Consider the following 57,012-nt stretch of genomic DNA (forward strand, 5'->3'; position numbering starts at 1 on the left):
AAAGACACCTCCGTCCAGGCGCTGGAGGTTGCAGTTGATCACGAAGTTCAGGTTGTCCAGGTTCTCGTTCGCGGCGAGCTGGAGCAGGCCGCGGGACTCGGGCTCGTCCATTTCGCCGTCGCCGAGGAACGCCCAGACCTGCTGGTCGGAGGTGTCTTTCAGGCCGCGGTTGTGCAGGTACCGGTTGGACTGGGCCTGGTAGATCGCGTTCATCGGCCCGATGCCCATGGACACGGTGGGGAATTCCCAGAACTGGGGCATCAGGCGCGGGTGCGGGTAGGAGGACAGGGCGTGGCCCTGCTTGGACTTTTCCTGCCGGAACCCGTCCAGGTCCTCCTCGGAAAGCCGGCCTTCCATAAACGCCCTGGCGTACATGCCGGGGGAGGCGTGGCCCTGGAAGAAGACCTGGTCCCCGCCGCCGGGGTGGTCCTTGCCGCGGAAGAAGTGGTTGAACCCGACCTCGTACAGGGTCGCAGCCCCGGCGTAGGTGGAGATGTGCCCGCCCACCGCGATCTCAGCGCGCTGGGCCCGGTGGACCAGCACCGCGGCGTTCCACCGCATGTAGGCACGGTAGCGGCGCTCGTACTCCTCGTTGCCCGGGAACTGTGCTTCCTGGTCCACCGGGATCGTGTTCACGTAATCGGTAGTGGTCACCATCGGCACCCCGACGCTCTGCGCGCCCGCACGCTGCAGCAGGCTCCGCATGATGAATCGGGCACGCTCAGTGCCCTGTTCCCTGATCAACGAATCCAGGGACTCAACCCACTCGACAGTCTCTTCCGGATCACGATCAGGCAGCTGGTTAGTCAACCCGCTGAGGATATGGGAGGTATCTTCTCCTGCAGCCACGGCAGCCTCTTTTCGTCTTTGAATGCTCGGCTCATGTTTTCGCATAACGAGAAAACATTCTTGCCAGACGAGATTAGCCAGCTCTGGCAAGCGGGTCAACCACAAGACCCGCTGACGCCAGTATCGGGATCGTGTAGGGCCTGCCGACCGTTTGTGACTGCTTCAGCCCGCGATGCTCCTTGACCACGGGTGATCCAGGTCATACTCTTATTCCACTATTCAGTAACTACTTTTCGCAATGTGGAATTGCATGTGGCCCAATAAGGCCCGGAATCCACCACCGAAATATTCATCCAGAAACCGGAGATCCCTATGCAGACCCCTCCACCGGTCGGCGTCGAAAAGGCTCCTGACCTGACAGCGCCGTCAGACCCTTCAGCCCACTCCGCCACAAGCGTCGAAGCTCTTTGTGAATCAGCCAGCGCAGCATCAGGCCAAGCCATCAGTCCCACCCTTTACAACATGGACCTTGCCCCTACCAAGCGTGCCGGACGCAAGTGGTCCGGCTACAGTATCTTCACCCTCTGGGCCAACGACGTGCACAGCCTCGGCAACTATGCGTTCGCTATCGGACTGTTCGCCCTGGGACTCGGCGGCTGGCAGATCCTGCTGGCCCTGGGCATCGGAGCAGCGCTGCTCTTTGGGCTCCTGAACCTGTCCGGATTCATGGGCGTCAAGACCGGCGTTCCCTTCCCCGTCATGAGCCGGATCAGCTTCGGCATCCGTGGCGCCCAGATCGCCAGCCTGCTCCGTGGCGCCGTCGCCGTCGCCTGGTTCGGCATCCAGACCTACCTCGCCTCCGTGGTCTTCCGCGTGATGCTTGTGGCAATGTTCCCAACCCTTGCGGAGCTGGACAAGGACTCCCTTCTCGGGCTGTCCACGCTCGGCTGGATCGCCTTCGTCATCCTGTGGATCGTGCAGCTGGTCATCGTGAGCTTCGGCATGGAGATGATCCGCAAGTACGAGGCCTTCGCAGGCCCGATCATCCTCGTCACCATGGCTGCCATTGCTGTCTGGATCTTCATCGAGGCCGGCGGCGCCATCGCCTGGTCCTCGGACAATGCCCTCGAGGGGCCGCAGATGTGGCTCACCATCTTCGCCGGCGGCTCACTGTGGGTCTCCATCTATGGCACCTTCGTCCTGAACTTCTGCGACTTCACCCGTTCCGCCGTCTCAAAGAAGGCCGTGGTACGCGGAAACTTCTGGGGCATCCCCATCAACATGCTCGTCTTCGGAGCCATCGTCGTCGTCATGGCAGGCGGGCAGTTCAAGATCAACGGCACCATCATCGAAAGCCCCTCAGACATCGTCCAGACCATCCCCAACACCCTGTTCCTGGTGCTGGCCTGCCTTGCCCTGCTGATCCTGACCATCGCGGTGAACCTGATGGCCAACTTCGTAGCACCGGTCTACGCCTTGACCAACCTGTTTCCCAAGCACCTGAACTTCCGCAAGGCAGCCATCGTCAGTGCCGTCATCGGCCTGGTCATCCTGCCCTGGAACCTCTACAACAACCCCTTGGTGATCGTGTACTTCCTGGGTGGCCTCGGTGCCCTGCTCGGCCCGCTGTTCGGTGTGGTGATGGCTGACTACTGGCTGATCCGGCGCGGCAGGGTCAACGTCCCTGAGTTGTATACCGCATCCCTTGCCGGAACCTATTACTACAAGAACGGCGTCAACCCCAGGGCCATCATCGCCATGGTGCCGGCCGCCGTATTGGCGCTCCTTATCGCCTTCGTCCCGGCACTGGCCGCAGCGGCACCGTTCGCCTGGTTCTTCGCCGCCGGCATCGCAGCCGTGGTGTATTTCTTCATCGCAGACCGCCACCAGCGGCTCGAAGACCGTGACGGCGAGACCATTGCCGTCGCCAGCACCCACTAAGGAGCCCCTGATGCGCATTCTCGTAGCCAATGTGAACACCACCCGGTCCATGACGGACTCCATCGCTGCTTCGGCACGCAGCATCGCGGCCCCCGGGACGGAGATCGTCGGAATAACGCCCCGGTTCGGCGCTGATTCCTGTGAAGGGAACTTCGAAAGCTACCTGGCGGCAATCGCCGTGATGGACGCCGTCACGTCCTACCCGGAGCCGTTCGACGCCGTCGTGCAGGCAGGGTACGGCGAGCATGGACGTGAAGGCCTGCAGGAGCTCCTGGACGTTCCGGTGGTGGACATCACCGAGGCCGCCGCCAGCACCGCCATGTTCCTGGGCCACAAGTACTCCGTGGTCACCACTTTGGACCGGACCGTGCCGCTGATCGAGGACCGGCTCAAGCTCGCCGGCCTAGATGCCCGGTGCGCCTCCGTCCGGGCCAGCGGCATGGCTGTCCTGGAACTTGAGGAGGAACCGGAGCGCGCGGTGGAAGCCATCATCAATCAGGCAATGCTGGCGGTCACGCAGGACAAGGCCGAGGTCATCGTCCTCGGCTGTGGCGGCATGGCGGGCCTCGACGAGCAGATCCGCCAGCGTGCGGGCGTGCCCGTAGTGGACGGTGTCGCCTCCGCCGTGGCCATTGCCGAATCCCTGGTGCGCATGCGCCTGTCCACTTCCAAGGTACGCACCTACGCTGCGCCGCGGCCCAAGACCGTCATAGGCTGGCCGCTGAACAGTACCGGTGTCCCGGCACCGCTTTAGCCCCCCACCTCCCCAGGAGAACAGCGTGAACAACCCCTCTTCCGCCCCGCGCGTCGCCGTCGTAACCGGAGCAGGTTCCGGCATCGGGCGGGAGGTGACCCGGCAGATGCTTGCCGAGGGCTACCGCGTCGTGCTGGCGGGCCGAAGGGAAGTGCAGCTGAAGGAGACGGGGGACAACCACCCCGAAGCGCTGGTGGTGACGTGCGATGTCACCCGGCCCGACGACGTCGAACGCCTTTTCGAGGCCGCACGGCAGCGCTGGGGCCGGGTGGATGTCCTGTTCAACAACGCCGGGGTGTTCGGTCCGGCTGCCGGCGTGGACGAAATCTCCCTGGCGGACTGGGACGCCACCATTGCGGTAAACCTGACAGGTTCCATGCTGTGCGCCGCGGCCGCTGTCCGTGCCATGAAGGCGCAGGAACCGCAGGGCGGGCGGATCATTAACAACGGCTCAATCTCCGCCCACTCGCCCCGGCCCCGGACGGTGGCTTATACGGTCACCAAGCATGCGATGACCGGCCTGACGAAAAGCATTGAGCTGGACGGGCGGGCCTTCGGAATCACCTGCGGGCAGATCGACATCGGCAACACGGCCACAGACATCATGGACACCATCGGCGTTGGCGAGGGCGCCCTCCAGGCTGACGGCAGCCGACGCGTGGAACCAACTTTTCCTGTGGAGGATGCCGCCCGCGCCGTCCTGATGATGGCCACCATGCCGCCGACGGCCAGTGTCGGCTCGGTGGTCATTACCGCGGCGGGCATGCCCTTCATCGGCCGCGGCTGACCCCGCCGGGCGTTTTTGCCAGGCTTAAAGCGGGAGCAGGGCCGAGAGGTCCGCCCGGAGGCCGGACGCTGCAACGCGGTGGGCGGCAACAGCCTCTGCCCAGCTCAGCTCTCCGGTCACCATCGCAAGCCAGGTGGCGGCGTCGCACTCAATGACGTTGGGCGGCGTCCCGCGTGTATGCCGGGGACCTTCCACGCACTGCGTCACGCCGAACGGCGGCACCCGCACCTCCACCGAATTCCCCGGTGCCCGCGCCGTTACTTCCTCGAGAGAGTAACGAACGGCAGTGGCCAGAATTGGCCGGGGAACAGGATCGGCCGACGGCGGCCCGGCAGCTTTCCGCCAGGCTTCCACCGCTGCGGCGCCTTCCTGCGGGTCGATGCGGCGACGGGCTACAGCCATGGTCCGGGCCTCTTTCGTAGGGATGCAGCGGCAAAGGCCATCAGAGTACCGCGGACATTGGCCGGGAAGGAATCGGGCACGGGAGTACTATCGGTAGCACCCCGCCCACACCAAGGGAGCTACCGTGCAACTCGGCGCTTTTTCTGTCAGCCTCAACGTCAAGGACATTGCGGTATCTGCGGCTTTTTATGAAAAGCTCGGGTTCACGCGTTTCGCCGGTGACATCGCGCAGAACTGGCTGATCCTGAAAAACGGCGGGGCTGTGGTGGGGCTCTTCCAGGGAATGCTTGAGCGGAACGCCCTGACATTCAATCCCGGCTGGGACCAGAGCGCCCAGCCGCTGCAGTCCTTCACGGATGTCCGTGGCATCCAGCAGGAACTCAAGAGCCAGGGCGTCCCCTTCCTCGCCGAAGCGGAGGAAGGAAGCACGGGCCCGGCCAGCTTCATTGTTGTTGACCCCGACGGCAACCCGATCATCGTCGACCAGCACGTCTGAGCCAACCGCTCCGCAGGACTAGTCCAAAAGCGCCGAGACCGCAGGACCGAGCCGGATCTGTCCCACGGGGCGTCCGCCGCCGAGCACAGGGTCAACCACCCGCTCCAAAACGCTGGCAACCCCGGGGATGTCCACCGCACCGGCTGCTGCCAGGAGGGTCAAGGCCACCAGGGAGGTGGCACGTACGTTCCCGTCCAGGATCTTCACGGCCACGGAGACACCCTGGGCGGTGGCCATGGCCAGCACGCCTTCCGCCCCGATCTTGGCGATAATCTCCAGCTCATCCATGACCAGGGTGTTGGCCTCGCCGATGCCCTGGACAGCCCAAGGGTAGTCCAGCATGGAAGTGGCGATGGTGGCGGCACGCGCGCTGAAGCTCTGGTCGCCCGGTGCCTTGGCAAGGTGTGAATACCCCCGGGCAAGTCCCTTGAGGGACACCGCGGCTACGGGCGCACCGCATCCATCAATCCCAAGATGGGCAATCTTCTCGCCCGTGTATTCCTCGATGACCGTACGCACGCGCTGCTGGAGCGGGTGGTTGGGTTCAAGGTAGCTGTGGGTGTCCCAGCCGTTCTCCGTGCAGGCCCAGAGGAAGGCTGCATGCTTGCCCGAGCAATTGAACGCCAGCCTGGACTTCCCCCGTTCCGAACGGACCAGCCAGTTGCGGGCGGTCTCGTCCTGGGGCCAGGCCTCCGGACACTGGAGCTGGTCTTCACGGACTCCCGCAGCCTTGAGCATCCCGGCCACCACATCCATGTGGTCCAGGGAACCGGTGTGGCTTCCGCAGGCAATGGCCACTTGGGCTCCCCGGAGCGGGACGCCGGACTGCATGGACGCCAGGGCCTGGAACGGCTTCAGGGCCGACCTGGCGAGGACGGGGGTGTTGATGTCGCCCAGCTCGGTAACCACCGACCCGTCCGCTGCCAGGAGGACGGCCGACCCGATGTGCCTGGATTCAACAAAACCACTGCGTTCAACAACGGCCAGTTCCACGGCGGAGTCCACGGTAAAGGTGGCATGGGGGTTGTGGGGCATGCTGCCAGTCTAGGCGCCGCCCCTCCTAAAGCCGTGTTATTCCACGGTGACCATCACGGACTGCCATCCGGATGCGCCGTCAGGAACGGGATCCGCGCGCTGGTCCGTTTGCACCTCTCCCGAGCCGTCTGTGGCCCGGACCTTGATGTAGTGCGGACCGGGAGCAGCGTCCCACTGGTAGGACCACTGCCGCCAGGTGACCAGTGACGCCTCGGTGGAAAGTTCAGCCTCAACCCAGTCCTCGTTGTCCACCTGGATCTCCACTTTCGTGATGCCGCGCGTCTGGGCCCAGGCGGTCCCGCCCACGGCAACCTTCCCTGCGGGAACCTTCGCGAAGGACTTGGGAACGTCCACGCGGGCCATCGTCTTGATGGGCCCGCGCTCGGACCAGCCTCGGTCAGTCCAGTACGCCGTGCTGTCAGCGAACCGGGTCACCTCAAGATCCACCACCCACTTGGTGGCGGAGACGAATCCGTACAGGCCCGGAACCACCATCCGCACCGGGTAGCCGTGCTCCAGGGGGAGCGGCTCGTCATTCATGCCGATCGCCAGCATTGCATCCCGGTCATCCTGCAGCACTTCAAGGGGTGTTGAGGCGCTGAAGCCGTCAACGGAGGTGGACAGCACCATGTCTGCGCCGTCCTTTGGCTTTGCCCGCTTCAGCACCTCGCGCAGGGGCAGGCCCAGCCACTTGGCATTGCCGGCAAGGTTTCCGCCCACGGGGTTGGACACACAGGTGAGCGTCACGTGGGACTCGATCAGGTCGGCGTCGAGCAGGTCCTGGAAGGTGAGCCGGACTTCCTCCTCAACCATTCCGTGGACGCGGAGCTCCCAGTCCGCAACATCGATCTCCGGCACGCTGAGGGCGGTGTCGATGCGGTAAAAATCGTCGTTGGGTGTCACCCACGGCGCCACTCCCGGCACCGGAGACTGGACACCGGCGGGAACAGCGGGCGCAGCCTTGGCCGGGGATGGCAGTTGGAGGGCATCCCGGGCCTGGAGGATATTGCTGCGGGCGGCGCCCAGCAGGCGGCCACCGGTTGCGGCCAAGCCGGCGGCGGCAGCGGTGATTCCGGCTGCGGCGAAAAAGCGGCGGCGGCTGGTGGCGGGGCGGGCCGGGTCACCGGCCGGTGCTTCCGGCCACGCCTTAAGGCCCTGCAACCTGTTGATCAGGAACCGCAGGGCCAGCAGGCCTGCGAAGGTCCCCACCACGGAAGGGACGGCATCGATGGCGCCGACGCCGGCGCGGGTCACCACGCTGGCCACGATCACGGCGCCCATGAACAGGACGCCCAGGACACCCAGTGCCCATTTGCGGTAGGCCACGACGCCCATGACGCACGCCAGCACGGCAATGGTCACGCCCATGCCTACGAAGAGCGCCACCTTGTCATTAGTGCCGAACGTGGCGATGGCGAAGTCCTTCAGCCACGACGGCGTGAAGTCGATGAAGGTCGATCCCAGCGCAATCAACGGTGTGGCGCGGGCGGTGAAGAAGGCCCCGAGCAGTTCGGCCACGGCAAGGACGACGGCGGCCGCTACTACGCCTGCCAGCGCCGCCATTGCAGTAGGTCCCTGGATCAAGTTCCTCAGCTTCTTCATGATGGGGATTCGGAGCGGGCGCAGTCCCGGATTGTTGCAGGACGCCGGCACGTCCCGCCTCCGACACAGCTTAGGAGCGGGCAGGGTGCACAAAGTACCCTTGGAGACTGTGAAGGTACTCGTCATCGGCCCCGGAGGCCGCGAACACGCCATTGTCCGCTCCCTGCTCGCCGACCCCAACGTGTCCGAGGTCCACGCAGCTCCCGGCAACGCCGGCATCAGCAAACTGGTCCCCACCCACAAGATCAATGCCAACGATCCCGACGCAGTCGCCGCCCTGGCCGCCAAGCTCACCGTTGACCTGGTGGTGGTTGGCCCCGAGGCGCCGCTGGCAGCAGGCGTGGCCGACGCCGTCCGCGAAGCCGGCATCCCCGTCTTTGGCCCCGGCAAAGCCGCCGCCCAGCTTGAGGCTTCCAAGGCATTTGCCAAGGAAATCATGGCGGAGGCCGGGGTCCCTACGGCCATGGCCATGGTGGCTGCCAGCACTGAGGAAGCCGAGTCAGCCCTGGATACCTTCGGCGCACCCTACGTGGTCAAGGATGACGGCCTCGCGGCCGGCAAGGGCGTGGTGGTCACCAAGGACCGCGCGGAAGCCCTGGCCCACGCCCGGTCCTGTTTCGATGCGGGCGGCTCCGTGGTGATCGAGGAGTTCCTGGACGGTCCGGAGGTTTCACTCTTTGTCCTCTGCGACGGCCGCAACACCGTAGCGCTTTCACCGGCCCAGGACTTCAAACGCATTTATGACAATGATGAAGGTCCCAACACCGGCGGCATGGGTGCTTACACGCCGCTGGAATGGGCACCGCCAGGCCTCGTCCAGGAAGTCATTGAACGCGTCGCCCAACCCACCGTCAACGAGATGGCCAGGCGAGGCACGCCGTTTGTGGGCGTACTGTTCGTGGGGCTGGCCCTCACGTCACGCGGCACCCGCGTCATCGAATTCAATGTCCGCTTCGGCGATCCCGAAACCCAGGCCGTGCTGGCACGGCTCAAGACCCCGCTCGGTGCCCTCCTGCTGGCAGCGGCCAAGGGCGAACTGGACAAGGCGGAAGAGTTGCGGTGGGCGAAGGAAACTGCCGTCGCCGTCGTCGTCGCATCCGAAAACTACCCTGACGCTCCCCGGACCGGGGACCGCATCCGCGGGCTCAAGAAGGTGGAGGAACTCGAGGGCGTCCACGTCATCCACGCCGGCACCGCCTTCGACGAGGAAGGCAAAGTGGTTTCTGCCGGCGGGCGCGTGCTCGCCGTCGTCGCGCTCGGCACCGACCTGGTGGACGCGCGGGAAAAAGCGTACGACGGCGTGGAGCTGGTCCAGCTCGAAGGCTCCCAGTTCCGCACCGACATTGGCGGCAAAGCCGCCCGCGGGGAAATCAAGGTCCCCTCCACTGCCAGCGCATCCCTCCACGGGACCAAGACGAAGGCCTAGCATGAGCAACGTTCCCGCATCCCGCGGCTTCAGCACCAAGACCCTGGACCTGCCCGGCTGGACGCACGTCTACTCCGGCAAAGTAAGGGACCTCTACGAGCCGGCTGACGAGGCCATCCTGCAGCGAGTGGGCCAGGACTGCGTGCTGGTGGTGGCCAGTGACCGGATCAGTGCCTTTGACCATGTCCTGTCCAGCGAGATCCCGGACAAGGGCCGGATCCTGACCCAGCTGAGCCTGTGGTGGTTCGACCAGCTGGAGGTGGAACACCATGTCCTGGGCTCCACGGTGGAAGACGGCGTCCCCGCAGAGGTGGAAGGCCGGGCCATGATCTGCAAGAAGCTGGACATGTTCCCGGTGGAGTGCATTGCCCGCGGCTACCTCACGGGTTCCGGCCTGCAAGAATACCGGGCCTCGGGAACAGTGTGCAGCATCCCGCTGCCGGAGGGACTGGTGGACGGATCGCGGCTGGACCACGCCATCTTCACGCCGTCGGCCAAGGCTGAGGTGGGCGAGCATGACGAGAACATCACCTACGACGCCGTGGTGGCGATGGTTGGTGACGACATTGCCGCACGACTGAGCGACCTCACGCTGAGGATCTACGCCACTGCCGAAGGAATTGCCCGCGAACGGGGCATTATCCTGGCCGACACCAAGGTCGAATTTGGCTACGACCCCGTTGCGGGTGCAATCACCCTGGGGGATGAGGTGCTGACGCCGGATTCCTCGCGCTTCTGGGATGCCGCCACGTACCAGCCGGGCCGTGCGCAGCCGTCCTACGACAAACAGTATGTTCGGGACTGGCTGACGTCTGCTGAATCAGGCTGGGACAGAACCTCGGATACGCCGCCACCGGCGCTGCCCAACGAGGTTGTGGACCGTACCCGCAGCCGCTACGTCGAGGCCTACGAGAAAATTACGGGGAAATCCTTCGCCTGACGGAGCCCCAGCGCTCCCGGCGGATGGTGTACTGCTCTAGCTGGCTTTTGAAGCGGCCGCGGCGCGCTTTTGGGCCAGCTTTATTTCCAGGACGGCGTCCATTGCCTGCTGGACGCGGTCAGCTGCTCCTGCTGCGCTGAAGGCCTTTTGGGCTTCCTCGAGGTGCACCAGGGCTTCCTCGGATTCACCTGCAGCCTTGAGCGACTTGCCCAGCAGCAGCGATACTTCACCGGCGGTGTGCTTCGCCAGGCTGGTGCGCTCCGCATGAATTTCACGGAGCTTTTCGACGGCGGCAACAATGTCACCGGTCAGGTACAGCCACCGGGCACGGATGAAGGCGACTTCGAGCTCATCACTCTTGGTTCCGCCGACGATGGAGAATGCCAGCTCCGCCCGCTCGATCGACGACAGTGTTTCCGGCTCAACAATTCCTGACGAAAGTCGAACGGCCGCCGAGGCTTTGTTAAACCGGGCCCACAGCTCGATGTCATTGGCGGGGGAGAGCAACCGGGCTGCACGTTCATGGTGCTTGACCCCCTCTGTGTAGTCGTGACGCATAAAGGCAACATTTCCGACTACCCAGGCCACTTCCCCGGCAAGCTGGGACATTGACAGCTCGTCAACATGGTCAACCATGGCCTGGCAGTACTTCCAGGCTTCGTCCAGTCTGCCGCTTTCGGCCAACGCCCCGATCAGGGCCCGGTGGGCGCCAATGATGATCGTGGAGTTCTTGGGCAGCTGTGCAGAAAGCCGTACAGCTTCCATCGCGTGTTCCACCGCAACGCTTAGCTGGCCCTGTCCGTGGCACACAGCCGCAAGCATTTGGCGGGCCCTGACCCCGAGGCCGACAGACTCCGTCGCCATGGGATGTTCCAGCAGGTGCTGGATGATGCGCTGGCACTCCTTCAGGTTGCCCTGCTTCATCAGGCACTCGGCCTGCATATAGGTCATGTTCCACCAGGCACTCGTGTTCTTGCCGTCCAAGGCAATCTGAGCGGCTGTTGCAGCATGGCTGGCGGCCAGTTGGTAGTCCCTTAGGTCCCACGCCTGGCGGGCGTAGAGTCCGGCAAGGACGTATTCGGCGTCGCTGACTGTAATGGGCTGGCTCCAGGCCTCGAGTGCCTTCGGTGCCAGTTCCAGCCTGCGCGCCAGTTCCTCGATGACCTCCGCAGTGGGTTCCCTGCGGCCGGTCTCAAGTAGCGAAATATAGCTGGGGGAATACAGGTCTTTTCCCAGTTCTGCCTGTGTCAGCCCCCGTTCGAGACGCTCCGCACGGAGCTTCTCCCCGAATCCGTTGCCCACGGGTTTTCCTCCTTTTCCGGACGGTCTTCGTACAAAATGCTTGACAGTCCCTGTGGAAAACATTTTACAATGTATGTCAACAAGGACAGTGCTGGCTTTGTAACGAATCCGACTCGTATTGAGGAACCTATATATGTTGAAGAAGATCGCAACCGCGGCCGCACTGGCAGGCGCACTTGCCTTTTCTGCTGCGGCTCCAGCTGTCCTGTCTGCCGGTTCCCTCGCGGAATCCACCGGTACTTCGGTAGCCATAGGTAACTGGCCCGACCCCATGTCCAAGAAGACCAAGGACAAGGGTGCGGACACCACGTACACCACCTACATTGGCAACTGGCCTGACCCGATGTAAACAGCTTCCTCAGCATTTGGAGGCGAGGAGTGACCCCGGAGCGCAACCTCCGGGGTCATTCCTTTTAAACTGCGCACTGTGGCGTATAACGATTTGGCATCTGCGGGGCTGCGCCAACCTGCTGCGGGAAACACAAAAGAGGGCCTCCGCGTGGAGACCCTCTTTTCGTTATGGTCGGGATGACAGGATTTGAACCTGCGACCTCTTCGTCCCGAACGAAGCGCGCTACCAAGCTGCGCTACATCCCGATCCGCTGCAAAAGCAACTTTACAAGGATAGCCGATGCCGGGGCCTGATGCGAAATCCCCGCCCGGACCTGCGGGCTAAACCAGTGAGTCCTTCCAGGCTCCATGCAGGTCCGCGAAGCGCCCGCCGCCGCCGATGAGGTCTGCGGGGCTGCCGTCCTCCACGATCCTGCCGTCGTGCACCACCAGCACCCTGTCAGCGGTCTCCACGGTGGACAGGCGGTGGGCGATGATCAGGGCGGTCCTGCGGGCGGCCTCCGTGCCTGCCAGGAGCCGGGCCAGGCCCTGCTGCACCAGCCGTTCGGAGGGGATGTCCAGGGAGGAGGTGGCCTCGTCCAGGATCAGCACGGCCGGCCGCGCCAGGAAGGCCCGGGCGAAGCTGATGAGCTGCCGCTGCCCGGACGAGACACGTCCGCCACGCTTGTTGACATCGGTGTCGTACCCTTCCGGAAGTTCCATGATGAACTCGTGGGCGCCGACCGCTTTGCCCGCTTCCTCGATTTCCGGGCGGGACGCTTCCGGACGGCCCAGGGCGATGTTGTCCGCCACCGAGCCGCTGAACAGGAATGCCTCCTGGGTGACCATGACGATGTTCCGGCGCAGGTCCGTGGTGCTCAGGTTGCGGAGATCGACGCCGTCCAGCGTGAGGGAACCGGAGGAGACGTCGTAGAAACGGGCGATCAGCTTGGCCAGCGTGGACTTCCCGGCCCCGGTCTGCCCCACCAGTGCAACAGTTTGGCCCGCGGGAATGTGCAGGTTCAGGGTGGGGACGATGACCGGACCGTCACCGTAGCGGAACTCCACGTCATTGAAGTCGACCGTGCCCTTGGCGCTCTTCAGCGCGACGGGGTTCCTGGGCGGCCGGACGGTGGGTACCTCCTCCAGGAGTCCGGACACCTTCTCGAGGGCCGCCTGGGCACTCTGGAAGGAGTTGTAGAACATGGCCATCTGGTCCACGGGCTGGAAGAACCTCTTGGTGGAGAGGATGAGCGCCAGCAGCACGCCCACTTCCAGGTCGCCGCCGAGGACCCGGAACCCGCCGAAGAGGAGGACCACGGCCACGCAGACGTTGCCGATCAGGACCAGGCCCGGCTGGAAGACGCCGTTGAGGTTGATGGAGCGGACCGTGACCCGCCGGTAGTCTTCCGCGAGCTCTCCGTAACGGTCCGCGTTTTCGCGCTCCTTGCGGAAGGCCTTCACGGCGCGGATGCCGGTCATGGTTTCCACAAAGTGGACAATCAGCCGGGCGGAGACAACACGGGACTCGCGGAAAGCGATCTGCGAGTGCTTCTGGTACCAGCGGGCCAGGAAGTACATGGGCACGCCGGCTGCCAGCACCAGCAGTCCGCTCCGCCAGTCCAGGGCAAACACTGTGATGCCGGTGAAAATCATGAACAGCATGCCCGATGCCAGGGAGCTCACGCCGGAGTCCAGGAGCTCGCGGAGGGCCTCAAGGTCCGAGGTCTGGCGGGCAATGATGCGGCCCGAGGTGTACTTTTCGTGGAACTCCAGGCTCAGCCGTTGGGTGTGGCGGAAGACCCGGAGCCGCAAATCCAGCAGCATTGCCTGGCTCAGCCTTGCGGTGGAGGTGACGTACAAAGCCGTGAGCCCCGCCGTCGCGATGGCCGCCAGCAGGTAGGCAACCCCGGTGAACACCAAGGGCCCGTTATCTCCCGCCTGAAGGGCAGGCAGCGCGCGGTCGATGCCGAAGGCAATCAGCACAGGGCCGGCCACGCGTGCCGCCTGCGAGAGGACCACCATGGCGATGGTCAGCCAGAACCGGAGCCGCACCGGCCGGATCAGCGACCGCAGCAGTGCCAGCGACCGCCGTCGTACCGCCCTGCTGTCACTCTTGCTGAGGTGGGCGTTGTCCTCATTGGCGGTGCCGAAGGATGCGGTGCTCATCGCGTGACCTCCGCTTTCTGGATGTCGGCTTCTACCTTGAGATCCGACAGCTCTGAGTCCAGGTCCCGGGGTTCCTGGTCCAGGCTGGCGATGACGTACCGGTAGTGGTCGTTGCCGGCCAGCAGCTCGGTGTGAGTTCCCACCGCCGCGATCCTGCCTTCCTCAAGCAGCGCCACCCGGTCCGCGAGGGCCACGGTGGAGGGCCTGTGGGCCACGATCAGGGTTGTGGTGTCCTTCAGGACGGCCCGGAGCCGCGTCTCCACGAGTTCCTCGGTGTGGACATCCAGTGCGGACAGGGGGTCATCCAGCACCAGCACCCGGGGGCGGGCAGCAATTGCGCGTGCCAGCGCGATCCGCTGGCGTTGCCCGCCGGACAGGCTAAGGCCTTCCTCCCCGATCAGGGTATCCAGGCCCTCGGGCAGGGAGTACGCGAAGTGCGCCTGGGCCACGTCCAGGGCTTCCTCCAGGACGGCCTCGTTGCGGACCGGGGCGCCGAGCAGGACGTTGTCGCGGACGGAGTTGGAGAACAGGGTGGTGTCCTCGAAGGCCACGGCCACGATGCGTCGGAGCTCTTCCACGTCGAAGTCCCGCAGGTCCACCCCGTCAATACTGATGGCACCGTCGGTGACGTCGTACAGCCGGGGCACCAGCTGGATCAATGCGCTCTTGCCGCTGCCGGTGATCCCCACCAGAGCCATGGTTTCACCGGGCCGGACGTCCAGGTTGATGTCCTTCAGGATCGGCTTGTCCGGAGCGTCCTCAAAGGCGAAGGTGGCGTTGTCGAAGCGGAGGGCTCCCGCCAGCTGGTGGGGCCGGCGCGGTTCCGGGGGACTGGTGATGGTGTTGGCGGAATCCATCACTTCGTAGTGGCGGTCGACGGCGGTCTTGGCAGTAAGTGCCATGGCCAGCAGCATTCCGGAGAATTCGACAGGCGACGCAATAACGGCTGCGGTGGCAAAAAACGCCACCAGCGCGCCGATGCTCAGTTGGCCGCTGGCGCACAGCATGATGCCGGCCACCAGGCCCGCGCCGAGGGCGAGTTCCGGCAGCAGCGTGACCACCATGGTGAACATGGCCTGGTGGCGCGCCTTGTCAATCTCCGTTTGGCGCAGCTCTTCGGCTTGCTCTTCGAAATTCTCCAGCGCTTCACGGCTGCGGCCGAAGGCCTTGAGGACACGGATTCCGTGCACCGATTCCTCTACCGTGGTGGCCAGGTCGCCCGCCTGGTCCTGGCTGCGGCGGGCCACCTTGCTGAAGCGGGTGCGGAACCGGAAGCTGTAGGCCATGATGGGCACGGCTGCGGCCAGGAATATCAGGGCAAGCTGCCAGCTCATCGCGAACATCACGGCAATGCCGATGATCACGGTGAGGGTGGTGACCACCAGCATGATGGCCCCGAACGCCATCCAGCGGCGCAGGAAGTTCAGGTCCGTCATGGCCCGGGACAGGAGTTGGCCGGAGCCCCAGCGGTCATGGAAGGAAACCGTCAGGTCCTGCAGGTGGCCGTAGAGGGAAACGCGCATCCGGGTTTCCACTGTGGTGGCAGGGTTGATGACGAACTGCCGGCGGAGTGCTACCAGCCCGGCCTCGGCAATGCCCAGGACCAGGATGACCCCTGCCGACATCCAGATGGCTTCCGTAGCGCCGCCGGGTTTAAGGGACTCATTGATCAGTACCCGCAGGACCTGGGGGATGGCCAAGGCAACAACGCTGGCCAGCAGCGCGCACAGCAGTCCCAGCAGGAGCCGTGGAATGATGGGCCGGACATGAGGATAGAGACGACTGATCGATCGAAAAAATGAAGTTTGCTTGGCCATGCCCGCTTCTCAAGCTCTAAAACGAATGTAGTTTCCCGTAGCAACTACCCTATGCCATGGCGTGATCCGATTCACAGGGATTCAGGCGCGGGAGAGAGCTTGCCCAGTTATTGCGATCTGCAATGAACCGCGGGGCTGCAGTCAGTTTGGCGACGTCAGGGTGAGCAGCACGGCCTCGGGCTTGCAGGCAATCCTCACCGGGGCGAAACGCGAGGTGCCGATGCCGCCCGAAACGTTGACCGGCGTCGTCCGTCCGTCGCTCGTCCAGTCGTTAAGGCCCTTGGCGCGCCAGGTGGGAAGGTCGCAGTTGGCCACCAGTGCGCCGTACCCCGGAATGCAGAGCTGCCCGCCGTGTGTGTGGCCTGCAAGCAGCAGGTCCGCCCCGTCCTCTGTGAAATGGTCGAGCACCCGCTGGTAGGGCGCATGGATAACAGCCACCTTGAGGTGGTCTGCAGCGTCCTGGTTCACGGTGCCGCGGGGCCAGCCGGCATACCTTTCACGTTTCAAGTGGGGATCGTCCACACCCGAGAAGTCAAAGCGGATGCCCTTCAGGACCAGGGACTGGTGGCGGTTGGTCAGGTCCACCCAGCCACCCATCCCGAAACCGGACCGCAGCCGCGGCCAGTCAAGCAACTTGGGCTTGGGCTTCACCTTGGACGGCCCGAGCAGGTACAACGCGGGATTCTTCAGGCTCGGCGCGAAGTAGTCGTTGGATCCCGGGACAAAGACCCCGGGGAACTCCATCAGCGGGCGCAGGGCGGCCAGGAGGGGGTCCACCGCTTTGGCCTGGCTGAGGTTGTCGCCTGTGTTGACCACCAGGTCGGGGCTGAGATCAGCCAGCGACTGCAGCCAGGCCGCCTTCTTCTTCTGGCTGGAAACAAAGTGGATATCGCTCAGGTGAAGGATGCGGAACGGGTCATGTCCCGGAGGCAGGATAGCCAGGGATTCCTCGCGGAGGACAAACTGGTCCTTTTCCCACAGGCCATATCCGAAGGCAGCCATTCCGGCGGCGGTTCCGGCTCCGGCGGTGACGGCAAAGCCGCGTCCGATGGTTCGGGCGCGGCTGGCCAACGTGCTGGTGGATGTCATCAGGCTAGCCGTTCCCGTTGCCGTTGCTGTTGCCGTTCCCATTGCCGTTGCTGCTCGGTTCCGGGGCCGGCTGAGGGGCGGCCGGAGCGGCCGGGGCCGACGGGGCAGGCGCCTGCGGGGCTTGCGGTGCCTGGGGTGCGCGCGGGGCCGTCGTTGCAGGGGTGCGGGTGTTGCCGCCGCCGCCGTTCAGCATGCTGCTGGGCGGGGCAGGGAACGGCTCGGTGCCGTAGGCGGGTGCGATCTGCGACATGAAGTTCGAGAACATCGGACCGGCGATCATGTAACCGTCAATTCCCTTGTAGAACTTCCCGTTGACGGTGATGTTCTGGCCGGGACGGTCCTGGGCACCCAAGGGGTCACCGAACCAGGCGGCGGTGGCCAGGCCGGTGGTGTGGCCAACAACCCAGGTGGACTCGTTGTTGTTGGACGTACCGGTCTTCGCACCGATGGGGAAGTCGGTCCGGGTGGAAATCCGGGGCTGGATCAGTGCACCGGAGCCGCGGTTCAGGACTTCCTGGAGGGCGTAGTTCACGCCGCGGGCAACCTCGGGCTTGATGGCGTCGCGGCAATTGCTGGACTGTGCCGGCAGGGTGGCACCGGTCTGGTCAGTCACCGCTGTGATGGCGATGGCCTCGCAGTACTTGCCGTCATTGGCGAACGTCGCGAAGGCGCTGGCCATGGTCAGTGGCGACGTCTGGGTGGAACCCAGCAGGTTGCTGAGAGTGGACATGTCGATCTTCGGGTTGGGCTCGCTGCCGTCCAGGGAGGGCAGGCCGCTGTGGAGGCCGACGGCGTCAACTATTTTCTGAATGCCGCAGAAGTCCACCTGCGCGGCAGAAGCGAAGGTGACGGTGTTGATGGAGTTGTAGAGGCCTTCAAGAACTGACAAGGGCCGGTACCACTGGGGCTCAGCATTCTGCAGGTCATCAGCTGTGCCCAGGCCCTGGTTCTTTTGCGCCGTGCTGTAGCCGCCGGTCACCTTCCCGCACGTGTGGCGCCACGGAAAGCTCAGGGGATAGATGCGCTGGGCAGAATTCACCACAGTGTTCATGGCCTTGCCCTCGTTAAGCCACTGGGCGAACGTAAACGGCTTCATGGTGGAGCCGGGCTGCGCGCCGCCCAGGCCGTTGAGGTCGTTGCCGTCCTTGTCCAGCTTGTCCACATTGAAGTTCACCTGGGAGTCGAAGGCGCCTTCAGCGGGGAGGAATAAGGTGTTCTGGGCCATCGAGATGATTTTGCCGGAGTTGGGCTGCACGGAAACCATGGCGGCGCCCCATTTGTCCGGGTTGGCCCCGGCGGAGGCGTTGACCTGCTCCTGGGCGGCGACCTGGGCAGCCGGGTCAAGGGTGGTGGTGATGGTCAGGCCGCCGCCGTAGATGAGGCGCTTGCGCTCATCAAGGTCCGCACCGTATGCAGGATTGTTCTCCAGCAGGTGCAGCACGTAGTCACAGAAGTACGGAGCGGTGGATGCGTAGGCGCAACCCTGGCGCGCCGGGGTGACCTTGGTCTCCACGGGGGTGGCGACGGCAGCTTCGTAATCAACCTGAGTGATTTTGCCCTGGTCCCGCATCAGGGTCAGCACCAGGTCCCGGCGCTGCTTGGAGCTCTCCGGGTTGCTGATGGGATCGAACGCAGAGGGGCTGTTGACCAATCCCGCCAGCAGTGCGGCCTGCGGAAGCGTGAGATCCTTGGCGGAGGTGCTGAAGAAGAACCTGGAGGCAGCCTCGACGCCATACGCGTCACGGTTGAAGAACACGATGTTCAGGTAACCCTCAAGGATCTGCTCCTTGCTGAATTCCTTCTCCAGGGCAATGGCGAGCTTCATCTCCCGGAGCTTGTCACCCACGCCCTTGTTGACGCCATTCAATTTGATGTCTTCGTCCCGGCCCTCGGCGGCGAGGTTGGAGTTCAGGACGTTGTTCACATACTGCTGGGTAACGGTGGAAGCGCCCTGCCTGTTGCCGCGTGCGGTGCTCACCAGGGCACGGAGGATGCCCGTGGTGTCCACACCGCCGTGCTCATAGAAGCGGCTGTCCTCGACCGCGATGACGGCTTCCTTCATGAAGGGCGAAATCTGGTCCAGGGCAACCTTGGTCCGGTTCTCCGTGTAGACGCTGGCGATCTCGCTGCCGTCCGCAGCCAGGATCCTGGTGGTCTGGTTGGGCGGGTCTACCTTGAGCTCGGCAGGGAGGGTGTCAAAGAACTCGATCGAACCGCTGGCTGCGCTGCCTGAGACGGCTGCCGCGGGGACCAGCAGCCCTGCTACCAGGACACCGCAAATTGCACTCACGCCAAGGAAGACTAGGATCTTTCCGAGGGTGGTGGCAGTGTCGAATAATGGGTTCGTACGAGTCGCCATGTTTTCCACTTTACCGGCAAGGACTAGTCTTTCTCTCATGACCAAATGGGAGTACGCGACGATTCCGCTCATTATTCACGCCACAAAGCAGATTCTCGACCAGTGGGGAGACGACGGCTGGGAGCTGGTTCAGGTGGTGCCCGGGCCGGACGGAAACGGCCTGGTTGCCTACCTCAAGAGGGAGAAGCAGTAGCATGAGCATGTCCGCAGAGGCCCAGTCCGGCGCGGCCGCGGCCCCCGTTTCCGCTGTGGAGCAACGCCTTGCAGATCTCGGGCTCACCCTTCCGGAAGTGGCCGCGCCGGTGGCCGCATACGTACCTGCCGTGATCTCCGGCAGCCACGTGTACACGTCCGGTCAGCTGCCCTTCATTAACGGCAAACTCCCGGCGACAGGGAAGGTGTCCGCGGGGACCGAAGGCTTCGCCGATGAGCCAACCGTCTCGCCGGAAGACGCCCAGCGCTACGCGGCCGTTTGTGCCGTCAACGCCCTTGCAGCCGTCAAAAGCGTCATCGGCGACCTTGACCGCATCACCCGCATTGTCAAAGTTGTGGGATTTGTCTCATCCGACCCCTCCTTCACCGGGCAGCCCGGTGTCATCAACGGTGCGTCCGAACTGCTGGGACGTGTCCTCGGCGACGCCGGCCAGCACGCACGCTCCGCCGTCGGCGTCTCCGTGCTGCCCCTCGACTCTCCGGTCGAGGTCGAACTGATAGCGGAATTCAGCTAGGACCGGTCGGTTTCCCTTGCCACAACTCGCCCGACGGCTCTTCGCACTTCCCCAGGACCTTGAAGGGGCGGCCCAGAGCTGGCTCGAACACGGCGAAAGAACCCCGCGGGCAGCGCGCCTTGCATCCTCGGTGGTGCTGCTGCGGGATTCCCCAACCGGCCTCGAAACCTGGCTTGCCTACCGGCCGGGATCCTCGCCGCTTGGCGTCCTGGCCTTTCCCGGCGGCTCGCTGGACACGGCCGACGACGATCCCGTCGGCTGGCTGGGCCCCTCACCGCAGCATTGGGCTGAGCAGATGGGAACGTCCGACGTCGGGCTGGCGCGGCGCCACGTGCTGGGCGCCATCCGTGAGCTCTTCGAGGAAACCGGCCTGCTGCTCGCCGGTCCTGATATGGCCGGCACCGTCGAAGGAACCTCAACCCCGGAGTGGATGCGCGCCCGCGTTGCCGTCGCCGAGCAGGAAAGGACCTTCCCGGAGATCCTCGCCAAGCGGGGACTGTCCGTCCGGACTGACCTGCTCAAGTCCCTGGTCAACTGGAGGAGCCCAGACTTTGCGCACCGCCGGTTCGACACCCGCTATTTTGCCGCCACTGTTCCTCTGAACCAGCATCCCACCCTGCTGGAGGAGAAGGGTGTGTGGGGCCGCTGGGTCAATGCTGCCGACGTCATCGCCGGGCGGCACACCACCGCACTGGGTGACGAAGTGGGCCAGGAGAACACGGTGGGCCGCACCCTGGGGGAGCTCCTGGTCCCCGGCTCCGAGATCATGCTGGAAAAGATGGCCGCCGCCAACGGCTGCATCGCGTACCTCAGCTATAAGCGCAAGGCCCACGTGTACCAGCCGGTCCTGGTTGAAGAAGACGGCAAGCTCATGCTCGAGGTGGAGGCCGCGAAGACTACGGCCGACGACCCGCAGCGCGAACGCTAGATCCTGCGGAGCGTGGCGTAAGGGCGGCTCGGAAGGGTGCCTGCGGTCCACGGCTGCACCGGGGGCTCCGGCGGTATCTCGCCACGGCCGTCACGGAGTACCAGGACCACTGTCCCGGTTATGGCAGCCAAGGCCGCCAGGCCCAGCAGGATCAACAGGACAACCATCGCCACTGACATCGCCATGCACCTCGTATGCCAATTTTACCGCTGTTCGCCTGCTAAAAGCTGTGGTTGACCCGCTCTACCGTGCCCGCCCAGCCGACGCTCCATCACTTTCCGGCGGGTTCTAAACGGACGCTCCATCACTTTCCGTTCCTCCGTCTGACAGAGGGTTCTGTGGAAGGCTCACAGGATGTGATGGGGCGTTTCCGGGTTAAAGGCAAAAGGCCGCCCCGGGGGGCGGCCTTTGTCTTGTGCGTTTAGCGGGAGCGCTGGCGGAGGCGCTGCATGTCCAGGATGACGACGGCGCGGGCTTCGAGACGCAGCCAGCCGCGCTGGACGAATTCGGCGAGGGCTTTGTTGACGGTTTCGCGGGAAGCGCCAACCAGCTGCGCGAGCTCTTCCTGGGTGAGTTCATGCGCTACCAGGACACCGTCCGTTGCGGGGCGGCCGAAGCGGTCGGCGAGGTCGAGGAGGGCCTTGGCCACCCGGCCGGGAACGTCGGAGAAGACAAGGTCGGAGAGTGAATCGTTGGTGCGGCGGAGCCGGCGTGCCAGTGCCTGCAGGAGTTGCGCAGAGACCTCGGGACGCGTGCGGAGCAGGGTGTTCAGGCTCTCGTTCTTGAGGCCGGCCAGCCGGGTCTCCGATACCGCGGTTGCGGTTGCGGTGCGCGGGCTGGGATCGAAGAGGGCCATCTCACCGAACAGCTCGCCGGGGCCCAGGATGGCCAGCAGGGATTCGCGGCCGTCAGGAGAGGTGCGGCCCAGCTTCACCTTGCCGGAGACGATGAAGTACAGCTGGTCTCCCTGGTCGCCCTCACGGAACACCGAAGCGCCGCGGGACAGGTCCACCTCGGTCAGCTCGTCCGTCAGCAGACGGAATGCGTCGTCGTCGAGCGTGGCGAAAAGGGGTGCTCGGCGCAGTACCTCGATGTCCATGAAATCTCCTGAATAAAAGTGTCGGCTGTGGCGCTTGTGCCATTGTTTCAGAATTTTCAAGGTTCTGTGACGAACTTGGCAGGCGAAACGCCCTGATGGAGGGCCGCAAGGGCGCCACGGGACGCGTTACGGGACGCCGAAAAGCCGGTTCGGCAGGCTGCGGTGGGAAGCCCGTCAGCCCTCGGGAGCCGTCCAGAATATTGCCAGTATGCACCACTAGAATGAAAGTTCAACTGTTTATAAGGAGCCTTTGTGGTCGGCTTGACTGTCCTGGACCTGATCCTGATCCTGGCGCTGCTGTCCTATCTGGTGTACGGCCTGCGCAACGGTTTCCTGGTGACAGTGGGCGGCATTGCAGGGTTTGCTGCCGGCGCGGTGGCAGCCTTTTTCGCGGTTCCCCTGGTGAGCGGCTATGTGGAGGACACCGGCTGGAGGCTGACCGCTATTGTCGCGGCCGCCGTCGTGCTGGTGGTCCTGGGGCACGGCCTGGGGACGATGGTGGGACGGCACATCCGCGGCGCCGTCCGGATCCGGCCCCTGCGCGCGGTGGACCGCCTTGTTGGCGGCGCTGTGAACGTGGTGGTCTCCGCACTGGTGATGTCCATGCTGGCCTTCAGCGTCAGCTCACTCGGTGTGCCGTTCGTGTCCCAGAGGCTGGCCGAGTCCAAAGTCATCCGCTTCATTGACGGGCTGACACCGGACCCCGTCAAGGCAACCATGGCGCAGCTGCGCTCCACGGTGATCGGCAACGGCATACCCACGCTGTTGGAGGGGCTGGAAGCCGGCCCCACTGTGCCGGCACCCAACGCCAGCACGAACACCCCTGCCTTGAACCGGGCCGCCGAGTCAGTGCTCAGGATTGCCGGGACTGCCTATCAATGCGGCCAAAACCAGACGGGCACAGGGTTTGTGGTGTCCCGGGAACGGGTGGTCACCAACGCGCATGTGGTGGCGGGCGTGTCGCAGCCGGTGGTGGAGATGCCGGATGGGGGAGCGATGCCGGGACAGGTGGTGTATTTCGACACAAAACATGACCTGGCGGTACTGGCCGTGGAGGACCTTTCCGCCGCCCCGCTGGCGTTGAGCCAGGACCTTCCGGGTGGCAGCCCTGCCGCTTTCGCGGGCTACCCCCATGGCGGGCCCTTCCAGTCGAAGCCCGCTACGGTGCAGGACATCACCACTGTGCTGGTGCCGGATATCTACGGCAACAACGCATCGCCGGAGGAGATCTACCGGCTGGCCGGGGATGTGCAGCCGGGAAACTCGGGCGGCCCGCTTTTGACCATGGAGGGGCAGGTGGCAGGAGTGATTTTCGCCAAGGCGACGGCGGATACCGCAATGGGTTTCGCCATCACCATGGATGACCTGACGCCCGTGGCAGCGCAGGCATCAGCCCTGTCTGCCCCCGTGTCCTCCGGGCAGTGCATCCAGAAGTAGGCAGGACTGCTAGAGGACTTCGGCGAGGTAATCGATGGCCAGCCGGTACCCGAAAACACCTGCGCCCACAATAACCGCAGAGCATACCGGCGAGAGGTAGGAGTGGTGCCGGAACTCCTCCCGCTGGTGCACATTGGTGATGTGGACCTCGACGGCGGCAACCTGGACGGCAGCGAGGGCATCGCGCAGCGCAACGGAAGTGTGCGTGAACGCGCCTGCATTGATGACGATGCCCTTGGCGTTGCTCCGGGCCGCGTGGATCGTGTCCAGCAGGACGCCCTCGTGGTTTGACTGGACACACTCGGCCACGAAGCCGTGGGCTTCTGCGGTCCGGGCGGCAAGTTCCTCGACGTCAGCCAGGGTGGACGTGCCGTACTTTTCCGGTTCCCGGGTGCCCAGCAGGTTCAGGTTGGGCCCGTTGATTACCAGGATGATGCCGCGGCTGGCGGATGAAGAGGGTTCGGTCATGCGAGTAAATCTATCGCCTGGGACGGACTGCCGCGCATTCTTACAGCGAAGAGCGCGCGGCAGCCAAAGGCCGGCAGTGCGGGCAAACTGCTAGAGGGCCGTGAACTTCAGCAGCAGTGCGTGCTCGGGGTTGAGGATGGGCATGGGCACGCCCACTTCGGCAAGGAAGCGGCCGCTCGCCACTGCCCCGCCGTCCAGCCAGGCCGGGGGCTGGGCCTGGCTGAAGGTATGGGCGTAGCCCGGGTCACCGGTGGCCGGCGCAATCGCTTCCATCCGGTAGGTCCTGTCCGCTTCAAGGCCGGGGATGGCGAGCCTGCCGGGCTGCTCAGCGTAGCCGGTGCGCAGGCTCACCACGGCAAACAGCGCCGCCGTCGTTCCTGCCTCGGGTGGCACTGCGGCTACCGTGCCGTGCAGCATCAGCGACTCGTCCGGAACATCGGCACGGACCATCCGGCCGCCGTGCAGAAGGTCCCGGTGTTCCTTGAACAGGGCGATGAACCGTTTGAGCTCCTCCCGCCCGGCACCGGTGACCTTCCGGACGTCCCACTCCATGCCGAAGTGCCCGAAGAGGGCCGTGATGGCCCGGAAGGACAGGTCATGGGTGCGTGCAGTGGTGTGCGAGGTGGTGGGGCCGATGTGGCTGCCCATCAGCTCCGGCGGAACCACCAGTCCGGTCCAGCGCTGGATGGTCTGCCGCTCCAGGGCGTCGTTGCAGTCGGAGGCCCAGATCCGGTCTGTCCGCTCCAGGATTCCCAGGTCCACGCGGGCGCCTCCGGAGGAGCAGCTTTCAATTTCGACGCCGGGATGGGCCTTGCGGAGCTCGTCGAACAGGCGATAGGCGGCGAGGGTCTGCTGGTGGACCGAGGAACTGCCGGCGTGCCCGTGTTCCAGGAGGTCCCGGTTCTGGTCCCATTTGAGGTAGCTGATGTTGTTCCCCCCGAGGAGGGCATCAATGCGGTCGTAGATATATTTCCACGCCTCAGGGTTAACCAGGTCGATGACGTGCTGGTTGCGCCACTCCAGCGGCAGCCGGCCGCCGTCCTTGTGGGAGCGTGCTGCCGGGCCAACGATCCAGTCCGGATGCGCCCTTGCGATGTCTGAGTCCAGGTTGACCATCTCTGGCTCCACCCACAGCCCGAACTCCATGCCACGGGACGATACTGCTTCGATAAGCGGTGCCAGGCCGTTGGGCCACAGGGACTCGTCCACGTACCAGTCACCGAGCCCGGCGTTGTCGCCGCGGCGTCCGCGGAACCAGCCGTCGTCGAGCACGAAGCGCTCCACGCCCAGGTCGGCGGCGGACTTGGCCAGTTCGATCAGGGTCTCCAGGTTGTGGTCAAAGTAGACCGCTTCCCAGGTGTTCAGCACCACCGGGCGCGGCTTGCCCGCGGGCAGGCCGGTGGACGCGGCGGGGAGTACGTGGTGGGGGCGGGACCGGAACCAGCTGTAGAACGCTTCGCTGATGCCGTCCAGGCCCCGGTCCGAGTAGGCGGCGAACAGGCCGGGTGTGGTGTAACTGCCGCCGGGCTCGAGGATGACTTCGGCGGGGCCCAGCAGCTCAGAGCCGCCAATCATGGTCCTGCCGTCACCGATGGTGTCCGCGAACTGCTCGTGGTTGCCGCTCCAGGCCAGGTGCGTAGCCCAGACTTTGCCGTGCCGGTTGCCGAATCCGGCGGTGCCCGCGGCGAAGAGGAGGGAAGAGTCATGTCCGGTACGGCCGTGCCGGCCGGTCCTGACCCAGGTGCCCTGCTGGATGGGGCGGCGCTGCGGGTGCCGTTCGCGGCACCAGCGGCCGGTCAGGTCCAGAAGTTCGACGGCGTCCGGCGCCACCGGGAGGACGGTTGCCAGTTCGTCGACTTGGAAGGGGGTGGTGCCGTCATTGGTAACGGTATGCCGCAGTTCCAGCAGGCCGCCGTCGTGAAGCGTCAGGGCGGACTGGACGGAGAGTCCGGCGTCCGGATCGGCTTGCTCGATCAATGCCGTGGTGCCCTCAACGCGTGCTGCCAGGACGCGGAGGCGGGCAGAGAAATCAAGCCCGGAAACGCCGCCGGCAATGCGGGAGCCGCGCAGGGCGGGCCGTCCGCGCCAGGCAGATGACGCCTGGGGGAGGAGTCCGGCGGGTACGCGGGCGCCGATGGAGGAGTGGGGAACCGGTTCGGTGAGGATGGCCAGGTCCGGCAACGTGCCGCCCAGGTCGGCACCCCAATGGACCACCTCCGCCTCGCCGCTGTCGAAGCTGATCAGCAGGCTGGTGCCGGCGGAACGGAGATGCAGGGGATCCATAGATGGAAACTCCTTGGATAGTCACAGGGCGTTCATGGTCAGGTCAAGCAGGAGGCCACTGCCTCCACCGTTGCGGCGGAGGCAGTGGCCTGACTGGTCAGGACGTCATGCTCTGACGATAGTTGCGGCAGCTATTCCTTGACAGGGATTGACTGGGATTTAAGTGAATCGATGGTCTTCTTTTCGCCGTTCTCCAGCGCGTCCAGAAGGGTGCCGTTGCCGCCCGCGGCCTTGCCGAACCCATCGGAGACGTCGGTGTAGGTCTGGGTCATGGTCGGGCCCCAGGTGAAGTTGGGGTCCACGTTGGAGGAGGCCTCAGCGAAGACTTCGTAGATCTTCTGGCCGCCAAAGTAGTCAACGCCGCCGGCGAACGCATCAAGGTCGGTGGCCGATTTCGCTGCGGGGTAGAGCCCGCCCAGTTCATTGGCCAGGGCCAGTGCTTCGGGGTCCGTGTTCAGCCACAGGGCAAACTTCGATGCCTCGTAGGGGTGCTTGGAGCCCTTGAGTACGGCGGTGGAGGATCCGCCCCAGTTACCGGCTGCCTTTCCGCCGTCTTCCCACTGCGGCATGGGGGCCACGGCCCATTTGCCGGCGGTGTCGGGAGCGCCGCTGGCCAGGGTGGAAGCACCCCAGACCGCTGAAACCCAGGTCCACTGCTGACCGGTGTTGAAGGAAGCGTTCCACTCGTCGGAGAAGGACGGCAGGGTTGATACCTGGCCCTTGCCCAGCAGGTCCTGCCAGTAGTTCGCGACCTTCGCAGACTCGTCGCCCGTCAGGTTCACCTCCCACTGGTCATTGGCACTCGAGAACCACTGCCCGCCGGCCTGCCACACGTTGCCTGCGAACCAGTTGACGTCACTGCGCGGGAAATTGGTGATGTATGAGCCCCGGGCCTTGATCTGCTCGGCGGCGGCAGCATATTCGTCCCAGGTGGTGGGCACCTCAATGCCGGCCTCCTTGAACAGGTCCGCACGGTAGAACATTGCCATCGGTCCGCTGTCCTGGGGGACTGCGTAGACGGCACCCTCCTCACCGAACGTGACCTGGCCCCAGGTCCAGTCAACGAACTTGTCCTGTGCATCGGCCACTCCTTCGCAGGCGGCGATGTTCTCGAGGCCGTCCTGGACGCGGAAGTTGGGCAGGGCGTCGTATTCGATCTGGCCGACGTCCGGAGCGTTGCCGGCCTGCAGCTGGTTGAAGAAGTTCTGGTACGTGCCGGAGTTTCCGTTGGGGCCCGTCTGTACCTTGACCTTGATGTTCTCGTTTTCCTTGTTCCAGAGGTCAACCACCTTGTCCATGCCTGGAACCCAAGTGGTGAAGGTCAGCTCGACCGGGCCTGACGCCGGTTCGCAGGAGGTTGCAGAAGCTTCAGTCTCTGAAGCGCCTCCGCCGCCTGAACAGCCGGCAAGGGCCAGCGCTGAAACAATGGCAAAGGCTGCGGTGGCTTTTCCGTAATGCGCGCGCATTTCTATTCCTATCAGTGGGGTGCTGTACCGGGGCGGGAGCCGCGGAACGGTTTGGTGGGGGAGTTATTTGACGCTTCCGGCGCCCAGTCCGCTGCTCCAGAATCGTTGGAGTGCAAGGAAGGTTCCGATCAGCGGGAGGATTGAAACCAGCGCCCCGACGATCACCAGGACGCGGAGCTCGGGAATCTGGCTGATCTGGCTGTTCCAGGCGTACAGTCCGAGCGTGACGGGGAACAGCACCTGGTCGCGGAGCATGATCAGGGGCAGGAAGAAGTTGTTCCAAATGGCCACGAACTGGAACAGGAAGATGGTCACCAGAGCCGGCGCCATGAGGCGTGTGGACACCGTGAAGAACGTCCGGACTTCCGAGGACCCGTCGAGGCGGGCAGCCTCCAGGAGCTCGGTGGGGACGCTTGCGGCGGCATAGATCCGGGCAAGGTAGACGCCGAAGGGGCTGACCAGGCTCGGGAGGAAGACTGCCCACAACGTGTTGGTCAGTTTCACTTCGCTGAAGATCAGGAACAGTGGAAGCGCCAGTGCTGTTGCGGGGACCAGCACGCCGCTGAGCACGATATTGAAGATGGCTTCCCGGCCGCGGAATTCGTACTTTGCCAGCGCGTATCCGCACATGGCCGCGATGACAGTGCCCAGGAGGGCACCCAGCCCGGCGTAGAGCGCGCTGTTCAAAAGCCAGCGGCCGAAGACGCCGTCACTGTAGGTGAAGAGATTGCCAAGGTTGGCCAGGAACGTGGGAACGGATTCCAAGGTGAACCACAGCGGTGCGGTGCCGGTGATTTGCCCGCCGGTCTTGGTGGACGAGACCAGCAGCCACCAGATGGGGGTGAGGAAGTAGAGCGTAAAGACGCCCATGATGAGCATCGCGGCGCTGCGGGACATGATGCTGTGACGTGGTCCGCGGGGGTTGGCCGCTCCGGGGGCGGACGCGCTTTTTGCTGCCGTGGCCGTTGCTGCACTCACTGGGAGACCTTCCTCTGGGTTGCCTTCAGGAAGACGAAGGAAAGAACAAACGTTGCCAGCGCCAGCACCACCGAGAATGCTGCAGCCAGGTTGTAGTTGGGGACGGATGCTGTTGTGTACACCGCGAGGTTCGGGGTGAAGGTGCTGCTGATGGCGGAGCTGAAGCTTCTCAGGGTCTGGGGTTCCGCGAGCAGCTGGAGAGTGCCGATGATGGAGAACACTCCCGTAAGGATGATGGCCGGAACCACCAGCGGAATCTTGATCCGCCAGGCGATCTGGAGGTTGCTGGCTCCGTCCAGCCGGGCTGCCTCGTAAATTTCCGTGGGGATGGCCAGCAGGGACGAATAGATGATCAGCATGTTGTAGCCGACGTACACCCAGGTGACGATGTTTGCGATGGCCCACAGCACAAGCTCAGCCGACAGGAAGTTCACCTCGGACGTGACGGCATCAAAGGGGGACAGCGATGGCGAGTAGAGAAAGCCCCACATGATGGCCGCGATGACACCGGGGACGGCGTAGGGAGCAAAGAATGCGAGCCGGAAGAACTTCTTGCCCCTGAGCAGGGGCGAGTCGAGCAGGAGGGCAAACAGCAGGGCCAGGCCAAGCATCACCGGTACCTGGACCGCTCCGAAGAGGAGCACCCGTCCCACCGACTCCCAGAACTCGGTGTTCTGGAACACCTGCTGGTATTGGACGAAGCCGCCGAAGACCTGGCGGGGAGGGCCGAAGGTCCCTTTGCGCTCTACCGTGAGCAGGGACTGCACCACCGCGAAAATGATCGGTACAGCGTAGAAGGCAAGGAACAGGACGCCGAACGGCGCAACGAACAGGAACACGGCGCGGCGCTGGGCGCCAGTGGTTTTGGCTTTCCGGGTCTTCGGCGCCCCCAGGGCCGGGGCCGGAGCGGTGGTTGATCTAGTCACTTTCATCATCCTTTTGGCCCGGTGCTGAGGCCAGTGGTGTGGGGTACAGGGTTTGGAGTGCGGACGACGCGCACGGCGCCCGCAGGAATGACGACGGCGTGGGAGACGTCCTCACCCACGATCAGTTCGTGGCCGTGGGCCGCGTACTTGTGCTCTTCATCAGAGTGGTTAATGAGGAAGACGTAGTTGCTGTCCGCCCCGGAGCGGACCACGACTTCAAGGCCGTGCGGGGAAGCCAGGACAGTGATCCCTGACGCGCGGGCTGCCTCGGTGACGACTTCCCGCAGCCCGGCCGGGTCAAGGACCGTGCCGACATACCAGGCGTCGCCGGCACCATGACGGTTGCGGGTGACGGCGGCAGTCCCGGCCAGGTGGCCCTCTGTAAAGGTTGCCATTGCTTCCGCGCCTTCAAGGCGCATCGCCTCCGTCCAGAGTGAAGCGGTGGAACCATTATCAAGGGTGAGGCTTTGTCCCGGCGGCAGGGGGTAAAACTCTTCAGAACGGATACCGAGCACGCTTCGGAATGCGCCGGGATAGCCGCCGGTGAGCACCTTTTCGTTCTCATCAACGATGCCGCTGAAATACGTGACGACGGCGGTGCCCCCCTTTGTGACGTAATTGGCCAGGACAGCGGACTCGCTTTCCCGGACGAGGTACAGGCCGGGGACGACGGCCAGCTTGTAGCCGGAAAGATCGGCCCCCGGGGCAACGATGTCCACGGTGATCCCGGCCTGCCAGAGGGCGGCGTACATGGCGTGAACCTGATCGAGGTACCGCACATCAGAAGACGGGTGGGATTCCTGGTCGTGGGCCCACCAGGCCTCCCAGCTGAAGACCAGGGCGGCCTCGGCCTGCACTGTGGTGCCGGCAACTTCGGCGAGTGTTTCCAGGATGCCGCCGAGTTCCAGGACCTCCCGCCAAATGCGCGAATCCGTTCCTGCATGGGGAAGCATTGCCGAGTGGAATTTTTCGCTGCCCTGGACAGAAGCCCGCCACTGGAAGAAGCAGAGTCCGTCCGCTCCGCGGGCAACGTGGGCCAGGGAGTTGCGGAGCATTTCGCCGGGTCGCTTGGCAATGTTGCGGGGCTGCCAGTTCACAGCCGAGGTTGAATGTTCCATCAGCAGCCAGGGCAGGCCCTGCGCCAGCCCCCGGGTGGCGTCCGCGGCGAAAGCCAGCTCGGTGGTGGGGGCATCAAGCCGGTGGTCGAGGTAGTGGTCATTTGCGATCACATCCATATGCGGTGCCCAGGACCAGTAGTCGAGATTGCGGATGTGGGCGGTCACCATGAAGTTGGTGGTGACCGGAACGGTGCTCTGCTGACGGAGTACGTCCGCCTCGGCCTGGTAGTAGCCGAGCAGTTCATCCGAGCTGAAGCGGTGGAAGTCGAGCACCTGGGTGGGGTTGTTCGTGGAGATGGTGGTCCTCGGCGGAAGGATCTGCTCCCAGGCGGAGTAGCGCTGCGACCAGAACGTGGTGCCCCAGGCCTGGTTAAGTGAATCGAGGGTGCCGTACCGCGCGACCAGCCAGCCACGGAAGGCGGCTGCGGAGACATCGCAGTAGCACAGGGCGTTGTGGCAGCCGAGCTCATTGGAGACATGCCATAACCGGACGGCGGGGTGGGCGCCGTAGCGCCGGACCATCTCGTCCACCAGCCGAAGGGCGTGTTCCCTGTACTGGGGGGAGCTGGGGCACCAGGCCTGGCGGCCGCCCGGCCAGGCGCGGGTACCGGACGCGGACTGGGGAAGGATTTCCGGGTACAGGGTGGTGAGCCAGGCAGGGGTGGATGACGTGCCGGTACCGAGGTTCACCCCGATGTTGTTGGCGTGCAGCAGGTCCAAAATCTCGTCCAGGCGGTCAAACGAGTACTCTCCCGGGGAGCCCTCAAGTTCAGCCCAGCCGAAGATGTTGATAGCGACAAGGTTGACGCCGGCCTGCTTCATCAGGCGGACGTCCTCCTGCCAGGTGCCGCTGTCCCACTGTTCGGGGTTGTAATCGCAGCCGTAGACGAGCTTTCCGTTTCCGGACAGTTCCTTGACCGGCGTTCTGCTGGGGCTCAACCCTGCTCCTTCGACGTGCAGCAGACGTGCAAGCCGGGGCAGTACACCGTGGCGTTGGACGCTGTTGTCTTGATGGTTCTGTGAACGTTCCCAGAATGACGCATAAAAAGTGATGCACATCATCTGGGAACGTTCACAGACTATCCTCGTCGTCAGAGACTGTCAACGCGATTGCAGAGCCGGACCTGCCCGTTGGCTCCGCTACAGTACAGATATGTCCCTGACACGCACCCGTGCCCGCCGCGCCACCATCAACGATGTGGCGGACGCTGCCGGCCTGTCCCGGGGAACCGTTTCAAGGGTGGTCAACGGGGAAAAATATGTCTCCGAGGAGGCCCGGCAGGCAGTGGAAGAAGCCATTGCCCGGGTGGGCTATGTCCGCAACAGTGCCGCCCGGAACCTCGTCACTCAGGAGTCCAAGGCGATCGGCCTGATCATTCACGAACCCCACTCGCTGCTCTTCGAGGACCCCAACATCGGCTCGATCCTGCTGGGGGCCAATGAGGTGCTCTCAAAGGCGGATTACCAACTGGTATCGCTCATTATTGATTCCGACAGGGACAGCCGCCGGGTTGCCGATTACCTGCGAGGCGGCCTCGTTGACGGCGCAGTCATCATCTCCGCGCGGGCCTCGGACCCCATCGCAGCTGCCGTGGCTGACATCGGGCTGCCCGCGGCTTTTGTGGGCCACCCCGACGGCAACCCGGACCTGCCGTACGCCGCCATCGATAATGTGGAGGCAGCACGCAGCATCACCAGCAGGCTCCTGGACACCGGGCGGCAACGCGTGGGCATGATCGCAAGTGCGCTGGACCGGGACTCCGGCCAGGACCGCCTTGCCGGCTTCCGCGCGGCGATGGGGGAGAGATTCGACCCCCAAATGGTGGTGGAATACCCGCTGTATACCTATGCCGCGGGACTGGAAGGGATGCAGGAACTGCTCCGCCGCGCCCCCGGTATCGATGGCGTCTTCGCCGCCTCCGACGCTGTAGCCGCCGGAGCAATGACGGCGCTCCAGGAAGCCGGCCGGAGGGTGCCCGAAGACGTAGGCATCGTGGGCTTCGACGACAGCAGCTGGGCGCTGCGCTGCAGGCCCCAGCTCTCTACGGTGAGGCAGCCCGCGGATCTTCTGGGGAGCACGGCCGCCGAACTCGTTTTGGCGCAGCTGAAGGGCCAGCCCAGCCAGCCGCGGGTGCTGGAGACTGCCATTATGTGGCGCGGCTCCGCCTAGGGAGCAACCTGGACAGGCACTACCCGGAGAGTCGTGTTGTCCCTGATTTGCCGCTGCGCTTCGGGGCCGAGCCCGGAATCGGTGATAACTTCGTCCACGTCGTCCAGGGACGCAATGGAACTCATGCCCAGCATGCCCCACTTCGTGTGGTCAGCCAGCACCACTGTCTTCCGCGCGGCCGCCACAAAGGCCCGGTCTGTCTCGGCTTCGAGCAGGTTGGGCGTGGTGAAACCGGCATGGGCATCCATCCCATGGACGCCCAGAAACAGCACGTCCAGATGCAGCTGCTTTAGCGCGCCGGTGGCGATGGGACCCACAAGGGCATCAGACGGAGTTCGCTCGCCGCCAATCAGGATCACTGTGGAGCTGTACCGGGCGGAGCCTGCGGACGCAGCATGGTGGAAGAGGTCGGCGATGCGGACCGAATTGGTGACGACAGTGATCTGCGGGCCGTTGACCAGTTCCTTGGCCAGCGCCCAGGTGGTGGTTCCGGCGCTAAGGCCCACGGCCATGCCTTCCTGGACCAACGATGCCGCCTCCACCGCGATGGCGCGCTTCTCCGCCGTCAGCTGCGTGGACTTGAGGTCAAAGCCCGGCTCGTGCGTGCTCGTGTCGCCCGGAATTTTCGCGCCGCCGTGGATGCGCTCCAGGCGGCCGCCTTCCTCCAGTACTTCAATGTCGCGGCGCACAGTCATGAGGGACACGCCAAGCTGTTGGGCCAAATCCGAGACCCGGACCACCCGCTCCCGCTGTACGGCGTCCAGAATGGCCTGATGGCGGGCAACGGGAAGCATCTGGGCGGAATCCTTTGGGCAGGGGGCAGGGCTGCTCCCAGTCTAGGCTTTCGCCACGCTGGCGCGTGGGAGTCATCCTCCGCGTGCTGCTCGTTCCTCGCTTTGACGCACGCTTCCGGATAACCCCCACGCATCAGCTTGTGTGTTGGTCCCGATCAGGAGCGACACCCGTCCTGCCGGCGGTCGCCCGATGTTCCCTCATTTACGCAGGGAAGCCGCGATCTGCTGCATGATGGTCGGATCCGAGAGGGTGGTGGCGTCACCCGGATCGCGGCCTTCGGCGACGTCCTTCAGCAGGCGGCGCATGATCTTGCCGGAGCGCGTCTTGGGCAGTTCCGGGACCACCAGGATTGCCTTCGGCTTGGCGATGGGGCCGATTTCCTTGCCCACGTGATTCCGGAGTTCCTGGACGATGTCGTCTCCGGAGTCCACTGCGTCGCCGCGGAGGATGACGAACGCGACGACGGCCTGCCCGGTGGTTTCGTCCGCAGCACCAACGACGGCGGCCTCCGCAACGGCGGGGTGGGAGACCAGGGCGGACTCGATCTCGGTGGTCGAGAGCCGGTGCCCCGAGACGTTCATGACGTCATCCACGCGGCCCAGGAGCCAAACATCTCCGTCCTCGTCCTTCTTGGCACCGTCCCCGGCGAAATACATGGTTTCGAAGCGGGACCAGTAGGTGTCCTTAAAGCGTTCCGGGTCTCCCCAGATGCCGCGGAGCATGGCGGGCCAGGGTTCCCGGATCACCAGGAAACCGCCGTGTCCGTTGGGCACGGATTCGCCCATCTCGTCGACGACGTCCACGGCGATGCCGGGCAGCGGGACCTGGGCGGAGCCCGGCTTGGTGGCGGTCACGCCGGGCAGCGGCGCGATCATTTGCGCGCCGGTCTCTGTTTGCCACCAGGTATCGACGATCGGGGTCTTGTCCCCGCCGATGACCTTCCGGTACCACATCCAGGCTTCGGGGTTGATGGGCTCGCCCACGGAGCCCAGCACGCGCAGGGAGGTCAGGTCGTACTTGTCCGGAATCTCCCGGCCCCACTTCATGAACGTCCGGATCGCGGTGGGCGCGGTGTAAAGGATGGAGACCTTGTACTTCTCCACGATTTCCCACCAGCGGCCCTGGTGCGGGGAGTCCGGCGTGCCCTCATACATCACCTGGGTGGCGCCGTTGATGAGCGGCGCATAGGCGACGTAGGAGTGGCCGGTGACCCATCCGACGTCGGCCGTGCACCAGTAGACGTCTGTCTCAGGGTGCAGGTCGAACACTGCCCGGTGGGTGTAGGCAGTCTGGGTGAGGTATCCGCCGGTGGTGTGGAGGATGCCCTTGGGCTTGCCGGTGGTGCCGGAGGTGTAAAGGATGAACAGCGGGTGCTCGGAATCGTGGCCCACGGCGGTGTGCTCGGACGAGGCGGCCTCGACGGTGTCTGCCCACCAGTGGTCGCGGCCTTCGTGCCAGTCCACGTCCTGTCCGTTGCGCTTGACCACCACGACGTTCTGTACGGTGTGGCCCTCCTTGGCCAAGGCGTCATCGACGGCGGGCTTCAGGGCGCTCGGCTTGCCGCGCCGGTACGTGCCGTCCGCGGTGACTACCAGCTTGGCCTCGGCGTCATCGATCCGGGAACGCAGCGCGTCGGCGGAGAAGCCGCCAAACACCACCGAGTGCACGGCTCCGATCCGGGCGCAGGCCAGCAGGGTGATGACGGCCTCGGGGATCATCGGCAGGTACACCGCAACCCTGTCGCCCTTGGCAACTCCAAGGGATTCGAAGGCGTTGGCCGCCTTCTTCACTTCCTCCGTCAGCTGGGCGTATGTATAAGTGCTGGTGTCCCCGGGCTCACCCTCGAAATGGATGGCCACCCGGTCGCCCAGCCCGTTCTCCACATGGCGGTCCAGGGCGTTATAGGCTGCGTTGACCTCACCGCCCACGAACCACTTGGCGAACGGCGGGTTGGACCAGTCCAGCGCCTGGTCAAAATCCTTGCTCCAGGTCAGCAGCTCACGGGCCTTCTTTGCCCAGAATGCGGGGCGGTCGGCGTCGGCTTCCGCATACTCCCCGGCGGTGACGACGGCGTCAGCAACGAACTCGGGCGTGGGCGGAAAGGCGCGCGTCTCATGAAGCAGGTTTTCGAAGGCATCGCCCTGCCCTGCACCGCCGTGGGGCGCCTGCTGCCCTGCGCTTCCGGAAGCGGCTGCTACGGCGCTTGTAGTGTCCTGGGACATGTGAACCTCATCATTCATCGATCTTTGCTGGGCGGGATCCCCGCCGCCCGCCGGCTCCGCCGCCTGGTCGACGTCGGGCACACCGGCTGGTCACGGACATTCCGCAAAGAGCTGTTCCGAAATCAAGACTAATGCTTGGCCGCGGCAGATGTGTGCGGTGTCACAGAGCAGCCCGTGAACGGCATTTATTAAGCGGTGAATGGTCTGCGGGAGGCCCTGGCCACGTCCCGGCGCTGCCTGCCCAGCTAGTGATCAGACCGGGTGTTGACTAGGCTGAGATGGAATTGTGACTTCACTTCGGACCGCTTCGGCCAGGCATCACAAGGGCTTTGGCCAAGCCGGAACCGCTGTTAAGACGGCACGATGTCGGGACCATACAGGGCCCGGTGCCGCCACGCTAAGGAGAGCAGAATGAACCAGCAAAGCTTCGGCCAGAAAACCGGCCCCGACACCGCAGGGGCCGGCAGCAGCACCGGAACCCTTGATGGGCCAGGTTTCCAGGCCTCCTCGGGCAAAGCTCCCACGGGGGGCAACGCTCCGAAGGCCAATGAGGCAGTGCTGGGTCCGTTCACCATCCGGGATGTGGCCGTGTTCGGAGGCACCCTGGTACTTTTCGTTGCCTCCCTGCTGCCGGTCTTTGGCGCGCGGTACAACCTGTGGAACCTCAACAACCTTTTCTTCCTGGGGCTGGGCATCGTCCTGCCCCTGGTTGTGAGTGCACTCTTCGCGGCGCGCAGGCTGGCCCCGGCCACGAAGATCCGGATCGGGTCCCTGTCCATTGACCAGTTCGCGTCCGTGGTTGCCTCCTTTGCGGTGGCCTTCTTTTTCCTCTCCGTGGCAGCCGCCTACGTGCCCAGCCTCATGGTGGGGCTCGTCGGCTCGCTGATTCTCTTTGCGGTGACTGTCCTGGGACGCTTCCTGCCGTATGTTTCCGGCGATTTCCAGGGCCGGGCCGAAGTTCCTGCCCACGTGGTGGCCCGCGAACCCGTTGTTCCGGTTCGCAAGCCACGTGCCCCCAAGGAAGTAAAAACTGAGACGGCGCCCCGCTCCAAAGAGTCGAAGTTGGGTGCGAAGGTTCTGTCCGGGGGAGGGTTGTTCGGCGGCGCCGGCGCAGGATCCTCGGCGGTCCAGCCGGGGTCTGAGGGACACCACGCTCCAGCCGGCCAGCCGGGTTCGCCCGCGCAGTCCAGTCCCGCCGGACAAACCCCTGCAGGCCATGCCCCCGCTACGGCAGCCGTTCCCACTGCAGCTGCGCCGGTATCGACCGCCCCTGAGGTCTCCGACTGGACGCCCGCAGGCGACCCTGGTCCTGCAACCCAGGCAGCCGACGTCGTCCGCCCGTCCTCGACGCCTGCCGCCGAGGAAACCCAGCGGGGCGACATCCCGGCTGCCGGCAGCGGCAGTTCCCCCGTTTCCGCTTCCCATGGCGACGGCGGCGAGCAGCCGGGCGCCACGTCCGGCCACGGTGCCGCGTCCTCCGGCCAGGGCGGGCAAATCGGCTGGGAGCCGCCGGCGGCCACCGCGGTACATCAGCAGATCCGTACTGAGGAGCCCATCGGCGCCACGGTTGATCCTTCAAGCCGCCCTGAAGAATCAGAGGAACAGCCCATCCATGAGGCCTTCTGGTTCGCCGTCGCGCAGCACCGTACCGCCTACGACCCCCGGACCGGGGCTCCTGCGTTCGTCGTCGAACCGGGCGGCTGGGTCCTGGCCCTCGAGGACCGGGGCCATGAGTTCCTGGTTCAGCACACTGACGGGCGGCTGGGCGTCCTGCGGGACCTCAGCAACATCGAGCGCGGCTGACCCCCATGGCCGGGGCCAGGGCTCGGAAGGCCGGCGGAGCGCAGGCCTCAGCCGGCCAGTCTGCAGGAATGCCCGTCGTCTCCGCCGAATCAGTGCTGGCACTGAAACGGCGGGCACGCCGGATCAACCGTGCCCTGGCCGGGAAGTACCCCTACGCCCACGCGGAACTTGATTTCCGCAATCCGTTCGAACTGCTCGTGGCCACGGTCCTTTCGGCCCAGACCACCGACGTCACCGTGAACCAGGTCACCCGAGTACTGTTTGCCCGCTATTCGGACGCGCGTTCCCTCGCAGAGGCGGATCCTGATGACCTGGAGACGATTCTCAAGCCCACCGGGTTCTTCCGGGCCAAGTCCAGGAACGTCATCGCCCTGTGCACCCGGCTGGTGGACGAATACAACGGTGAAGTGCCGGGGCGGCTGGAGGACCTGGTCACGCTGCCCGGCGTCGGGCGCAAGACGGCCAACGTGGTGCTGGGCAATGGCTTCGGGATTCCCGGTATCTCGGTGGACACCCACTTCGCCCGGCTCGCCAACCGCTTTGGCTGGACCAGGTCCGATGACCCGGTCCAGATTGAACAGGATGTGGCTGAACTGTTCGACCGGAAGGACTGGACCATGGTGTCCCACCGGGTGATCTTCCATGGCAGGCGGGTATGCCATGCCCGCAAGCCGGCATGCGGGGCCTGCCCGGTAGCCACCTGGTGCCCCAGCTTCGGGTTGGGCGAAACGGACCCTGCCAAGGCTGCGAAACTGCTTAAATACGAGCTCGCGCCGGGCAGCGAAGCCTTGCTGGAGCAGCTTCTCGCCGAGACCCACCGGGCCGCCGAAATCCGGATGGAATCCCAAAAGAGGACAACGTGAGCGCGCGCGAAGACCTGCTCAACCTTGCCCGCCAGGCTGAATCGGGAACAGCTGCCGCACCCGATCCGCTCTGGGCGGCCCTCACCGTGGATGCCGAACAGGCCAGGCGTGCGGCCGTCCTGATGCTCTTTGGCGTCCTTGATGACGTTCCGGCCGCTTCCGGCAAGCCGCTGGCACCGGCTGATCTTGACGTCCTCCTCCTGGAGCGCGCCCATACCCTGGGCTCCCACCCGGGGCAGATGGCGTTTCCGGGCGGCGCCATTGACGCCCGGGAAACGCCTGTTCAGGCAGCATTGCGTGAGGCCGAAGAGGAAACCGGCCTCAATTCAAGCGGTGTGGAAGTCCTGGGCACCCTGCAGGAGCTTGGCCTGGCCCACAGCAACTTCCTGGTGACCCCCGTGCTGGGCTGGTGGCATTCGCCGTCGCCCGTCCGGGTAGTGGACTACGCCGAGTCAGCTCAGGTCTTCCGGGTTCCGGTCCGGGACCTGCTGGACCCGGACAACCGCGTCATGGCAACGGTCCGCCGGGCCGGACACACCTTCGACAGCCCCGCCTTCACCGTGAACGGCGTGGTGGTCTGGGGGTTTACCGGGATTGTCCTGAACGGACTGTTCGAGCAGCTTGGGTGGGCGGTCCCGTGGGACCGGAGCCGCCTTCACCCGATGGGCGTCTAGTTTTCAGGCCTGCTGCTGCCGGAGATCCACCACAATTGCGGTGGCTGCGTTCTCCCGGACTGCCTTGATCCCCTCAAGCAATGTGTTGAGGGACTTGAACTTGGGTGATACGGCAACGGTGTTGCCCTCTGCATCTGTGAGCCGCAACTTGTACGACTCGTCGCCTACTCGATGAATTTCGAACCTGCCCGCCATAAGCCGGGACCTCCCCTGGTATGCGTCTTTGCATCAGCCTTTGACCGATCTGCCTCAGTCATTCCGTCGACTGTAGCCCGCGTCACGCAGCCTGGCGAACTACTCCCGGGTAGGTTACTTCCGGGGTCACAGCGGGCAGGCGCCCCGGCCGGGGAACTATTTGGCGTTGTCGTACGAGTCAACCACCGCAACACTGACGGGAAATTCCACGGGGATGGGCCCGAACAGGAGCTCCTTGGCAGCCCTGGCGGCGTCTTCGATGGCGGCAATGCATGCTTCCACCGCCTCTGAAGGAGCGTGGACCATCACCTCATCGTGCAGGAAGAAAACGAGTTCAGCGTTAACCTGGCCGTCTGTCCGCAGGGTGCGCAGCCGCCGTCGTAATTCCGCCAGCCAGCATGCCGCCCAGTCCGCGGCCGAACCCTGGACAACGAAATTGCGGGTAAAGCGTCCCCGCGAGCGGGCAATCGACTCCGCCCGGCGCTGCTCCTCGGCAGTGGCGGACCGCTGGCTTTGGAACCATCGTTCAGAGGGCGGGGGGCTGCTCCGGCCAAGCCGCGTGGTCACTGTTCCGCCGGCTTCGCCGGTGCGGGCGGCCTGCTCCACGAAGTCCACGGCCCTCGGATACGTCTTCGCGAGTTGCGGCATAAGGCGGCCGGCCTCGCCGGAGGTGGCACCGTACATGGCGCCCAGCAATGCCATTTTCGCTTTCGCACGGTCCCCGCCGAATCCCCTGGCAGCGACACCGGCATAAAGGTCCTGGTCCCGGGCAGCCTCGGCCATGGCTGGATCGCGGGCCAGGGCCACCAGGACCCGCGGTTCCAGCTGGGACGCATCCGCAACGATGAGCTTGCAGCCGGGGTCGGCGTGGACTGCGCCGCGAATCTGGCGCGGAATCTGGAGCGCACCGCCGCCTCGTGATGCCCAGCGGCCGGAAACCACTCCGCCCACCACGTACTCGGGGCGGAACCTGCCGTTGTCCACCCAGGCGTCCAGCCATGCCCATCCGTTGGCGGCGTGAAGGCGGGACAACCGCTTATAGGCCAGCAGCGGTTCGATGGCCGGGTGGCTGGACTCGCTGAGCTCCCACTTGCGGGTGCTCTTGACCTCGATCCCGTTGCGGTGCAGGGCCCGCATCAGGTCCTGGGGGGAATCCGGATTGAGCGTGGATGAATTCAGGAGCCCCCGCAGCTCCTGGTTCAGGGCCTCAAGCTTGGCCGGCCGGTGCCCCATGGGCGGGCGGGGACCGAGGTGGCCGGCGAGAATCTCCTCATGCAGGTCTTTGCGCCACGGGACACCGGCGTGCTGCATTTCGGCGGCAATCATGGCAGCGGCGGATTCTGCGGCCAGGAGGAGCTGGAGCCGGTTCCGCTGGTTCTCCTCCTGGCTGACGGCAGCCAGTGCCACCTGCTGGGCGGCGTATTCCGCGCGCAGCTCTTCCGCTGTGTGGCGGCTTTCCGGCCCGGCGGCGGGATCCTCGAACAGTGCACCCTGGTCCGCGGGGGGAGGCGGCGGCTGCAGCACCCTGGGCGGCAGCAGCGGGTCCTCGACCGGTGTCCGCCCGGCATTCATCGCATAGTCCGTATCCGCGGTGAACCGGGAAAAAGCCAAAATGTTGCCGCACAGGTTCAGGTCGTAGCACCGTTCCAGTTCGATGCCGGCTGCCAGCAGGGCCGGGTACCAGTCCTGCGTGCGGTGCCAGATCCACCGGGGCGGCTGCCCGTCCGGCCGGCGGTGTTCCAGCTCCTGTACGACGCCGGGCAGGTCACCTGTGCTGACCAGCCTGGGTTCCGGCGCGGATGGCCGGGGCTGTCCCGCCTGGGTGAGTTCCTGCAGGACCACGCCCTGGGGGTGGGCGGCGAGCAGCAGGTACATGGTCCCATTCTGCCTTGTGTCCGTCACTGCAATCGCACGGGGTCGTCGCGGCATGCGTGGGGGTGGGACGTGCTTTTCCACATACGGCCCTGCAGCCCTTACCGGTCTTCCTGCCGGAGTGGAGAGTGGCTTCATGAGCAGGCATCAGTTGAGTCCCTCCCACCCTGAACCGGGCCGTTCCGGTACCCATGGCAGGGCAGCAGGGACAGGCGCGCCAGGACGCTCCCGCACAGCCGGCGCTGCGGCAGCTGATGGGGACGCGTGGCTGCCGGAGGGCGGGGACGAGGTCCTGCTGGTGACATCCTCCGCGGTTCTCCGGGGTGAGGTAGAGCGGATCGTTGCCGCAGCGGGAGCCCAGCTTCGCATTGCTGCCAATGCCGCGGAGGGAGGCAGGCACTGGGATGGAGCGGCAGCGGTTTTAGTGGGAAGCGACATCCGTGAGCTGCCTCCACGCCGGCGGGCACCGGCGGTCCTGGTGGGTCTTGACGGCGAAGGCGACAGCCTTTGGCATCTTGCGGCTGTTCTTGGAGCAGAACGGGTAGCGGTGCTTCCCGACGCTGCCGCGTGGCTCGCCGATCACCTCAGCCGGTCCCGTTCGCCGGGTCCGGGGGGTCTTATCCTCGGTGTGACCGGAGGGTGCGGCGGAGCTGGAGCCACCACGGCAGCAGCGTGGATTGCGCAGGCGGCGGCCGGGCTCGGAGCCCGGGTGCTGCTGGTGGACGGTGATCCGTGGGGCGGCGGATTGGAACTGGCCCTTGCCGCCGAAGAACAAGCCGGATTGCGCTGGCCGGACCTTTCCGAGGCCAGGGGCAGCATCGATCCCGTCCAGCTGGCCGACTCCCTGCCTGTCGCGGGCGGGTTCTCATTCCTGTCCTGGCCCGCCAGCCGTGAGCAGCCCGTGCCGGTTGCCGCCGCTACCACTGCCGGGGTCCTCGACGCTGCCCGCAGGGGGTATGAGCTGGTTGTGGTGGACATTGGCCGGGGGACGGACCCCATCCATACATTCGCCTGGGACTGCGACCGCATCACCGTGGTGGTGCCGGCACAACTGAAGGCTGCTGTCGCTGCGGTGCGGCTGCTCCAGGAGTTTCCACCGGTGGAGGCAGCCCTCCTGGTCCGCGGCAGGCCTGGTGCCGCGCTGGACGCCACCCTCCTCGCCGACGCCATCGGACTTCCGGTGCAGGGGCGGGTGCCGGAGTTGCGCGGACTGGCCGCGGCCGTGGAAGCGGGCCGCCTGCTTGATCTGGGTAAACGCAGGAGCGTCCGGCATTTCGCTGCTTCCGTCCTCGATTTCCTTGGCGACGACCTCCCCGCGGGGGAACTGCAATGAACCAGCACGCCGTCCCTGGCGGACCCGGACCCAGTGACTGGCGCAGGCGCGAACGCCGCGCGGGGGCCCGCCAGGCAGTGGATGCAGGGCTTCTCGAGTCGGTGCGCGAGTCCATGATGGCCGATGCGGCGGCAGTGACACCCTCGCGGGTCGCGGCGGCAGTGCAGGCCACAGGGAAACTGTTAGGCACTGCAGGTTCACTTGCCGCCGTCGAACGGATCAGCGCGGAGCTGAATGGCCTGGGGCCGTTGCAGGGCCTTACACGTGACCCGGCAGTTACAGACATCTTTGTCAATGCCCCGGACTCCGTGTGGGTGGACAGGGGCCGGGGGATCGAGCGGGTCCCGGTGGCCTTTGAGAATGAAGTCCAGCTACGGGCGCTGGCCTGCAGGCTGGTGGCAGCAGGGGGCAGGCGCCTCGATGACGGTTCGCCCTGCGTGGACGTACGGCTGGCCGGCGGGTACCGCGTCCATGCCGTGCTGCCGCCCGTGTCCACGGCCGGTTCATTGCTCAGTATCCGAATCCGCCGTGAACGCGTCTTCACCATGGATGAGCTCCGGGAAGGCGGTATGTTCGGCACCGGACTCCAGACTGTCCTCGAGCGGGTGGTGGAGCACCGGCTGAGCTTCTTAATCAGCGGCGCTACCGGGTCCGGAAAGACCACTTTGCTCTCCACCCTGCTCGGCCTGTGCTCCCCAGCGGAGCGGTTGGTCCTGATCGAGGACGCGTCGGAACTGAATCCTGTGCATCCGCATATCGTGTCCCTGGAATCCCGCCATGGAAACCTGGAGGGCGGCGGTGAAGTGGACCTGGGGAACCTGGTGCGGCAGGCCCTGCGCATGCGGCCGGACAGGCTGGTGGTGGGTGAATGCCGCGGTGCCGAAGTCCGCGAGCTGCTCACAGCCATGAACACCGGCCACAGCGGTGGAGGCGGAACCATCCATGCGAATACTGCCACTGCTGTGCCGGCCCGGCTTACAGCACTCGGTGCGCTCGCAGGACTTGACCCTGATGGCGTCAGGCTTCAGGCCGCGAGCGCCCTGGACGTCGTCATCCATGTGGACAGGGCAGCCCGGGGCCGGGAAGTGGCGTGCGTGGGAACCATGGTGGACGGGCCGCGCGGGCTCACCGTCCTGCCGGCTTTGGAGAGTGTTAACGGTGCGGTAACCGCCGGTCCGGGCTGGCCGGCACTGGCGGAACGGTTGGGACTGGGACCGGGGGAGCCCGGATGATCCTTCTCCTTGCCATGGTCCTGGGACTGGCCGCGGTGCTGCTTGTCCGCCCGCCACTTGGTACTCCTGCCCGGTTGCGCCGTGCCGCGGGTACCCGCTTCACCCCGGCCGTCCGTGCACAGGCACGGGGCATGTTCGCAAGGAAACGGCGTGGCGCCGGAAGAGGAGCGGGGCGGGCGCGGTCTGCCCTCCCGCTGAATCTCGTCGTGCAGCAGTTGGCGGCACTGCTCAAGGGTGGCCGCAGCCCGGCCCGGCTTTGGGAGGAGATCTGGGAGGTTTACGGTTCCTCCGCTTCCCGGACGGAGGGTCTGTGCGAGGGATCCAACGCCATGCTGGCTTCGGCGCGCGCTGCGGCGGCCCGTGGCACTCCTGTTTCGGAGGCCATCCGACGGGCATTGCCGTCCGCCTTTCCCCGCCCGGACAGGCAAGCCCGCATCTGGTCGGAGCTTGCCGCCTGCTTTGACATTGCCGAGGCAAGCGGCTGTCCGCTGGCGGACGTGCTCTCAAGGTTCGCCGCGCAGCTTGAAGTGGAGGATGATGCGGACGCGGCCCGGGAGACTGCCTTGGCTGGACCCAAGGCCACTGTCAGCCTCCTCACCTGGTTGCCGCTGATGGGGCTTGGCCTGGGAATTGCGCTCGGCGTTGACCCCCTGGCCATCCTCCTGGGGACGCCCTGGGGACTGGCGGCGCTCGCAGCCGGAACCGGCCTGACGGTGGCCGGAAGGGTGTGGTCGGCAAAGCTGGTGGCTGTGGCGGCGGGTGCTGGAGTGCCATGACCACGCTCTCCCTGCCAACTCTCGCCCTCTTCGTTGTGCTGGCCGCAGCAGCCGCCCTGGCCGGGGCCGGCCGGGGCAGGCCAAGGAAGAGGCTGCTCTCCTCGCTCTCCACCACTGCGGGCCGCGACTCAGAGGCCTCCGCAGGCCACCAGGGCCGTCCACCTGCACGGGGACCCGATGGGCTATGGGACACCGCCATGATGCTGGAACTTGTGGCTGCCATGCTGGACGCCGGGTCGGGCATAGGCCGCTCACTTGAACTGGTCGCAGCCTCTGCATCCGGTAGGTACAGCAATGCTCTCAAACCGGTCGTGGCGGCCCTCGCCATCGGGGCCGACTGGGACACGGCATGGCGCAGCAGCGCGGTCCGCCTGCCGGAGGTCCTGGAACTTCGTGACGCCCTGGGGTTCGCGGCACTCACCGGTGCCCCCTCATCAGCGATTCTTTATGCACAGGCCGCCAGGATCCGTCGGGAGCGGTTCCGTGCGGCAGAAAAACGCGCGGCATCATTGGGCGTGAAGCTGGTGGTTCCGCTCGGCCTCTGTTCCCTCCCCGCCTTCATCTGCCTGGGCGTCGTTCCAGTGCTGCTTGCCTTGGTGCCCTCCGGCTCCTAGTGCACTCCAGCTTCTTCTCCTCCACAGGGGAGAACCGATGAGCTTTTCCACTTAGGAACCCCCGGGGCTTACCGCTTCAGGCAAGCCCCGGAAGAGTCGAGACAGCCGGTAACACCACCGGCCCAAAGGAAGGAAACACCACATGTCCTCTCATTACCGCCGCCACTATGCTGGCGGGGCTGCAGCCGCCACCGCTGCACGCTCAGATTTCAGGGAGCACCGCAGCACAGGCCACCACAGCGGCAGCACCGGTGGAAACACGGCCCTGCCCGCCAACGTCGTGGAACTTTACCCGGGCGCCGGCTCACCACTCACCCTCAAAGCACGTGTCCGGCTCATGGGGACCGAAGCTGGAATGGCAACGGCGGAGTACGCCATCGCCACGCTCGCTGCCGTGGGCTTTGCAGGATTGCTGGTCTTCATCCTCCGCAGCGAGGAGGTCCGTGGCTTCCTCCTCAACCTGATCCGCACCGCGCTGGCCCTGCCATGACCAGTGCGCCGGCCGTGCTCCGTGCTGTAAGTCCACTCGCCACCGCTCGTGCCGACGGGGCTGGGGGATGGCCTTGCATCACCTCCGGAGGACCCAGGGCAGGGGATTCGCGCGGTGCCGTAACGGCTGAATTTGCCGTTACGCTGCCTGCGGTCCTGCTGTTGCTGGCCATGCTGCTGACGGGTGCCTCTGCCGGGATCACGCAGCTGCGCCTGGAGGAGGGAGCACGTGCCGGCGCCCGCGCACTTGCACGCGGCGACGATACCGCCGCTGTGGAAAGAATCGTGCAGACCATGTCGGGAGGTTCAGCGGCTGCGGCAGTATCTGCTGAGGGCGGGTGGATCACCGTCACCGTCACCGACCGGGTGGGCGGCCCCCTCGGTTTGTCCATTCCCTGGCTCCTGACCGCGCGGGCCTCTACCCGGAGCGAGACTGCGGGATGAGCTGTTCCAGTCATCGGGAGGAACGGACGGGCGCCGCCGGGGACCCGCCAAGGGGTGCTGATGCAATCCCGCGCGGTCATGCCGCAGGCAACCGGGAACGCGGTTCGGGGACTGTCCTGGCGGCCGGCCTGGCCCTGGTGGTGATGATGGCCCTGGCCCTGCTGCTGTTGCTGGCGCAGTCAGCCGTCCTGGCCGGCAGGGCGGCAACTGCTGCTGACCTTGCAGCGCTGGCCGCAGCAGACGCCCTGCGAGGAGTTACGGACGGGGAACCCTGCACCGCAGCAGCGGAGGTGGCTGCCCGTCACGGGGCCACAGTCGTGAGCTGTATCGAGGGAACAGGGCAAAGCATGGAGGTGAGGACGGAACTCGACGAGCGGACCGTTTTAGGCGCCGCAACCGGACGTGCCCGCGCAGGTCCTCCACCATAGTTGCCCCGGTCAGCGCTGCGCTTCCAGGCTCAGGGTGCCGGCTTCGGTGGCGTTTTGGAGCAGGACATCGAGGAGGGTCACCGCCGCGGCCTTGTCCAGCGGGTTGTTTTTGTTGCCGCACTTGGGTGACTGGACGCAGGAGGGGCACCCGGAGTCGCACTCGCAGGCCTTGATGGCGTCGCGGGTAGCTGTCAGCCAGACCTTCGCCTTGTCGAAACCGCGCTCGGCAAAACCCGCACCACCGGGATGCCCGTCATAGACAAAAATGGTGGGCACGCCGGTATCCGCATGCAGGGCGGTGGACACCCCGCCGATGTCCCACCGGTCGCTCGACGCAACCAGCGGCAGCAACCCGATGGCTGCGTGCTCAGCAGCGTGCAGGGCGCCGGGGAACTGGGCTTCAATAAGTCCCGCAGTGCTGAGGGAGCGGTTGTCCACCACAAACCAGACGGCCTTGGTAAAGAGCTCGCGGGCTCCCAGCTCCAGCGGTTCCTCCCCGAGGATCTCGTTGGAGATCAGGGCCTTGCGCTGAAAGGAGACCACCTGGGTAGTGACTTTGACGTCCCCGAAGTGAACCGAAACATCACCCCACTGCACCGTCCGCTGGGTCTCCAGCACCTCAATCTGGGTGACGTCCCTGGCGGTGGTGTAGTAATCAGGGTTGGCCCGGCGGACCATGACGCAATGGTCGTCTTCGTTCAGGTCATCCACCACGTAGCTGTCTCCCTGGTGGATGTAAACAGCACCTGTGTGGGCCTGGTAGTGGGTCTGGGGGGAGTCCATCGTGCCAAGGAGGGAACCGGTCTCGGCGTCCACGATGCTGACCGGCCCGCCGCCGTCCGCCCGGAGGTTCACCATGGCCGCAGCGCTCTGCGAATGGGTCCAGAACCAGCCCGCGGGCCGCCGGCGGAGGTAGCCCTGGGAAACCAGGCGGTCCAGGAGTGCTTCGGCCGTGGCGCCGAACAGGTCGAGTTCGCCCGGCCCAAGAGGGAGTTCCGCAGCAGCGGCACACAGGTGCGGCCCCAGAACGTACGGGTTGGAGGGATCGAAGACTGTTGCTTCCACTGATACGTCAAAGATCGCCTCGGGATGGTTGACCAGGAAGGTGTCCAGGGGATCGTCGCTGGCAACGAAGGCCGCGATGGCATCCTGGCCTGCCCTTCCAGCCCGTCCGATCTGCTGGAACAGGGAAGCGCGCGTGCCGGGCCAGCCCGCTACCAGGACGGCGTCCAGCCCGGAGATGTCGATTCCCAGTTCCAGGGCTGAGGTACTTGAGACGCCCAGGAGCTGACCGGAGCGCAGGGCTCTTTCCACTGCCCGGCGTTCCTCCGGCAGGTACCCGGAACGGTACGCGGCCACTCGCTGCGGCAGGCTGGGGTCCACTTCATCCAGGAGGCGTTTGGTGATCGAAGAGATGGTTTCCGCGCCCCGCCGGGATTTGATGAACGCGATGGTCCGGATCCGGGCTGACACCAGGTTCGCCAGCAGGTCAGCGGTTTCGGCAACAGCCGTCCGCCGTTCTTTTGCACCGTTCTCACCCCGCACCTCGGTCAGTGCAGGTTCCCAGAACGCTACCGTCGTGGCACCGTGCGGGGAGCCGTCGCGGGACACGGCTTTGACCGGCGCGCCGATCAGCCGGGCGAAGGAGGCGTCAGGCTCGGAGGAGGTGGCGGACGCCGCAATGAAGACCGGCTCCGGATAGGCGGTACCGGCGCCGTAGTAGGCGCAGATCCTGCGCAGCCGGCGCATCAGGTTGGCCACGTGGGAGCCGAACACGCCGCGATAGCTGTGGGCTTCGTCGATGATCACGTAGCGCAGGCGGCGGAAGAACCCGGCCCACCAGGCATGGTTGGGAAGGATCCCGAAGTGCAGCATGTCCGGGTTGGCCAGGATGAAGTTGGCATGGTCCCTGATCCAGCGGCGGGACGCAGGGTCGGTGTCGCCGTCGTAGGTTTCCGCACGGACGGTGGGCAGCTTCAGGGCGCGGATGGCATTGAGCTGGTCTGCGGCAAGGGCTTTGGTGGGGGAGAGGTAGAGCGTCACGGCACCGTCGTCGTGGATTTTCCCGGGCTCGGCCAGGACCCGCAGTTCGGAGCGATGGATGGCGTCCAGGGCCGGCAGTTGGTAGGCCAAGGACTTGCCCGACGCCGTTCCGGTAGCCACCACAACGTGTTCGCCGCCGTGGGCGATGCTCGCTGCTTCCACCTGGTGGCGGTAGGGCTCCTGGATGCCCAGCGCCCCGTAAGCGGCAACCACGTCCCCGTGCACCCATAACGGCCATGCCTCATGCTCTGCTTCGCGCGCCGGGATGGTGCGGACATGACGGAGCTGTTCCGGGTCCGGGCCGCGACCCAGCAAGGGAATCAGGGAGTCATGGGGGTTCACCCCAACATTGTTTCACCCGGCGGGGTTTTGCAGGCCCCGGTTCGCCATCGGGGTAACGGGACGCTTAGCTGAGGGAAAGGTCCGAGCCGTCATGGGAAGCGGACAGCATCAGCACCTGGGAGACGGTGGTCCAGCCCAGGTGGGAATACAGTTTCTGGCCATCAGCCGATGCCAGCAGAAGGCCTTCCTGCACATCGTGCCCGAAGGCTTGGGCGGCGAGGGCCCGCATGATAAAACTCCCCAGGCCTCGGCGCTGGAAAGCAGGTTCGGTGATGATCCTGTCAAACACCGCGGTTTCTCCCACCACAAAAACCCGTCCGCTTGCCGCCAGCGTGTCACCGGACCGGACCTCGGCGTAGTGGACGCCGTTCTGCTCCCACGTCGAAAAAGTGAGATCGTCGTCGGACAGCCAGGGATCCTCAGCATCCTGGGTTTCCATATCCACGATCATCATGGCCTGCGAGTCAGAGGTCACGTTCAGTCCATGCCTCACCGCCAAAGAGCTGTACCGGGCGATGTCGTTGGTCAGGATGGTAAGGACCCTCGCCGGGGCACTCGCGGTCTTGTCGGCCAGGGCGGCGAACTCCTCGTCGGTGGGCTCGGAGGCGAAGAATTCCCACTCGCCGCTGGTGTCGGCCCGGAGCGCAGCAGGGAAGCGGCCCTCAGTGGATGTCCTGTAGCCGCGACACCCCGCCCAACCCGCCACCCACACTTCAAGAAGGCCAGTGATGTCTTCAATCATGGTTTCCGGACTCATGGCAAGAACACTATTCCAGCCCGAACACAAGCAACAGGGGGTGGCAGAGAGCTTATGCAATTGTGATGAGGCGCAAGCTCCGGCGGAGCCAAAAAAGCGCCTGACCGTGGCGGTACCCTTAAATACGTGTCTTTGAACCGAATTGTGCTTTTCTACGGCTTTACCCCGATCGCCGACCCCGAGGCGGTACGGCTCTGGCAGCGTGCGCTCTGCGAGAAGCTCGGGTTGACGGGCCGCATCCTGATCTCCAAGGACGGCATTAACGCCACCGTGGGCGGTGAGATCGGCGCTGCTAAGCAGTACGTCAAAACCACGCGTGAGTATCCGGGTTTCCGCGGCATCGACGTGAAATGGTCCGATGGCGGTGCGGAGGATTTTCCACGGCTCAGCGTCAAGGTCCGCGACGAAATCGTCTCCTTCGGTGCCCCCGGTGAACTGAAGGTTGATGCCAACGGCGTTGTGGGCGGCGGCAAACACCTGAAGCCTGAGGAACTGCACCAGCTTGTTGACGCCAGGAAACAGGCCGGGGAGGATGTGGTCTTCTTCGATGGCCGGAACGCTTTTGAAGCCCAGATCGGCCGGTTCAAAGATGCTGTCGTCCCGGACGTCGCCACTACCCATGACTTCATCAAGGAGCTTGAGTCCGGAAAGTACGACGAACTTAAGGACAAGCCAGTGGTGACCTACTGCACCGGGGGCATCCGTTGCGAGGTGCTGTCCAGCCTCATGGTGAACCGGGGTTTCAAAGAGGTCTACCAGCTTGACGGCGGCATAGTCCGGTACGGCGAAACCTTCAAGGACCAGGGACTCTGGGAGGGCTCGCTGTACGTGTTCGACAAGCGCATGCACCTCGAGTTCAGCGACGAAGCCAGGACCATCGGCAAGTGCACCCGTTGTGCAGCGCCCACGAGCAAGTTCGAGAACTGTTCCAACCCCAGCTGCCGTACCCTGACCCTGTACTGCGCCGGATGCGCATCCAGCCCGGAAACCCTGCGGTGCCCCGAGGGCTGCGCGGCCTGACTGACGGTCACTACAGGAGCCGGAGCCGGTAGGCGTAATTCGCGGCGGTGCTTGCCTCCACTTTGATGCTGAGGGCTGTTTCCGACGAGAGGTAGATGACGTTCTCCCGGTTGATCCCGCACCGGAGCCCCAGATCCACGAGCGTGAGTGATTCGCTGCGGACGGTGAAGGTCACGCGCCGCTGGCTCCGGCACGCCAGGGCCAGCGCGTAGGTTCCGCTTCCCAGCACGGGCGTGGTTTCGGTCCGGACCTCCCCTGCTGCCACCAGGCCAGCCCCGGAACCGGCCACCGGGTGACCGGTGTCGGGCAGGGTGCGGGCTGCCCAGGCACCAAGGTCGGCCTCGCTGACGGGGTCCCTCTGCAGGGGGTCCCGGGTGAATACCGGCCCGGGAAGGGGAGTCGCCTCGACCGGCCCTGCCAGGTTTCCGCCGTCGTCGTACGTATATTCGCAGCCGCCCAGCATCGTCCCGGCGGCCAGCACAGCAACGGCGACGGCGGCGCCCCGCGTCGGTGCGGTGTGCACCGGCGCCGCCCGCAGTGTAGCCATCCGCACTGGCACCGTCCGGCGGTTATAGTGCGCGGAGACTTTCCGCACGCGGGGCATAGTCAGACTGTATGCCTGCAGGCACCGTCCGGCCAGAGCCTGGCAAGCGGTTATTCTCCGGATGCCAGCCGGTAGGCATAGATGAGGGGTGAGTCCACGCTGGACGCGCTGATCTCCACGGTGCCGGCGGCAGGCAAGGTGATTTTGGTTGTCTCCCGGCTGCCATTGCAGGCGGCTCCGGCGTCGGCCAGCATCTCCCCGTCCAGGGATACGGCGAAGAAGGCCTTGCCGCCGCCGTCGCATGTTGCGGTGAGGACGTAGTGGCCCGCCGGCACATCCGCGGCCTCCCTGATGATCCGGTCCCGGTTGAGGATTTTGCCGGCATCCTGATTGACTGCTCCTGGCGCCGAAGGCAGGGCGGTGGCCTGCCACTGCGGCACGTCTGCGTTCTCAATGGAGACGACGGGGGAGCAACCGGCAAGGCCCAGGGCAAGTGCCGCCATCCCCGCGGCAGCACCGGACCGGGGCAGCAGGCGGAAGCGCCCTGCCGGCCGGAACGGGGCGCGCGGAAGGAGGGAAGTGCGGAAAGGCATGCCTCCACGCTACCCGGTGGAGGCAGGGGGCGGGCCCGGACGCCGGCCCGGACTAAACTTGGGCGGTGCCTAAATCCCCATACGAGTTCACCGCAGGGAACACCCTGGACACACCCCGCAGCGACCTTCCGGAACTGATGGCCGCGCTGGCCGCTGATGTGCGCCGGCTGGACTACACGCCCGACGGCGTCGCCCGCCTCCTGGGCCCAGCCGCCTCCGCTGCACTGAGCCGGGACCAGATCATCCCCGCCCTGCTGGCAGCCGACCGGGCTGTGCGGCGGAACGAAGCGAACGCGGCGCTCGCCGCCGTCGTCCGCCTGTGGCTCCTTGCAGAACCGCAGCCGAAGGAAACGCTCGACGCCGCCCTTCCGGGCCTTGGTGCCGATGGGCTCCTCGAGTTGAGGCTGGTGGAGTCCGTTCCCGGATCAGGGCTGCTGGCAGCTAAGTCGGATTTCCGGCCGTACGGCTGGGACGCCAACGAGGACGGCAGCGGCGGGGCGGAACTCTGGGTGGCCAGCGACCTCGCGGCGCACCAGCAGGAGGGCGTATTGCGGCACGATCACGTGCTCGGTATCGGCCAGGCTTCCACCACCCTGGTACAGACCACCATCCGCCGTCACACCGAACGCGCCCTTGACCTGGGGACGGGATGCGGGATCCAGACCTTCCACCTGCTGCACCATTGCGAACACGTCACGGCAACTGACATCTCGGCACGCGCCCTGGCCTTTACGCGCTTCAACATCCTGCTTAATGCTGAGGCGCTCTCTGTTGACCCGGACCGGCTCGAGGACCGGGTCAGCCTGCGGCGTGGATCGCTCCTGGACCCGGTGGCCGGCGAGGAGTTTGGCCTGGTGGTCTCCAACCCGCCGTTCGTGATCACGCCGCGGAGCGCCGGCGAGGACGTCTCCGGCCAGTTCACCTATCGCGACGGCGGCCTTCCGGGCGACGACATCGTGGCCTCCCTGGTTGCCGGCTTGCCGGGCGTCCTGGCCCCGGGTGGCACCGCGCAGATGCTCGGAAACTGGGAAGTGGCCGCCGGCGCTCAATGGCAGGAGCGTCCGAGCGCCTGGGTACGGCCGGGAACTGATGCCTGGTTCATCCAGCGTGAGCAGGTAGGGCCGGAGCAGTACGCGGAAACGTGGCTGCAGGATGCCTCCGAGGGCCGGGACCGGCAGCACTACAGGCAGGCCTACGCCGCATACCTCGCTGACTTTGAGTCCCGGAACGTGGAAGGCATCGGATTCGGGATGGTCTGGCTCCGCCGGCCGCAACGTCCCGGGCAGGAGACGGTCAGCCGGTTCGAGGAAATTGGGTACCCCATTGAACAGCCCGTCGGCCCCCACCTGGGCGCCGCCGTCGAACGTATGGACTGGCTGGCCGCCCACAGCCTGGAGGATGCGCACCTGCTCGTGGCGGAGGACGTCACCGAGGAACGCCACCAGCGGCCGGGTGCTGAGCACCCGGGCGTGATCCTGCTGCGCCAGGGTGCGGGCCTGCGCCGGACCAACCTGCTGAGCACAGAACTCGCGGGCTTCGTTTCAGCCTGCGACGGAGACCTGACCGCCGGCCAGATTGCGGGTGCGCTGGAGGCCCTGCTGGGCGGCGGAATGGCAGGGGAGGACGGGTTCGACGCCGGTTCCTTCCGGGGCGGGCTGCTCACCGACGTGGCCAATCTGGTCCGTGACGGCTTCCTGATCCCTGCTGCCGGATAAGGCGCGGAACCTCTTCCGTGCAACCCCCTTCTTTTCCACATGGATGCGCACATTTCGCCAAAATATGGTGAACTAGGCCAGTATGGGCGCATCTGCCCGAGCAACCTTTTTCTGTAGGAGCACCGTGCCAAGCAAGGCCAAAACCGGCAAGAAACTCGTGATTGTGGAGTCTCCGGCCAAGAGCAAGACCATCGCCAAGTACCTTGGCGAAGGCTTCATCGTCGAGGCCTCAATTGGTCACATCCGCGACCTGCCGCAGCCGTCCGAACTCCCCGCAGAGCTGAAGAAAACGTCGGTGGGCAAGTTCGCCGTCGACATTGAAAACGACTTCAAGCCCTACTACGTGGTGTCCGCGGACAAAAAGAAAAAGGTGACCGAGCTCAAGGCCGCGCTCAAGGACGCCGACGAACTTTACCTCGCAACCGATGGGGACCGCGAGGGCGAGGCCATCGCGTGGCACCTGCTGGAAGTGCTCAAGCCCAAGGTCCCGGTGTACCGGATGACCTTCGGCGAAATCACCAAGGAAGCCATCCAGCGCGCCATGGGCAACCTGCGCGATGTGGACACGGCGCTGGTGGATGCCCAGGAAACGCGGCGCGTCCTGGACCGGCTGTACGGCTACGAAATTTCCCCCGTGCTGTGGCGCAAGGTGGCCCGCGGCCTGTCCGCCGGCCGGGTGCAGTCCGTGGTAACCCGCATGGTGGTGGACCGCGAGCGCGAGCGGATGGCGTTCAAGGCGGCCTCGTACTGGGACCTCACCGGCCAGTTCGGCGCCGACGCCGGATCCTTCAAGGCCAAGCTTGCCGCCGTGGACGGCGCCAAGGTGGCCAGCGGCCGGGACTTCAACGACGACGGCGTCCTGACGTCGAAGAACGTCGCGCACCTGAACCAGGAACTGGCTACGTCCCTGGCGGCTGGGCTGCAGAGCGCCGAGTTCCGCGTCCGCTCTGTAGACACCAAGCCGTACACCCGGCGTCCGGCTGCCCCCTTCACCACGTCCACCCTGCAGCAGGAGGCGGGCCGCAAGCTGCGGTTCTCCTCCAAGAGCACCATGCAGGTGGCCCAGCGGCTGTACGAAAACGGCTACATCACCTACATGCGTACGGACTCCTCCGCGCTGAGCGACGAGGCCGTCACCGCGGCCCGCCGCCAGGCCTCCGAGCTGTACGGTCCCGAGTACATCCCGCAGTCGCCCCGCGTGTACACCGGCAAGGCAGCCAATGCCCAGGAAGCCCACGAGGCCATCCGCCCCGCCGGCGACTCGTTCCGCACCCCGGCGCAGGTGGCCAAGCAGCTCTCCGGCGACGAGTTCCGCCTTTACGAGCTTATTTGGAAGCGCACCGTGGCGTCCCAGATGGCTGACGCCAAGGGTTCGACGGCGACCATCCGGCTCGGTGCTGTCGCTGCTGACGGGCGCGACGCCGAGTTCTCGGCCTCCGGCACAGTGATCACGTTCCCCGGTTTCCTCGCCGCCTACGAGGAAGGCAAGGACGAAACCCGCGGAGACGATGACTCCGACGAAGCCCGCCGGCTGCCCAACGTGGCCAAGGGGGACGCCCTCAAGGGATCCGAAATCGTTGCAGTGGGCCACGAAACCTCGCCGCCGCCGCGCTACACCGAAGCCTCGCTGACGGCAGAGCTGGAAAAGAAGGGCATCGGACGCCCGTCCACATATGCCTCCACCATTTCCACCATCCAGGACCGCGGCTACGTCCGGAAACAGGGCTCAGCCCTGGTTCCGAGCTGGATCGCCTTCTCGGTGATCCGCCTGCTGGAGCAGCACTTCAGCGACTACGTGGATTACGAGTTCACCGCGGACATGGAAGGCGACCTGGACAAGATCGCCAACGGCCAGGCCGTTGGTGCCTCGTGGCTCCGGCACTTCTACTTCGGGGAAGACTCGGATCCGGGCCTGTTGAGCATCGTCAACAACCTGGGCGAGATCGACGCCCGCGAAATCAACTCCATCCCCATCACCGATGAGATCACGCTTCGGGTGGGCAAGTTCGGTCCGTACCTGGAAAGCTCCGCCGCCACCGTCGACCCAAAAACCGGCGAGATCGTGGAATCGGCGCGCGCCAACGTGCCGGAGGACCTGGCACCGGATGAACTGACGGCCGCCAAGGCCGTTGAGCTCATGGAAACGGCGGCGCCGGAGGAACGCGTCCTGGGCGCGGATCCGCACACCGGGCACACCGTCGTCGCCAAGAACGGCCGCTACGGCGCCTATGTCACCGAGATCATCCCTGAGATGACCGAGGAACAAATCGCCAACCAGCCGGTGGAGTACTACAAGAACGGCAAGCCCAAACCGCCCAAAAAGCCGGTCAAGGCCAAGCCGCGTACGGGCTCGCTCTTCAAATCGATGACTGTTGAGTCAGTCACCCTCGACGAGGCGCTGCAGCTGATGAGCCTGCCCCGCGTGCTCGGTGAGGACGCCGAAGGCAACCTCATCACCGTGCAAAACGGCCGGTTTGGCCCGTACCTGAAAAAAGGAACGGACTCCCGGTCCATTGGCTCCGAGGAGGAAATCTTCACCATCACGCTGGAGCAGGCGCTGGAGATCTACTCCCAGCCCAAACAGCGTGGTGCCCGTGCCGCAGTCCCGCCGCTGGCGGAGTTTGGTCCGGACCCGGTATCCGAGAAGAACATCGTGGTGAAGGAAGGCCGCTTCGGCCCCTACATCACGGACGGGATTACCAACATCACCGTTCCGCGTGCCACCGCCCTGGAGGAACTGACCCGCGAACAGGCTGTTGAGCTGCTCGCCGAGAAGCGCGCCAAGGGCCCGGTCAAGCGCACCACCACCGCCCGGAAGGCTCCGGCCAAGAAGAAGGCCACCGCGAAGAAGTAGCGGATGCGGCCCTCATGCAGCACGTATGTTTGCATGAGGCACCGGATCGTGATCGGGTAGAAGGATGACTGAACAGCCCGGAATTGATGACACCACTCCACTCAACGACCTCGAGGAAAAGCTGGCCCAGGGCGGAAAGCCCGATGCCAGTCCCGTGGACGTCATCCTGTCCTTCCTGAACAGCGAGGTCTACATCATCAGCTCGGACGGCATCGAGGGCGAGGACTCCCAAGTGGAGCCGCTGGTCCTGGGAAATGCCGACGGCGACCCCGTCCTGGCCGTCTTCTCGCACCCGAGCCGTGTGGACCAGCAGTACCTGGAGGCAGCACCCAACGTGCTGGGAACCCAGGGCGCAGCCATCATCGCCAACATCGGTGATGAGCTCGGAATGGTCATCAACCCGGGCGCAGCCTATGGTTTCGAGATCAACCCGGAGGGCGTCGCCAACATCAAACGCGACTTCAAGCGGGCTGACGAGGAATAATGGCAGCATGCGGCTAGGCGTCCTCGATATCGGGTCCAATACTGTCCATCTCCTCCTGGTGGATGCCCACCCCGGCGCGCG

General features: G+C 65.3%; 51 protein-coding genes, 1 tRNA gene and 1 pseudogene (1 of these 53 only partly in view). 27 read left to right on the top strand and 26 right to left on the bottom strand.

Translation table 11 applies throughout. The features are described from left to right. Positions 1–849: pseudogene (locus CXX84_RS06500) on the bottom strand (pyruvate dehydrogenase (acetyl-transferring), homodimeric type); the annotation flags it as partial. A gap of 312 nt (positions 850–1,161) precedes the next feature. Between CXX84_RS06500 and CXX84_RS06505 the strand changes: the two are divergent. The 3 genes from CXX84_RS06505 to CXX84_RS06515 are packed head-to-tail and all read left to right on the top strand — an operon-like array spanning position 1,162 to position 4,271. After that, positions 1,162–2,730 (top strand): NCS1 family nucleobase:cation symporter-1, encoded by a 1,569-nt coding sequence (locus CXX84_RS06505; protein WP_102975901.1) that lies wholly within the window; start codon positions 1,162–1,164, stop codon positions 2,728–2,730. 10 nt (positions 2,731–2,740) lie between these two features. After that, positions 2,741–3,484 carry an aspartate/glutamate racemase family protein gene (locus tag CXX84_RS06510; RefSeq protein ID WP_102975902.1) on the top strand — a complete coding sequence of 248 codons (744 nt, stop codon included), beginning with the start codon at positions 2,741–2,743 and terminating at the stop codon, positions 3,482–3,484. Between the two features lie 25 nt (positions 3,485–3,509). Further along, entirely contained in the window at positions 3,510–4,271 is a 762-nt protein-coding gene (locus CXX84_RS06515) for an SDR family oxidoreductase (RefSeq protein ID WP_102975903.1), read from the top strand. A gap of 24 nt (positions 4,272–4,295) precedes the next feature. On the opposite strand, the gene CXX84_RS06520 is transcribed toward CXX84_RS06515, so the two are convergent. Then, on the bottom strand, positions 4,296–4,673 hold the full coding sequence (locus tag CXX84_RS06520) for a sterol carrier family protein (protein ID WP_102975904.1): 378 nt from the start codon (positions 4,671–4,673) through the stop codon (positions 4,296–4,298). Between the two features lie 124 nt (positions 4,674–4,797). Here CXX84_RS06520 and CXX84_RS06525 point away from each other — a divergent pair, with 124 nt between their 5' ends. After that, positions 4,798–5,169 (top strand): VOC family protein, encoded by a 372-nt coding sequence (locus CXX84_RS06525; protein WP_102975905.1) that lies wholly within the window; start codon positions 4,798–4,800, stop codon positions 5,167–5,169. Positions 5,170–5,187: 18 nt separating this feature from the next. Here CXX84_RS06525 and CXX84_RS06530 read toward each other — a convergent pair whose 3' ends face one another. Then, positions 5,188–6,204 (bottom strand): asparaginase, encoded by a 1,017-nt coding sequence (locus CXX84_RS06530; RefSeq protein ID WP_102975906.1) that lies wholly within the window; start codon positions 6,202–6,204, stop codon positions 5,188–5,190. Positions 6,205–6,240: 36 nt separating this feature from the next. Then, the gene (locus tag CXX84_RS06535) at positions 6,241–7,806 is read right to left on the bottom strand and encodes a molybdopterin-dependent oxidoreductase (protein ID WP_189337519.1); all 1,566 of its coding nucleotides are present in this window, start codon (positions 7,804–7,806) and stop codon (positions 6,241–6,243) included. A gap of 109 nt (positions 7,807–7,915) precedes the next feature. On the opposite strand from CXX84_RS06535, the gene purD reads away from it, so the two are divergent. Next, a complete protein-coding gene (purD, locus tag CXX84_RS06540) occupies positions 7,916–9,232 on the top strand; it encodes a phosphoribosylamine--glycine ligase (RefSeq protein WP_102976235.1) in 1,317 nt (438 codons plus the stop codon). A 1-nt stretch (position 9,233) separates the two neighbouring features. Then, positions 9,234–10,172, top strand: a complete 939-nt coding sequence (locus CXX84_RS06545) for a phosphoribosylaminoimidazolesuccinocarboxamide synthase (protein WP_102975908.1) — start codon at positions 9,234–9,236, stop codon at positions 10,170–10,172. Between the two features lie 36 nt (positions 10,173–10,208). Here CXX84_RS06545 and CXX84_RS06550 read toward each other — a convergent pair whose 3' ends face one another. After that, positions 10,209–11,474 (bottom strand): helix-turn-helix domain-containing protein, encoded by a 1,266-nt coding sequence (locus CXX84_RS06550; protein ID WP_102975909.1) that lies wholly within the window; start codon positions 11,472–11,474, stop codon positions 10,209–10,211. Positions 11,475–11,607: 133 nt separating this feature from the next. On the opposite strand from CXX84_RS06550, the gene CXX84_RS06555 reads away from it, so the two are divergent. Further along, entirely contained in the window at positions 11,608–11,823 is a 216-nt protein-coding gene (locus CXX84_RS06555) for a hypothetical protein (RefSeq protein ID WP_102975910.1), read from the top strand. Positions 11,824–11,994: 171 nt separating this feature from the next. Here the strand turns inward: CXX84_RS06555 and CXX84_RS06560 are convergent. From CXX84_RS06560 to CXX84_RS06580, 5 genes are all read right to left on the bottom strand, one after another. Beyond that, positions 11,995–12,071 (bottom strand) — tRNA-Pro (locus CXX84_RS06560). A 75-nt stretch (positions 12,072–12,146) separates the two neighbouring features. After that, positions 12,147–13,973, bottom strand: coding sequence for an ABC transporter ATP-binding protein (locus tag CXX84_RS06565; protein ID WP_102975911.1), 1,827 nt, complete (start codon positions 13,971–13,973; stop codon positions 12,147–12,149). Beyond that, entirely contained in the window at positions 13,970–15,790 is a 1,821-nt protein-coding gene (locus tag CXX84_RS06570) for an ABC transporter ATP-binding protein (RefSeq protein WP_102975912.1), read from the bottom strand. The genes CXX84_RS06565 and CXX84_RS06570 overlap by 4 nt, the downstream gene beginning before the upstream one ends. A gap of 141 nt (positions 15,791–15,931) precedes the next feature. After that, positions 15,932–16,879, bottom strand: coding sequence for a metallophosphoesterase (locus CXX84_RS06575; protein WP_102975913.1), 948 nt, complete (start codon positions 16,877–16,879; stop codon positions 15,932–15,934). Between the two features lie 4 nt (positions 16,880–16,883). After that, a complete protein-coding gene (locus CXX84_RS06580; protein WP_102976236.1) occupies positions 16,884–19,238 on the bottom strand; it encodes a transglycosylase domain-containing protein in 2,355 nt (784 codons plus the stop codon). Between the two features lie 37 nt (positions 19,239–19,275). On the opposite strand from CXX84_RS06580, the gene CXX84_RS06585 reads away from it, so the two are divergent. The 3 genes from CXX84_RS06585 to CXX84_RS06595 are packed head-to-tail and all read left to right on the top strand — an operon-like array spanning position 19,276 to position 20,894. After that, a complete protein-coding gene (locus CXX84_RS06585) occupies positions 19,276–19,431 on the top strand; it encodes a DUF4177 domain-containing protein (RefSeq protein WP_003797879.1) in 156 nt (51 codons plus the stop codon). 1 nt (position 19,432) lies between these two features. Further along, the gene (locus CXX84_RS06590; RefSeq protein WP_102975914.1) at positions 19,433–19,966 is read left to right on the top strand and encodes a RidA family protein; all 534 of its coding nucleotides are present in this window, start codon (positions 19,433–19,435) and stop codon (positions 19,964–19,966) included. Positions 19,967–19,982: 16 nt separating this feature from the next. Beyond that, positions 19,983–20,894 (top strand): NUDIX hydrolase, encoded by a 912-nt coding sequence (locus tag CXX84_RS06595; RefSeq protein WP_102975915.1) that lies wholly within the window; start codon positions 19,983–19,985, stop codon positions 20,892–20,894. On the opposite strand, the gene CXX84_RS06600 is transcribed toward CXX84_RS06595, so the two are convergent. Both CXX84_RS06600 and CXX84_RS06605 read right to left on the bottom strand, forming a co-directional pair. Then, positions 20,891–21,079 carry a hypothetical protein gene (locus CXX84_RS06600; protein ID WP_102975916.1) on the bottom strand — a complete coding sequence of 63 codons (189 nt, stop codon included), beginning with the start codon at positions 21,077–21,079 and terminating at the stop codon, positions 20,891–20,893. The genes CXX84_RS06595 and CXX84_RS06600 overlap by 4 nt on opposite strands. Before the next feature lie 236 nt (positions 21,080–21,315). Next, a complete protein-coding gene (locus CXX84_RS06605; protein ID WP_013602309.1) occupies positions 21,316–21,993 on the bottom strand; it encodes a Crp/Fnr family transcriptional regulator in 678 nt (225 codons plus the stop codon). 252 nt (positions 21,994–22,245) lie between these two features. On the opposite strand from CXX84_RS06605, the gene CXX84_RS06610 reads away from it, so the two are divergent. Further along, entirely contained in the window at positions 22,246–23,430 is a 1,185-nt protein-coding gene (locus CXX84_RS06610) for a MarP family serine protease (protein ID WP_102975917.1), read from the top strand. 9 nt (positions 23,431–23,439) lie between these two features. Here CXX84_RS06610 and aroQ read toward each other — a convergent pair whose 3' ends face one another. The 6 genes from aroQ to CXX84_RS06640 all read right to left on the bottom strand — a co-directional run bounded on the left by aroQ (position 23,440) and on the right by CXX84_RS06640 (position 31,608). Beyond that, positions 23,440–23,898 carry a type II 3-dehydroquinate dehydratase gene (aroQ, locus tag CXX84_RS06615; protein WP_102975918.1) on the bottom strand — a complete coding sequence of 153 codons (459 nt, stop codon included), beginning with the start codon at positions 23,896–23,898 and terminating at the stop codon, positions 23,440–23,442. A 90-nt stretch (positions 23,899–23,988) separates the two neighbouring features. Beyond that, a complete protein-coding gene (locus CXX84_RS06620; RefSeq protein ID WP_102975919.1) occupies positions 23,989–26,181 on the bottom strand; it encodes an alpha-galactosidase in 2,193 nt (730 codons plus the stop codon). A 131-nt stretch (positions 26,182–26,312) separates the two neighbouring features. Then, the gene (locus CXX84_RS06625; protein ID WP_102975920.1) at positions 26,313–27,647 is read right to left on the bottom strand and encodes an ABC transporter substrate-binding protein; all 1,335 of its coding nucleotides are present in this window, start codon (positions 27,645–27,647) and stop codon (positions 26,313–26,315) included. A 63-nt stretch (positions 27,648–27,710) separates the two neighbouring features. After that, positions 27,711–28,544: a carbohydrate ABC transporter permease gene (locus CXX84_RS06630; protein WP_102975921.1), complete on the bottom strand. Its 834-nt coding sequence runs from the start codon at positions 28,542–28,544 to the stop codon at positions 27,711–27,713. Positions 28,545–28,621: 77 nt separating this feature from the next. Further along, positions 28,622–29,557 (bottom strand): carbohydrate ABC transporter permease, encoded by a 936-nt coding sequence (locus CXX84_RS06635; protein WP_102975922.1) that lies wholly within the window; start codon positions 29,555–29,557, stop codon positions 28,622–28,624. Next, on the bottom strand, positions 29,557–31,608 hold the full coding sequence (locus CXX84_RS06640) for a beta-galactosidase (RefSeq protein ID WP_102975923.1): 2,052 nt from the start codon (positions 31,606–31,608) through the stop codon (positions 29,557–29,559). The genes CXX84_RS06635 and CXX84_RS06640 overlap by 1 nt, the downstream gene beginning before the upstream one ends. A gap of 214 nt (positions 31,609–31,822) precedes the next feature. On the opposite strand from CXX84_RS06640, the gene CXX84_RS06645 reads away from it, so the two are divergent. Further along, positions 31,823–32,839 (top strand): LacI family DNA-binding transcriptional regulator, encoded by a 1,017-nt coding sequence (locus CXX84_RS06645; RefSeq protein ID WP_102975924.1) that lies wholly within the window; start codon positions 31,823–31,825, stop codon positions 32,837–32,839. On the opposite strand, the gene CXX84_RS06650 is transcribed toward CXX84_RS06645, so the two are convergent. Further along, the gene (locus CXX84_RS06650) at positions 32,836–33,633 is read right to left on the bottom strand and encodes a DeoR/GlpR family DNA-binding transcription regulator (protein WP_102975925.1); all 798 of its coding nucleotides are present in this window, start codon (positions 33,631–33,633) and stop codon (positions 32,836–32,838) included. The genes CXX84_RS06645 and CXX84_RS06650 overlap by 4 nt on opposite strands. A gap of 198 nt (positions 33,634–33,831) precedes the next feature. Further along, positions 33,832–35,856 carry an acetate--CoA ligase gene (acs, locus tag CXX84_RS06655; RefSeq protein WP_102975926.1) on the bottom strand — a complete coding sequence of 675 codons (2,025 nt, stop codon included), beginning with the start codon at positions 35,854–35,856 and terminating at the stop codon, positions 33,832–33,834. A gap of 411 nt (positions 35,857–36,267) precedes the next feature. Between acs and CXX84_RS06660 the strand changes: the two genes are divergently transcribed. From CXX84_RS06660 to CXX84_RS06670, 3 genes are all read left to right on the top strand, one after another. Next, complete coding sequence (locus CXX84_RS06660) at positions 36,268–37,659, top strand: hypothetical protein (protein ID WP_102975927.1); 1,392 nt, start codon at positions 36,268–36,270, stop codon at positions 37,657–37,659. A 68-nt stretch (positions 37,660–37,727) separates the two neighbouring features. Continuing rightward, on the top strand, positions 37,728–38,522 hold the full coding sequence (gene nth, locus CXX84_RS06665) for an endonuclease III (protein WP_102976237.1): 795 nt from the start codon (positions 37,728–37,730) through the stop codon (positions 38,520–38,522). Then, on the top strand, positions 38,519–39,196 hold the full coding sequence (locus CXX84_RS06670) for an NUDIX hydrolase (RefSeq protein ID WP_102975928.1): 678 nt from the start codon (positions 38,519–38,521) through the stop codon (positions 39,194–39,196). The genes nth and CXX84_RS06670 overlap by 4 nt, the downstream gene beginning before the upstream one ends. A 3-nt stretch (positions 39,197–39,199) precedes the next feature. Here the strand turns inward: CXX84_RS06670 and CXX84_RS06675 are convergent, their stop codons facing one another. Continuing rightward, positions 39,200–39,391 (bottom strand): YegP family protein, encoded by a 192-nt coding sequence (locus CXX84_RS06675; RefSeq protein WP_102975929.1) that lies wholly within the window; start codon positions 39,389–39,391, stop codon positions 39,200–39,202. Positions 39,392–39,547: 156 nt separating this feature from the next. Further along, on the bottom strand, positions 39,548–41,266 hold the full coding sequence (locus CXX84_RS06680; protein ID WP_102975930.1) for a bifunctional 3'-5' exonuclease/DNA polymerase: 1,719 nt from the start codon (positions 41,264–41,266) through the stop codon (positions 39,548–39,550). A 265-nt stretch (positions 41,267–41,531) separates the two neighbouring features. Here CXX84_RS06680 and ssd point away from each other — a divergent pair, with 265 nt between their 5' ends. The 7 genes from ssd (at position 41,532) to CXX84_RS06715 (ending at position 46,579) form a co-directional block, all read left to right on the top strand. Further along, positions 41,532–42,596, top strand: coding sequence for a septum site-determining protein Ssd (gene ssd / locus CXX84_RS06685; protein WP_223253028.1), 1,065 nt, complete (start codon positions 41,532–41,534; stop codon positions 42,594–42,596). Further along, positions 42,593–43,828 (top strand): TadA family conjugal transfer-associated ATPase, encoded by a 1,236-nt coding sequence (locus CXX84_RS06690; protein ID WP_102975932.1) that lies wholly within the window; start codon positions 42,593–42,595, stop codon positions 43,826–43,828. The genes ssd and CXX84_RS06690 overlap by 4 nt, the downstream gene beginning before the upstream one ends. Then, the gene (locus CXX84_RS06695) at positions 43,825–44,604 is read left to right on the top strand and encodes a type II secretion system F family protein (RefSeq protein WP_102975933.1); all 780 of its coding nucleotides are present in this window, start codon (positions 43,825–43,827) and stop codon (positions 44,602–44,604) included. Before CXX84_RS06690 ends, CXX84_RS06695 begins: the two co-directional genes overlap by 4 nt. Beyond that, the gene (locus CXX84_RS06700; RefSeq protein WP_102975934.1) at positions 44,601–45,218 is read left to right on the top strand and encodes a type II secretion system F family protein; all 618 of its coding nucleotides are present in this window, start codon (positions 44,601–44,603) and stop codon (positions 45,216–45,218) included. Before CXX84_RS06695 ends, CXX84_RS06700 begins: the two co-directional genes overlap by 4 nt. Positions 45,219–45,360: 142 nt before the next feature. After that, positions 45,361–45,708, top strand: a complete 348-nt coding sequence (locus tag CXX84_RS06705; RefSeq protein ID WP_102975935.1) for a DUF4244 domain-containing protein — start codon at positions 45,361–45,363, stop codon at positions 45,706–45,708. Beyond that, positions 45,705–46,151, top strand: coding sequence for a TadE family type IV pilus minor pilin (locus CXX84_RS06710; RefSeq protein ID WP_102975936.1), 447 nt, complete (start codon positions 45,705–45,707; stop codon positions 46,149–46,151). The genes CXX84_RS06705 and CXX84_RS06710 overlap by 4 nt, the downstream gene beginning before the upstream one ends. Continuing rightward, entirely contained in the window at positions 46,148–46,579 is a 432-nt protein-coding gene (locus CXX84_RS06715; RefSeq protein WP_102975937.1) for an Rv3654c family TadE-like protein, read from the top strand. Before CXX84_RS06710 ends, CXX84_RS06715 begins: the two co-directional genes overlap by 4 nt. 9 nt (positions 46,580–46,588) lie before the next feature. Here CXX84_RS06715 and CXX84_RS06720 read toward each other — a convergent pair whose 3' ends face one another. Together CXX84_RS06720 and CXX84_RS06725 are read right to left on the bottom strand one after the other, a co-directional pair. Further along, the gene (locus CXX84_RS06720) at positions 46,589–48,964 is read right to left on the bottom strand and encodes a DEAD/DEAH box helicase (RefSeq protein WP_102975938.1); all 2,376 of its coding nucleotides are present in this window, start codon (positions 48,962–48,964) and stop codon (positions 46,589–46,591) included. Between the two features lie 64 nt (positions 48,965–49,028). Then, a complete protein-coding gene (locus tag CXX84_RS06725; protein WP_102975939.1) occupies positions 49,029–49,721 on the bottom strand; it encodes a GNAT family N-acetyltransferase in 693 nt (230 codons plus the stop codon). 126 nt (positions 49,722–49,847) lie between these two features. Between CXX84_RS06725 and CXX84_RS06730 the strand changes: the two genes are divergently transcribed. Beyond that, positions 49,848–50,741 carry a rhodanese-related sulfurtransferase gene (locus CXX84_RS06730; RefSeq protein WP_102975940.1) on the top strand — a complete coding sequence of 298 codons (894 nt, stop codon included), beginning with the start codon at positions 49,848–49,850 and terminating at the stop codon, positions 50,739–50,741. A gap of 10 nt (positions 50,742–50,751) precedes the next feature. Here CXX84_RS06730 and CXX84_RS06735 read toward each other — a convergent pair whose 3' ends face one another. Together CXX84_RS06735 and CXX84_RS06740 are read right to left on the bottom strand one after the other, a co-directional pair. After that, complete coding sequence (locus CXX84_RS06735) at positions 50,752–51,288, bottom strand: hypothetical protein (RefSeq protein WP_223253001.1); 537 nt, start codon at positions 51,286–51,288, stop codon at positions 50,752–50,754. Positions 51,289–51,395: 107 nt separating this feature from the next. Next, entirely contained in the window at positions 51,396–51,878 is a 483-nt protein-coding gene (locus CXX84_RS06740) for a hypothetical protein (protein ID WP_102975942.1), read from the bottom strand. Positions 51,879–51,943: 65 nt separating this feature from the next. On the opposite strand from CXX84_RS06740, the gene CXX84_RS06745 reads away from it, so the two are divergent. From CXX84_RS06745 to CXX84_RS06760, 4 genes are all read left to right on the top strand, one after another. Continuing rightward, positions 51,944–53,593, top strand: coding sequence for a methyltransferase (locus tag CXX84_RS06745; RefSeq protein WP_102975943.1), 1,650 nt, complete (start codon positions 51,944–51,946; stop codon positions 53,591–53,593). A 124-nt stretch (positions 53,594–53,717) separates the two neighbouring features. Next, the gene (gene topA, locus CXX84_RS06750; protein WP_102975944.1) at positions 53,718–56,447 is read left to right on the top strand and encodes a type I DNA topoisomerase; all 2,730 of its coding nucleotides are present in this window, start codon (positions 53,718–53,720) and stop codon (positions 56,445–56,447) included. Between the two features lie 64 nt (positions 56,448–56,511). Further along, positions 56,512–56,931, top strand: coding sequence for an SseB family protein (locus CXX84_RS06755; RefSeq protein WP_102975945.1), 420 nt, complete (start codon positions 56,512–56,514; stop codon positions 56,929–56,931). A gap of 7 nt (positions 56,932–56,938) precedes the next feature. Beyond that, positions 56,939–57,012 carry the beginning of a Ppx/GppA phosphatase family protein gene (locus tag CXX84_RS06760; RefSeq protein WP_102975946.1) on the top strand. 916 nt of this gene lie beyond the right edge of the window, so only the first 74 of its 990 coding nucleotides appear in the window; its start codon is at positions 56,939–56,941; its stop codon lies off the right edge, out of view.

The sequence above is a fragment of the Arthrobacter sp. AFG7.2 genome (assembly GCF_002892835.1).
In the GTDB taxonomy this organism is placed as follows: domain Bacteria; phylum Actinomycetota; class Actinomycetes; order Actinomycetales; family Micrococcaceae; genus Arthrobacter.

Bases quoted from the DNA above. Each gene is read 5' to 3' on its own strand.
- CXX84_RS06710 (WP_102975936.1), top strand. From the start codon at position 45,705: ATGACCAGTGCGCCGGCCGTGCTCCGTGCTGTAAGTCCACTCGCCACC.
- CXX84_RS06580 (WP_102976236.1), bottom strand. From the start codon at position 19,238: ATGGCGACTCGTACGAACCCATTATTCGACACTGCCACCACCCTCGGA.
- CXX84_RS06715 (WP_102975937.1), top strand. From the start codon at position 46,148: ATGAGCTGTTCCAGTCATCGGGAGGAACGGACGGGCGCCGCCGGGGAC.
- CXX84_RS06625 (WP_102975920.1), bottom strand. From the start codon at position 27,647: ATGCGCGCGCATTACGGAAAAGCCACCGCAGCCTTTGCCATTGTTTCA.
- CXX84_RS06555 (WP_102975910.1), top strand. From the start codon at position 11,608: ATGTTGAAGAAGATCGCAACCGCGGCCGCACTGGCAGGCGCACTTGCC.
- CXX84_RS06570 (WP_102975912.1), bottom strand. From the start codon at position 15,790: ATGGCCAAGCAAACTTCATTTTTTCGATCGATCAGTCGTCTCTATCCT.
- CXX84_RS06725 (WP_102975939.1), bottom strand. From the start codon at position 49,721: ATGAGTCCGGAAACCATGATTGAAGACATCACTGGCCTTCTTGAAGTG.
- CXX84_RS06740 (WP_102975942.1), bottom strand. From the start codon at position 51,878: ATGCCTTTCCGCACTTCCCTCCTTCCGCGCGCCCCGTTCCGGCCGGCA.
- CXX84_RS06530 (WP_102975906.1), bottom strand. From the start codon at position 6,204: ATGCCCCACAACCCCCATGCCACCTTTACCGTGGACTCCGCCGTGGAA.
- CXX84_RS06690 (WP_102975932.1), top strand. From the start codon at position 42,593: ATGAACCAGCACGCCGTCCCTGGCGGACCCGGACCCAGTGACTGGCGC.
- CXX84_RS06630 (WP_102975921.1), bottom strand. From the start codon at position 28,544: ATGTCCCGCAGCGCCGCGATGCTCATCATGGGCGTCTTTACGCTCTAC.
- CXX84_RS06700 (WP_102975934.1), top strand. From the start codon at position 44,601: ATGACCACGCTCTCCCTGCCAACTCTCGCCCTCTTCGTTGTGCTGGCC.
- CXX84_RS06635 (WP_102975922.1), bottom strand. From the start codon at position 29,557: ATGAAAGTGACTAGATCAACCACCGCTCCGGCCCCGGCCCTGGGGGCG.
- CXX84_RS06505 (WP_102975901.1), top strand. From the start codon at position 1,162: ATGCAGACCCCTCCACCGGTCGGCGTCGAAAAGGCTCCTGACCTGACA.
- CXX84_RS06575 (WP_102975913.1), bottom strand. From the start codon at position 16,879: ATGACATCCACCAGCACGTTGGCCAGCCGCGCCCGAACCATCGGACGC.
- CXX84_RS06535 (WP_189337519.1), bottom strand. From the start codon at position 7,806: ATGAAGAAGCTGAGGAACTTGATCCAGGGACCTACTGCAATGGCGGCG.
- CXX84_RS06520 (WP_102975904.1), bottom strand. From the start codon at position 4,673: ATGGCTGTAGCCCGTCGCCGCATCGACCCGCAGGAAGGCGCCGCAGCG.
- CXX84_RS06650 (WP_102975925.1), bottom strand. From the start codon at position 33,633: ATGCTTCCCGTTGCCCGCCATCAGGCCATTCTGGACGCCGTACAGCGG.
- CXX84_RS06590 (WP_102975914.1), top strand. From the start codon at position 19,433: ATGAGCATGTCCGCAGAGGCCCAGTCCGGCGCGGCCGCGGCCCCCGTT.
- CXX84_RS06605 (WP_013602309.1), bottom strand. From the start codon at position 21,993: ATGGACATCGAGGTACTGCGCCGAGCACCCCTTTTCGCCACGCTCGAC.
- CXX84_RS06645 (WP_102975924.1), top strand. From the start codon at position 31,823: ATGTCCCTGACACGCACCCGTGCCCGCCGCGCCACCATCAACGATGTG.
- CXX84_RS06600 (WP_102975916.1), bottom strand. From the start codon at position 21,079: ATGGCGATGTCAGTGGCGATGGTTGTCCTGTTGATCCTGCTGGGCCTG.
- CXX84_RS06735 (WP_223253001.1), bottom strand. From the start codon at position 51,288: ATGGCTACACTGCGGGCGGCGCCGGTGCACACCGCACCGACGCGGGGC.
- CXX84_RS06565 (WP_102975911.1), bottom strand. From the start codon at position 13,973: ATGAGCACCGCATCCTTCGGCACCGCCAATGAGGACAACGCCCACCTC.
- CXX84_RS06705 (WP_102975935.1), top strand. From the start codon at position 45,361: ATGTCCTCTCATTACCGCCGCCACTATGCTGGCGGGGCTGCAGCCGCC.
- CXX84_RS06675 (WP_102975929.1), bottom strand. From the start codon at position 39,391: ATGGCGGGCAGGTTCGAAATTCATCGAGTAGGCGACGAGTCGTACAAG.
- CXX84_RS06585 (WP_003797879.1), top strand. From the start codon at position 19,276: ATGACCAAATGGGAGTACGCGACGATTCCGCTCATTATTCACGCCACA.
- CXX84_RS06695 (WP_102975933.1), top strand. From the start codon at position 43,825: ATGATCCTTCTCCTTGCCATGGTCCTGGGACTGGCCGCGGTGCTGCTT.
- CXX84_RS06680 (WP_102975930.1), bottom strand. From the start codon at position 41,266: ATGTACCTGCTGCTCGCCGCCCACCCCCAGGGCGTGGTCCTGCAGGAA.
- CXX84_RS06545 (WP_102975908.1), top strand. From the start codon at position 9,234: ATGAGCAACGTTCCCGCATCCCGCGGCTTCAGCACCAAGACCCTGGAC.
- CXX84_RS06620 (WP_102975919.1), bottom strand. From the start codon at position 26,181: ATGGATCCCCTGCATCTCCGTTCCGCCGGCACCAGCCTGCTGATCAGC.
- nth (WP_102976237.1), top strand. From the start codon at position 37,728: ATGCCCGTCGTCTCCGCCGAATCAGTGCTGGCACTGAAACGGCGGGCA.
- acs (WP_102975926.1), bottom strand. From the start codon at position 35,856: ATGTCCCAGGACACTACAAGCGCCGTAGCAGCCGCTTCCGGAAGCGCA.
- CXX84_RS06755 (WP_102975945.1), top strand. From the start codon at position 56,512: ATGACTGAACAGCCCGGAATTGATGACACCACTCCACTCAACGACCTC.
- CXX84_RS06660 (WP_102975927.1), top strand. From the start codon at position 36,268: ATGAACCAGCAAAGCTTCGGCCAGAAAACCGGCCCCGACACCGCAGGG.
- aroQ (WP_102975918.1), bottom strand. From the start codon at position 23,898: ATGACCGAACCCTCTTCATCCGCCAGCCGCGGCATCATCCTGGTAATC.
- CXX84_RS06510 (WP_102975902.1), top strand. From the start codon at position 2,741: ATGCGCATTCTCGTAGCCAATGTGAACACCACCCGGTCCATGACGGAC.